The 55,052-nt window shown below is 70.8% G+C and carries 58 protein-coding genes and 2 pseudogenes (1 of these 60 only partly in view); 32 read left to right on the top strand and 28 right to left on the bottom strand.

Annotated features, from left to right (window positions below; translation table 11 throughout):
• Positions 1-33 precede the first annotated feature (33 nt).
• The 6 genes from ABZ452_RS28420 to ABZ452_RS28395 all read right to left on the bottom strand — a co-directional run bounded on the left by ABZ452_RS28420 (position 34) and on the right by ABZ452_RS28395 (position 4,545).
• Positions 34-402 (bottom strand): GNAT family N-acetyltransferase, encoded by a 369-nt coding sequence (locus ABZ452_RS28420; RefSeq protein WP_357949233.1) that lies wholly within the window; start codon positions 400-402, stop codon positions 34-36.
• Entirely contained in the window at positions 399-1,580 is a 1,182-nt protein-coding gene (locus tag ABZ452_RS28415; RefSeq protein ID WP_357949230.1) for an MFS transporter, read from the bottom strand. Before ABZ452_RS28415 ends, ABZ452_RS28420 begins: the two co-directional genes overlap by 4 nt.
• Before the next feature lie 141 nt (positions 1,581-1,721).
• Positions 1,722-2,666: an NADP-dependent oxidoreductase gene (locus tag ABZ452_RS28410; RefSeq protein ID WP_357949227.1), complete on the bottom strand. Its 945-nt coding sequence runs from the start codon at positions 2,664-2,666 to the stop codon at positions 1,722-1,724.
• A gap of 36 nt (positions 2,667-2,702) precedes the next feature.
• On the bottom strand, positions 2,703-2,837 hold the full coding sequence (locus ABZ452_RS28405) for a hypothetical protein (RefSeq protein WP_357949225.1): 135 nt from the start codon (positions 2,835-2,837) through the stop codon (positions 2,703-2,705).
• A 187-nt stretch (positions 2,838-3,024) separates the two neighbouring features.
• Complete coding sequence (locus ABZ452_RS28400) at positions 3,025-3,495, bottom strand: GNAT family N-acetyltransferase (protein WP_357949223.1); 471 nt, start codon at positions 3,493-3,495, stop codon at positions 3,025-3,027.
• A 132-nt stretch (positions 3,496-3,627) separates the two neighbouring features.
• Positions 3,628-4,545, bottom strand: a complete 918-nt coding sequence (locus ABZ452_RS28395; RefSeq protein ID WP_357949293.1) for an NADP-dependent oxidoreductase — start codon at positions 4,543-4,545, stop codon at positions 3,628-3,630.
• Between the two features lie 392 nt (positions 4,546-4,937).
• Here ABZ452_RS28395 and ABZ452_RS28390 point away from each other — a divergent pair, with 392 nt between their 5' ends.
• The 5 genes from ABZ452_RS28390 (at position 4,938) to nhaA (ending at position 9,918) form a co-directional block, all read left to right on the top strand.
• Positions 4,938-5,120: a hypothetical protein gene (locus ABZ452_RS28390; RefSeq protein ID WP_357949220.1), complete on the top strand. Its 183-nt coding sequence runs from the start codon at positions 4,938-4,940 to the stop codon at positions 5,118-5,120.
• Between the two features lie 9 nt (positions 5,121-5,129).
• Positions 5,130-5,636, top strand: a complete 507-nt coding sequence (msrA, locus tag ABZ452_RS28385; protein ID WP_357949217.1) for a peptide-methionine (S)-S-oxide reductase MsrA — start codon at positions 5,130-5,132, stop codon at positions 5,634-5,636.
• Between the two features lie 391 nt (positions 5,637-6,027).
• Entirely contained in the window at positions 6,028-6,684 is a 657-nt protein-coding gene (locus tag ABZ452_RS28380) for a TetR/AcrR family transcriptional regulator (protein ID WP_357949214.1), read from the top strand.
• Between the two features lie 484 nt (positions 6,685-7,168).
• Complete coding sequence (locus tag ABZ452_RS28375) at positions 7,169-7,597, top strand: OsmC family protein (RefSeq protein WP_357949211.1); 429 nt, start codon at positions 7,169-7,171, stop codon at positions 7,595-7,597.
• A 428-nt stretch (positions 7,598-8,025) separates the two neighbouring features.
• Positions 8,026-9,918: a Na+/H+ antiporter NhaA gene (gene nhaA, locus ABZ452_RS28370; RefSeq protein ID WP_357949207.1), complete on the top strand. Its 1,893-nt coding sequence runs from the start codon at positions 8,026-8,028 to the stop codon at positions 9,916-9,918.
• A 387-nt stretch (positions 9,919-10,305) separates the two neighbouring features.
• Here the strand turns inward: nhaA and ABZ452_RS28365 are convergent, their stop codons facing one another.
• The 8 genes and pseudogenes from ABZ452_RS28365 to ABZ452_RS28330 form a co-directional block, all read right to left on the bottom strand.
• Positions 10,306-10,665: a metalloregulator ArsR/SmtB family transcription factor gene (locus tag ABZ452_RS28365; RefSeq protein ID WP_357949205.1), complete on the bottom strand. Its 360-nt coding sequence runs from the start codon at positions 10,663-10,665 to the stop codon at positions 10,306-10,308.
• Between the two features lie 347 nt (positions 10,666-11,012).
• Positions 11,013-11,420, bottom strand: coding sequence for an arsenate reductase ArsC (locus ABZ452_RS28360; RefSeq protein ID WP_357949202.1), 408 nt, complete (start codon positions 11,418-11,420; stop codon positions 11,013-11,015).
• Positions 11,417-11,605: a hypothetical protein gene (locus ABZ452_RS28355; RefSeq protein ID WP_357949199.1), complete on the bottom strand. Its 189-nt coding sequence runs from the start codon at positions 11,603-11,605 to the stop codon at positions 11,417-11,419. The genes ABZ452_RS28360 and ABZ452_RS28355 overlap by 4 nt, the downstream gene beginning before the upstream one ends.
• Before the next feature lie 26 nt (positions 11,606-11,631).
• Positions 11,632-12,345 (bottom strand): annotated as a pseudogene (locus ABZ452_RS28350) (MIP/aquaporin family protein); the annotation flags it as partial.
• The gene (locus ABZ452_RS28345; RefSeq protein ID WP_357949197.1) at positions 12,345-13,061 is read right to left on the bottom strand and encodes an arsenate reductase ArsC; all 717 of its coding nucleotides are present in this window, start codon (positions 13,059-13,061) and stop codon (positions 12,345-12,347) included. The gene ABZ452_RS28345 and the pseudogene ABZ452_RS28350, both read right to left, overlap by 1 nt.
• On the bottom strand, positions 13,058-13,744 hold the full coding sequence (locus ABZ452_RS28340) for a helix-turn-helix domain-containing protein (protein WP_357949194.1): 687 nt from the start codon (positions 13,742-13,744) through the stop codon (positions 13,058-13,060). The genes ABZ452_RS28345 and ABZ452_RS28340 overlap by 4 nt, the downstream gene beginning before the upstream one ends.
• Before the next feature lie 143 nt (positions 13,745-13,887).
• Entirely contained in the window at positions 13,888-14,196 is a 309-nt protein-coding gene (locus ABZ452_RS28335) for a hypothetical protein (protein ID WP_357949192.1), read from the bottom strand.
• 56 nt (positions 14,197-14,252) lie between these two features.
• The gene (locus ABZ452_RS28330) at positions 14,253-14,588 is read right to left on the bottom strand and encodes a metalloregulator ArsR/SmtB family transcription factor (RefSeq protein ID WP_357949190.1); all 336 of its coding nucleotides are present in this window, start codon (positions 14,586-14,588) and stop codon (positions 14,253-14,255) included.
• Positions 14,589-14,650: 62 nt separating this feature from the next.
• Here ABZ452_RS28330 and ABZ452_RS28325 point away from each other — a divergent pair, with 62 nt between their 5' ends.
• Positions 14,651-15,778, top strand: coding sequence for an NAD(P)/FAD-dependent oxidoreductase (locus ABZ452_RS28325; protein ID WP_357949187.1), 1,128 nt, complete (start codon positions 14,651-14,653; stop codon positions 15,776-15,778).
• Positions 15,779-15,827: 49 nt separating this feature from the next.
• On the opposite strand, the gene ABZ452_RS28320 is transcribed toward ABZ452_RS28325, so the two are convergent.
• Positions 15,828-16,211: a metalloregulator ArsR/SmtB family transcription factor gene (locus tag ABZ452_RS28320; protein ID WP_357949184.1), complete on the bottom strand. Its 384-nt coding sequence runs from the start codon at positions 16,209-16,211 to the stop codon at positions 15,828-15,830.
• Positions 16,212-16,464: 253 nt separating this feature from the next.
• On the opposite strand from ABZ452_RS28320, the gene ABZ452_RS28315 reads away from it, so the two are divergent.
• From ABZ452_RS28315 to ABZ452_RS28270, 10 genes are all read left to right on the top strand, one after another.
• Positions 16,465-16,713, top strand: a complete 249-nt coding sequence (locus tag ABZ452_RS28315) for a hypothetical protein (RefSeq protein ID WP_357949182.1) — start codon at positions 16,465-16,467, stop codon at positions 16,711-16,713.
• Positions 16,710-17,954, top strand: a complete 1,245-nt coding sequence (locus ABZ452_RS28310; RefSeq protein WP_357949179.1) for a M28 family peptidase — start codon at positions 16,710-16,712, stop codon at positions 17,952-17,954. Before ABZ452_RS28315 ends, ABZ452_RS28310 begins: the two co-directional genes overlap by 4 nt.
• Positions 17,955-17,964: 10 nt before the next feature.
• Positions 17,965-18,291 (top strand): metalloregulator ArsR/SmtB family transcription factor, encoded by a 327-nt coding sequence (locus tag ABZ452_RS28305; RefSeq protein WP_357949177.1) that lies wholly within the window; start codon positions 17,965-17,967, stop codon positions 18,289-18,291.
• Positions 18,291-18,785: an N-acetyltransferase family protein gene (locus ABZ452_RS28300; protein ID WP_357949174.1), complete on the top strand. Its 495-nt coding sequence runs from the start codon at positions 18,291-18,293 to the stop codon at positions 18,783-18,785. Before ABZ452_RS28305 ends, ABZ452_RS28300 begins: the two co-directional genes overlap by 1 nt.
• A 76-nt stretch (positions 18,786-18,861) precedes the next feature.
• On the top strand, positions 18,862-20,277 hold the full coding sequence (locus tag ABZ452_RS28295) for an FAD-dependent oxidoreductase (protein WP_357949171.1): 1,416 nt from the start codon (positions 18,862-18,864) through the stop codon (positions 20,275-20,277).
• Complete coding sequence (locus ABZ452_RS28290; protein ID WP_357949168.1) at positions 20,277-21,530, top strand: MFS transporter; 1,254 nt, start codon at positions 20,277-20,279, stop codon at positions 21,528-21,530. The genes ABZ452_RS28295 and ABZ452_RS28290 overlap by 1 nt, the downstream gene beginning before the upstream one ends.
• A gap of 204 nt (positions 21,531-21,734) precedes the next feature.
• The gene (locus ABZ452_RS28285) at positions 21,735-22,313 is read left to right on the top strand and encodes an IS607 family transposase (RefSeq protein ID WP_357949165.1); all 579 of its coding nucleotides are present in this window, start codon (positions 21,735-21,737) and stop codon (positions 22,311-22,313) included.
• Positions 22,310-23,680: an IS607 family element RNA-guided endonuclease TnpB gene (gene tnpB / locus ABZ452_RS28280; RefSeq protein ID WP_357949162.1), complete on the top strand. Its 1,371-nt coding sequence runs from the start codon at positions 22,310-22,312 to the stop codon at positions 23,678-23,680. The genes ABZ452_RS28285 and tnpB overlap by 4 nt, the downstream gene beginning before the upstream one ends.
• A 26-nt stretch (positions 23,681-23,706) precedes the next feature.
• A complete protein-coding gene (locus ABZ452_RS28275; protein WP_357949160.1) occupies positions 23,707-25,317 on the top strand; it encodes an FAD-dependent monooxygenase in 1,611 nt (536 codons plus the stop codon).
• Positions 25,318-25,456: 139 nt separating this feature from the next.
• A complete protein-coding gene (locus tag ABZ452_RS28270) occupies positions 25,457-25,936 on the top strand; it encodes a heme-degrading domain-containing protein (RefSeq protein WP_357949157.1) in 480 nt (159 codons plus the stop codon).
• A gap of 235 nt (positions 25,937-26,171) precedes the next feature.
• Here the strand turns inward: ABZ452_RS28270 and ABZ452_RS28265 are convergent, their stop codons facing one another.
• Complete coding sequence (locus ABZ452_RS28265; RefSeq protein WP_357949155.1) at positions 26,172-26,903, bottom strand: phosphotransferase; 732 nt, start codon at positions 26,901-26,903, stop codon at positions 26,172-26,174.
• A 191-nt stretch (positions 26,904-27,094) separates the two neighbouring features.
• Between ABZ452_RS28265 and ABZ452_RS28260 the strand changes: the two genes are divergently transcribed.
• Genes ABZ452_RS28260 through ABZ452_RS28250 form a run of 3 tightly spaced genes read left to right on the top strand, consistent with a single transcriptional unit; the run spans position 27,095 to position 29,894 of the window.
• Positions 27,095-27,868: a (Fe-S)-binding protein gene (locus tag ABZ452_RS28260; RefSeq protein ID WP_357949290.1), complete on the top strand. Its 774-nt coding sequence runs from the start codon at positions 27,095-27,097 to the stop codon at positions 27,866-27,868.
• A gap of 17 nt (positions 27,869-27,885) precedes the next feature.
• Complete coding sequence (locus ABZ452_RS28255) at positions 27,886-29,295, top strand: lactate utilization protein B (protein ID WP_357949286.1); 1,410 nt, start codon at positions 27,886-27,888, stop codon at positions 29,293-29,295.
• On the top strand, positions 29,292-29,894 hold the full coding sequence (locus ABZ452_RS28250) for an LUD domain-containing protein (protein WP_357949153.1): 603 nt from the start codon (positions 29,292-29,294) through the stop codon (positions 29,892-29,894). Before ABZ452_RS28255 ends, ABZ452_RS28250 begins: the two co-directional genes overlap by 4 nt.
• A gap of 134 nt (positions 29,895-30,028) precedes the next feature.
• Here the strand turns inward: ABZ452_RS28250 and ABZ452_RS28245 are convergent, their stop codons facing one another.
• The 3 genes from ABZ452_RS28245 to ABZ452_RS28235 are packed head-to-tail and all read right to left on the bottom strand — an operon-like array spanning position 30,029 to position 32,465.
• Positions 30,029-31,090, bottom strand: coding sequence for an ABC transporter permease (locus ABZ452_RS28245; protein WP_357949151.1), 1,062 nt, complete (start codon positions 31,088-31,090; stop codon positions 30,029-30,031).
• Entirely contained in the window at positions 31,087-32,007 is a 921-nt protein-coding gene (locus tag ABZ452_RS28240; RefSeq protein WP_357949148.1) for an ABC transporter ATP-binding protein, read from the bottom strand. The genes ABZ452_RS28245 and ABZ452_RS28240 overlap by 4 nt, the downstream gene beginning before the upstream one ends.
• The gene (locus ABZ452_RS28235; protein WP_357949145.1) at positions 32,004-32,465 is read right to left on the bottom strand and encodes a GntR family transcriptional regulator; all 462 of its coding nucleotides are present in this window, start codon (positions 32,463-32,465) and stop codon (positions 32,004-32,006) included. The genes ABZ452_RS28240 and ABZ452_RS28235 overlap by 4 nt, the downstream gene beginning before the upstream one ends.
• Before the next feature lie 256 nt (positions 32,466-32,721).
• Between ABZ452_RS28235 and ABZ452_RS28230 the strand changes: the two genes are divergently transcribed.
• Both ABZ452_RS28230 and ABZ452_RS28225 read left to right on the top strand, forming a co-directional pair.
• Positions 32,722-33,099 carry an MmcQ/YjbR family DNA-binding protein gene (locus tag ABZ452_RS28230; protein ID WP_357949141.1) on the top strand — a complete coding sequence of 126 codons (378 nt, stop codon included), beginning with the start codon at positions 32,722-32,724 and terminating at the stop codon, positions 33,097-33,099.
• 154 nt (positions 33,100-33,253) lie between these two features.
• Complete coding sequence (locus ABZ452_RS28225; RefSeq protein WP_357949137.1) at positions 33,254-34,144, top strand: hypothetical protein; 891 nt, start codon at positions 33,254-33,256, stop codon at positions 34,142-34,144.
• Between the two features lie 185 nt (positions 34,145-34,329).
• Here ABZ452_RS28225 and ABZ452_RS28220 read toward each other — a convergent pair whose 3' ends face one another.
• On the bottom strand, positions 34,330-35,265 hold the full coding sequence (locus ABZ452_RS28220) for an NAD(P)-dependent oxidoreductase (protein ID WP_357949135.1): 936 nt from the start codon (positions 35,263-35,265) through the stop codon (positions 34,330-34,332).
• Between the two features lie 86 nt (positions 35,266-35,351).
• Positions 35,352-36,296 (bottom strand): RNA polymerase sigma factor SigJ, encoded by a 945-nt coding sequence (gene sigJ / locus ABZ452_RS28215; protein ID WP_357949132.1) that lies wholly within the window; start codon positions 36,294-36,296, stop codon positions 35,352-35,354.
• 225 nt (positions 36,297-36,521) lie between these two features.
• Here sigJ and ABZ452_RS28210 point away from each other — a divergent pair, with 225 nt between their 5' ends.
• Complete coding sequence (locus ABZ452_RS28210; protein WP_357949129.1) at positions 36,522-37,460, top strand: hypothetical protein; 939 nt, start codon at positions 36,522-36,524, stop codon at positions 37,458-37,460.
• A 130-nt stretch (positions 37,461-37,590) separates the two neighbouring features.
• Here ABZ452_RS28210 and ABZ452_RS28205 read toward each other — a convergent pair whose 3' ends face one another.
• Positions 37,591-38,346 (bottom strand): PIG-L deacetylase family protein, encoded by a 756-nt coding sequence (locus ABZ452_RS28205; RefSeq protein ID WP_357949127.1) that lies wholly within the window; start codon positions 38,344-38,346, stop codon positions 37,591-37,593.
• 85 nt (positions 38,347-38,431) lie between these two features.
• Between ABZ452_RS28205 and ABZ452_RS28200 the strand changes: the two genes are divergently transcribed.
• The 7 genes from ABZ452_RS28200 (at position 38,432) to ABZ452_RS28170 (ending at position 47,636) form a co-directional block, all read left to right on the top strand.
• The gene (locus ABZ452_RS28200; protein ID WP_357949125.1) at positions 38,432-39,346 is read left to right on the top strand and encodes an alpha/beta hydrolase; all 915 of its coding nucleotides are present in this window, start codon (positions 38,432-38,434) and stop codon (positions 39,344-39,346) included.
• Between the two features lie 173 nt (positions 39,347-39,519).
• Positions 39,520-41,103: a malate synthase A gene (gene aceB, locus ABZ452_RS28195; protein ID WP_357949123.1), complete on the top strand. Its 1,584-nt coding sequence runs from the start codon at positions 39,520-39,522 to the stop codon at positions 41,101-41,103.
• Positions 41,104-41,133: 30 nt separating this feature from the next.
• Positions 41,134-42,606, top strand: coding sequence for an FAD-linked oxidase C-terminal domain-containing protein (locus ABZ452_RS28190; RefSeq protein WP_357949121.1), 1,473 nt, complete (start codon positions 41,134-41,136; stop codon positions 42,604-42,606).
• A complete protein-coding gene (locus ABZ452_RS28185) occupies positions 42,606-43,853 on the top strand; it encodes an FAD-binding oxidoreductase (RefSeq protein ID WP_357949119.1) in 1,248 nt (415 codons plus the stop codon). Before ABZ452_RS28190 ends, ABZ452_RS28185 begins: the two co-directional genes overlap by 1 nt.
• Entirely contained in the window at positions 43,853-45,274 is a 1,422-nt protein-coding gene (locus ABZ452_RS28180; protein WP_357949116.1) for a heterodisulfide reductase-related iron-sulfur binding cluster, read from the top strand. Before ABZ452_RS28185 ends, ABZ452_RS28180 begins: the two co-directional genes overlap by 1 nt.
• A 55-nt stretch (positions 45,275-45,329) precedes the next feature.
• Entirely contained in the window at positions 45,330-47,210 is a 1,881-nt protein-coding gene (locus ABZ452_RS28175; RefSeq protein WP_357949114.1) for an L-lactate permease, read from the top strand.
• A gap of 141 nt (positions 47,211-47,351) precedes the next feature.
• Positions 47,352-47,636: a DUF6767 domain-containing protein gene (locus tag ABZ452_RS28170; protein WP_357949111.1), complete on the top strand. Its 285-nt coding sequence runs from the start codon at positions 47,352-47,354 to the stop codon at positions 47,634-47,636.
• A gap of 80 nt (positions 47,637-47,716) precedes the next feature.
• Here the strand turns inward: ABZ452_RS28170 and ABZ452_RS28165 are convergent, their stop codons facing one another.
• Complete coding sequence (locus ABZ452_RS28165) at positions 47,717-48,826, bottom strand: ROK family transcriptional regulator (RefSeq protein WP_357949109.1); 1,110 nt, start codon at positions 48,824-48,826, stop codon at positions 47,717-47,719.
• An 89-nt stretch (positions 48,827-48,915) separates the two neighbouring features.
• Here ABZ452_RS28165 and ABZ452_RS28160 point away from each other — a divergent pair, with 89 nt between their 5' ends.
• The gene (locus tag ABZ452_RS28160) at positions 48,916-50,190 is read left to right on the top strand and encodes a DUF1479 domain-containing protein (protein WP_357949106.1); all 1,275 of its coding nucleotides are present in this window, start codon (positions 48,916-48,918) and stop codon (positions 50,188-50,190) included.
• Here the strand turns inward: ABZ452_RS28160 and ABZ452_RS28155 are convergent.
• From ABZ452_RS28155 to ABZ452_RS28145, 3 genes are all read right to left on the bottom strand, one after another.
• Complete coding sequence (locus ABZ452_RS28155; protein WP_357949103.1) at positions 50,153-50,650, bottom strand: DUF2809 domain-containing protein; 498 nt, start codon at positions 50,648-50,650, stop codon at positions 50,153-50,155. The two genes, ABZ452_RS28160 and ABZ452_RS28155, sit on opposite strands and share 38 nt — an antisense overlap.
• Positions 50,651-50,753: 103 nt before the next feature.
• Positions 50,754-51,251, bottom strand: a complete 498-nt coding sequence (locus ABZ452_RS28150; protein WP_357949100.1) for an N-acetyltransferase — start codon at positions 51,249-51,251, stop codon at positions 50,754-50,756.
• 309 nt (positions 51,252-51,560) lie between these two features.
• Positions 51,561-52,175 (bottom strand): dihydrofolate reductase family protein, encoded by a 615-nt coding sequence (locus tag ABZ452_RS28145; RefSeq protein WP_357949098.1) that lies wholly within the window; start codon positions 52,173-52,175, stop codon positions 51,561-51,563.
• A gap of 168 nt (positions 52,176-52,343) precedes the next feature.
• On the opposite strand from ABZ452_RS28145, the gene ABZ452_RS28140 reads away from it, so the two are divergent.
• Positions 52,344-53,051 carry a hypothetical protein gene (locus ABZ452_RS28140; protein WP_357949095.1) on the top strand — a complete coding sequence of 236 codons (708 nt, stop codon included), beginning with the start codon at positions 52,344-52,346 and terminating at the stop codon, positions 53,049-53,051.
• Here ABZ452_RS28140 and ABZ452_RS28135 read toward each other — a convergent pair.
• A complete protein-coding gene (locus ABZ452_RS28135; RefSeq protein WP_357949092.1) occupies positions 53,035-53,727 on the bottom strand; it encodes a hypothetical protein in 693 nt (230 codons plus the stop codon). The two genes, ABZ452_RS28140 and ABZ452_RS28135, sit on opposite strands and share 17 nt — an antisense overlap.
• A 171-nt stretch (positions 53,728-53,898) precedes the next feature.
• Here ABZ452_RS28135 and ABZ452_RS28130 point away from each other — a divergent pair.
• Positions 53,899-54,225, top strand: a pseudogene (locus ABZ452_RS28130) (ADP-ribosylation/crystallin J1); the annotation flags it as partial.
• A 557-nt stretch (positions 54,226-54,782) separates the two neighbouring features.
• Here ABZ452_RS28130 and ABZ452_RS28125 read toward each other — a convergent pair.
• Positions 54,783-55,052, bottom strand: partial view of a Type 1 glutamine amidotransferase-like domain-containing protein gene (locus ABZ452_RS28125; RefSeq protein ID WP_357949089.1) — the final stretch only. Its footprint extends 393 nt past the window's final position; only the last 270 of its 663 coding nucleotides appear in the window; the start codon falls outside the window, past its right edge; it ends in the stop codon at positions 54,783-54,785.

Genomic DNA, 55,052 nt, shown 5'->3' with positions numbered 1-55,052 from the left:
GACTCGCGGGTTTCCGGCAGGCGGCCCGAAGTCTCAGCCACCGGCCTTCCTCCGCGCCGACTCGGCAGCAGCACGATCGGAGTAGCCGGGGTGTCGGGCGTCGATCAGATCGGCATAGGCGGTCGTTCGCGGGAGGTAGTCGACCACGAAGGGGCAGATTGCGGTGATCGTGCCTTCGCGTGCGCGGATCTCGTCGAGTACTCGCCGGACCATCGCGCCCGCGACGCCCTCGTGTCGATGACTCGACTCGACTTCGGTGTGCCGGAGGGCGTATCGGTTGGGCCTCAGGTGGGTGTAGTAGAGCCAGCCGACCAGCTTGCTGTCGCGGTAGAGCTCAAAGCGGCCATGATCAGGGCTGTCGATCAGCTCCTCGGCTACCAGTGCCCGTCCTTCACTGCTCATCGGCTCACCCTTCCACGTGTAGCCAGGCTGTTCCTGGCCGTGTCGATGTGCGGGTTGCGTGCAGCGACGACAGTGACCAGGGTGGCGACGATGGCCAATCCGCCGTATCCGAGGACGATCTGCGGCAGCGAGAAGGTGTTCGAGAGTTCCCCGGAGATGAGGCTGGGGAAGGCGGCGCCGCTGTAGCAGAGGACGTAGATGACGCTGAAGATCGCTGCCCGGTCGGCCAGGGTGCTGTCGTGCAGCAGGCCGCGGGTGGCGGCGCTGATGGCGATACCTTGACCGGCGCCGGCGACGATGGTTGCGGCGATGAACAACGCCAGGGTGCCGATGGCGATCGCTGTGATGATGCCGATCCAGCCAGCCAGGAAGACGATCATCCCGATGCGTTGGGCCGCCGCGGAGGTGACCCGGCCGCCGAGGGGAGCGCCGAGAACGCTGGGGGCCATGTAGGCGGCGAACACCAGTCCGAGGGTGAGCGGGCTACGAGTGTGGAGCTGATCTTCGACCAGCGCGGGCACGAACGCCTGGTAGAAAGCCCCGGTCGCCCAGGTGGCCAGGAACACCGCCGCCGCGACAGGGAGCAGATGCCTGACCCGGGCCGGTACGCGGACCCGCGGTAGCAGTGATCGCCAAGCACCCGGCGTCGGCCGAGCGGTTTCCGGGCTGATGACGATGAGTGCGGCAGACAGTACGAGGAGACCGGCGCACACCAGGTAGATGAGGTCGCGTGGCCAGGGGCCGAACTGGACCAGGGCGCCGGAGGCGACGGCACCGAGGGTGAGGCCGAGCATGGGTCCCTGGCTGGAGGCGACGGCGGCCAACCACTCCGGCCTGGTGGGTGCGGCGTCGACGATGTAGGAGGTGAGGCTGCTGCTGGCCAAGCCGGTACCGACGCCCATCAGTAGCCGACCGGCCAGCAGGGTGCCGATGTCGTGCACGCTCAGCAGCAGCAGACAGCCCAGCAGGAGCAGGCCGAGGCTGGCGATCGCGGTGAGCCGTCGGCCCAGATGATTGGACAGTCGCCCCAGCACCAACAGTGCGGCAATAGTGCCGACGGAGGTGGTGACGACGGCCATCGAGATGCCGGCGTTGGTGAACCTGTCCTCAGCCCGGTAGACGTTGAACAGGGGGATCGGCGCGGCCGACGCGGCAAACGAGGCCACCAGGGAGACCACCGCAGCCAAGAATGCCAGCCGGAGCGTTCGGCCCCGGCGAGCCTGGTTGATCGCTGGCGCCGTCTTTTGCATCGATACGTGCCTTTCTCATGGTGTGAACCGGCCCGGAGTTTCTGGAGGCCTCAGGAAGCCGTCGAGCCCCTATGGACGAACGCGGATGACCGTCTTCCCATTGGTCCGCTCGGTCGGGTTGAGGGCGGCGACGGCGTCGTCGAGGGCCGCGACGGTGCCGATGTTCGTCCGCACGCGTCCGTCCCGGACCCGCCGGGCGATCTCACCCAGCTGGGCGCGGTCGGACACGACCACGAAGTCGATCGCCAGACCGTCAGCGGGCCGTGCCTCCGGCGGCCCGGTGACGGTCACCAGCGTTCCTCCGGCTCGAACCAGACCCGCGGACCGCTTCTGGATGTCACCGCCGATGACATCGAAGACCAGATCGACTCCGCCGACGTCTTCCAGGGTGTCGTTGTCGAGGTCGACGAACTCGTGCGCGCCGAAGTCGACCGCGGTCTGCCGGACGCTGGCACGTCCGGTGCCGATGACGTGGGCGCCGGCCTGACGGGCGAGCTGGGTCGCCATCGAACCAACTGCGCCGGCCGCGCCGTGCACCAGAACGCTCTGTCCCGCCAGGAGGTGACCGTGATCGAACAGCCCCTGCCACGCGGTCAGGCCCGCCATCGCGATGCCAGCACCCACCGTGAAGTCGACGTCGCCCGGCAGCGGCGCGAGGTTGCGTGCCTCGACGACTGTGTACTCGGCGAGGGTGCCGTCGCGTGTCCAGTCCGTGATGCCGAACACCCGCTGTCCCACCGACAGGCCGGTTGTGCCATAGCTGAGGGCGGTGACCACACCGGCCACCTCGTGTCCGGGGATCGACGGCGTGCGGTCGAAGCCGCGGCGATCGATCCAGGTCGACGGCCACTCCAGTTCGTTCCCGGTGAATCCCGACGCGTGAACGTCAACGACGACATCGCCGTAGTTCGCGCCCTCCAAACTCGCGAGCCTCGCTGCGTCGGGGTCGGGCCGCTCCGCCAGCGCCATCCCAGCCGTTCCCGCGGCCCGGTCCGTCACCACGATCGCTTTCATCTGAATGCCTCTCTGTATCAGTCCTCGCCTACCCCGCTACGACGTAGCGGGGTCTGCTGGGTCCGCGTCCTTGCGGCCGCTGATGATGGTCTTGCCCTCGACCGGCCCGGTCGGGTTGAAGCCGGCAACGACGTCGTCGATGGCCGCGAGGCCGCTGGTGTTCGTCCGCACGACGCACGCGAGCGGTGAGCTCCGTGGCCACCCGATCGCGTCGGTAGGCGGGTCAACCCAGGTCGTCAGCAGCACGACACGGCCGCCCACGAATCGGTACGGGAGTTCAGCGATCGCTTCGGCGCCGAGGGCGGCGGAACAGCGACCGCGCTCCGCGTCGTTGATGACATCGAGCTTCCAGCTGGGTTCAGGACAAATGGGGGTGACCCTGGCTTGCTCCCGGGTGCTCGGGGTCGATGAGGTCGGCGTACTCGGGGTGGTGATCGATGAAGGTGCGCACGATCGGGCACATGATGGTGACCGTCTTGCCTTGCACGCGCACGTCGTCGAGGACGCGTCGGATCAGCTCGGTGGCGATGCCCTGTCTGCGGAACTCGGGGGACACCGCCGTGGCCAGCAGCACGAGTCGGTTGTCTCCGGCGACGTTGTAGGTCAGGCCGGCCACCTCCTGGCCCCCGGCAATCGCGTCGTAGATGCCGAGCTTCTCGTCGTTGACGACTTGGAAGTCGAACGCGGGGGCGTGGGGATCGTCGACCACCTCGTCGATGAGGACGGTCTGGTCCCCGCTGAGGGTGCCGCTCTCGCCGGGGTACTCGAAGGCGTAGCGGGTCGGATCGGTTGCGTCGGTCACGCGTGGCGCGCCTTCGTTGATGGCCATCAGGTCACTCCCGGGTCATGGCGGTGGTCGTACTCGCCCAGTCGCATGTCGTCGATGGGAGGCCAAGGCCCGGCCACCGACGTACTTCGCGCTCCTGCAGGGGTCGTTCTCGTGGTTGGGTGTGCCGAGCCCTCACGAGCGAACGCGGATGATCGTCTTTCCCTTGATCCGCTCGGTCGAGTTGAAGGCGGCGACGGCGTCGTCGAGGGTCGCGACGTTGCCGATGTTCGTCCGCAGCCGACCATCCCTGATCCGCTGGACGACCTCACCCAGCTGCGCGCGATCGGCCTCGACAACGAAATCAACCGTCAGGCCGTCCGCCGGCTGTGCTTCGGGCGGGCCGGCAATGGTCACAAGCGTTCCTCCGGCTCGGACCAGACCCGCAGAACGCTTCTGGATGTCGCCACCGATCACGTCAAAAACCAGATCCACGCCGGCGACGTCCTCCAGGGCGTCGTCGCCGAGGTCGACGAACTCCTGCGCGCCGAAGTCGAGCGCGGTCTGGCGGTCGGCGGCACGTCCAGTGCCGATGACGTAGGCGCCGGCCTCTCTGGCCAGCTGAGTCACCATCGAACCGACCCCACCGGCCGCACCGTGTACGAGGACGCTCTGCCCCGCCTGGAAACGGCCGTGCACGAACAGTCCCTGCCACGCGGTCAGGCCTGAGATCGGCAGGCTCGCGCCCACCGTGAAGTCGACGTCGCCGGGCAGCGGCGCGAGGTTGCGTGCCTCGACGGCCGCGTACTCCGCGAGGGTGCCGTCGCGAGTCCAGTCCGTGAGGCCGAACACCCGCTGTCCCACCGACAGTCCCGTCGTGCCATACCCGAGGGCGCTGACCACCCCGGCCAGCTCGTGTCCGGGGATCGACGGTGTCCGGCCACGGCCGAGTCGATCGGTCCAGGTCGAAGGCCACGTCAGCTCACCCGGAGTGAATCCCGATGCATGGACCTGAACCACGACGTCGTTCAGCGCCGGTTTCGGCTCAGGCCGCTCCACCAGCGTCATCCCGGCCATTCCCGCAGCCTGGTCCTTCACCACGATCGCTTTCATGGGAATTGTCTCCTCGGTCATGTGTGCCTTGGTGGAAAGCTGCGGGCATGGGAAAGCCCGTTACGACAGCTGATGTGAGGGGCTCATAGGACGCAGCCGGTCGATTCGGACAGCGCGGACTCGCTGCGTGCATCGATGGGCGCGCTCACGACGAACGCGGATGACCGTCTTCCCCGTCGGACGCCCCGAAGCTAGTCGCGGCTAAACTGGTCTGTCAAGTCCACTCTTGCGGTCAAGCAGCTGCCACTGTAGCAGTAATCTAAAGCAGTTCAGCCGCCGTGAGGGCGGTGCTTGGAGGATAGCTTCCGAACTTCTAATCCGGACCCTATGGTCCAGTAGGGTTGTGGGGTGTGCCCGCGGGAATGAAACCGGCCCGTCGGGTGTCTGCACTCTTGCGCGAACAGGTGCGTTTCGCCTGGTTCCCCAGCTTCGCGCCGGAAGGCCGGGAAGGGAGAGCTGTGCCCAGTGCCACAGGAACCGACAGCCGCTTCACGGGGGCGATCGCCACGACGAACGTCGTCGAGCGCGAACACGTCTTCAACGACGGCACCAGCACTGACACCGACGACAACTAGGGAGACGACGTGACCACCGAAAAGGCGATCCTCGCCGGCGGCTGCTTCTGGGGAATGGAGGAGCTGTTCCGCCGCCAGCCCGGCGTCGTGTCCACGCGCGTCGGCTACAGCGGCGGCGACGTCCCGAACGCCACCTACCGCAACCACGGAACGCATGCGGAGTCCATCGAGGTCGTCTACGACACCGAGAAGACCGACTTCCGCGCCCTGCTCGAGTTCTTCTTCCAGATCCACGACCCCTCGACGAAGAACCGCCAGGGCAACGACATCGGCAGCAGCTACCGCTCGGCGATCTTCTACACCAGCGACGAGCAGAAGCGGGTCGCCGAGGACACGATCGCCGATGTCGACGCCTCGGGCCTGTGGCCCGGCAAGGTCGTCACCGAGGTCACCCCGGCAGGCGACTTCTGGGAGGCTGAGCCCGAGCACCAGAACTACCTGCAGACCTACCCCGACGGTTACACCTGCCACTTCCCCCGTCCCGGGTGGAAGCTCCCTAAGCGGACGACGGCCTGACACCTCCGGCGCGCGGACCCCGGGTCCGCGCGCCGGCCCCGGTGATGTGTCAGCGATACCGTGCCGGGTCGTGACGCCGAGAGTGCGGCTGAGGGGCGCCGTGAAGATCATCCCAGCCGTTCAGTGCGGCCGGGCTGGTCCCCGCTGACCTCCGGCGCGCCGCTCAGGGCGCAGCGCCGGGTAGCACCTGGATAGCAGCGCTGGCGCATCGGGGACCAACAGGTCCAGGAAAGGCTCGCGGGTCGATGATCTCGCCGACATGGCACCCGTTCCACCAGGCTGGCGGCGCGCGCGTTCGTCCTTCGTCATCCCGCGAAAGCGACATGACGACGAATGGACTCCGTAGTCTCATTATCCAGAGATGATCTGGCACGCTGGATAGACTTTACCGATGAGCGACGAGCAGGTGGCTGCGCCGACGAATCGGCGGAGGATCAGTCAACGGGGCATCGCGACCCGAGAGCGGATCCTCGAGGCGGCGAACCGGCTGATGTTCGTGCGCGGAGTGAATGCGACGACCCTTGACGACGTCCGCGAGGCAAGCCAGACCAGCAAGTCTCAGCTCTACCACCACTTCGCCGACAAGCAGGAACTCGTGCGGGCGTTGGTCAAATATCGAGGCGCGCTTGTGCTTCAGCGCGAGCGCGGAGGGCTCGAACGACTGAGATCGTTTTCAGGGTTGGTCCGGTGGCGTAACGCGCTGGTCCAGGCCAACTCGCTGAACAACGGCAGATACGGGTGCGGCCTCGGGTCGATGGCTGTCGAGCTGTCCGATCAAGATGAGCAGGCTCGATCGATGCTGCTGGAGACGTTCGCGGCATGGGAAAAGCTGATCAGTGATGGTCTGCACCGGATGCGGGACAGCGGTGCACTGCGCCAGGACGCCGACCCGGAGAAGTTGGCCACGGGGTTGATGGCAGCGTTGCAAGGCGGCTACCTGCTGGCGAACGCCGCGCACAACGTCGCACCCATGGAAGTCGCGCTGGACATGGCGCTGGAACACATCAAGTCGTTCCTCTCGCAGCCGTCCGGCGAGCCGACCCGCTAATCGAGCCCTCGTCATCGTGATCAGGCTGGTCATGGCGGGTGCTAGCAGCCCGGATATCGATGACAACGCGACACGATGGCCGACAAGTAGGTGCCGCCCGTCTTCACCCGCGGTGAGAAAGCCGTCATCAAGTCGTTCCACGCATCGTTGGATCGCCTCGTACTGCGACTGCGTATCCTAGCCTTGACGGACTGATGGGTCCATTCTCGGGTTCCTGGCGGTGATTGGCCCCAGCCGTGTCTGCATGGTCTTAACCGCCCATCAGTGCAGCTAAAACGACCCTCGGTGATGGGTTCGTGGGGGCCTAGAGGTTCTGGCAACTAGCGTTTATTTGGACTATCGAGTCCATGCGAGCTAGCCTGCGGAGGCACTTGGTCGCGGGGTGATGCGCCCAGCCGCAGCCCCCGCTCAGACGGCGGCTCGGCTGCTGCTGGATCCGCGTACCTGGACCGTCATTACCAGGATCTACAGGAAGGCGCGGCTCATGGAAACCGATCAGGATCGTGTCGTCGCATCCGCCCGAGCTGTCCTTCCGGCCACTGAGCGCCGGCGCACGGACATCACCACCCGCGGCTTCACGTTCGTCGCCGATGAACCGCACAACGGCGCACTCGGCGAGGGCCCGACGCCGACGGAGTACCTGTTGATGGCGCTCGCGTCGTGCACTGCTCAAACGCTCAGGCAGTACGTCGACTACAAGTACGACACCGCCGGTGACATCACCGTCGAGATCGACTACCACGAACCCGAGCAGGAAGGCGCGGAGCGTTACCTGCAGCGCACGATCACGCTGAGCGAAGAGCCTGACCCCGACGATTTGAAGGTGATGCATGACATTGCCGAGAAGTCGCCGGTGACCCTGTTGATCCAGTTCGCCTGGAGCGTGAGGACCGAGTTCGTCGGGCCGCGTTGAAATCAGGCCGCTTGCTGCTCGGCGATCCGGGCCGAGCAGCAAGCAGTGGTCGTGCCCGTTCAGACGGCGACGGTGCTTCCGTCGACGGTGACAGCTCGAACGCGTTGCGGCGCCTTGCATGCGGTGCCGCTCCTGAGTCCTGGCGGACTGCGGCGGACTCGTGCCGGCAGCTCAGAACAGAGCCGGTGCGGTCGGCTCGGTAACGCTTGAGCGTCTGGCGAGCAGGGCGATGTGCGCGGTCGTCCCGACCATGAGCTCACAGACAGTCGTCCGCAACCTGCAGGGATCGGCGGGCCCCGTCGCACCGTCCGCAGCTGGCCCCGGCCGGGGCAGCGCGATCCGTACTGAACCGAGGGGTCGCGTGCCCGCATCGCTGCACGTGATCTAGCTATCCACGCTGGCCCGGCCAGCGCGCCGGAAGGTGACGTGTGACCGAAACCAAGATGAGCGGCCGAACGGTCTGGAAGCCGGAACTAGCGGCACCGCTGCGAGCCTTCCTGCGGACTGAGTCCGGCAGCGCCGGCGTGCTCGTGGCCGCCATCGTCGCCGCACTGCTCTGGGCCAACATCGACCCCGGCTCCTACGAAGCCGTCTGGCGTACCCAACTGTCCCTACGCCTCGGGCACCTCGAGCTCTCCCGCGACCTGCACACCTGGATCAACAGCGGTTTGATGACTCTGTTCTTCCTGGTCGTCGGCCTTGAGACGCGGCGCGAGTTCGACCTCGGCGACCTACGCGACCGGCGACGCTTCGTGCTGCCCAGCGTGGCCGGCGTCATCGGCATGCTGATCCCGGTGCTGATCTTCCTGATGATCAATCACGGCGGGCCGGGCGCGCATGGCTGGGGCGTGGCTATGTCGACCGACACCGCCCTCGCGTTGGGCCTGCTGGCACTGCTCGGCCGGGGCGTGCCCGACCGGGTCCGGATTTTCCTGCTCACCGTGTTCGTGGTCGACGACTTGATCGCACTCATCGTCATCGCCCTGGTCTACAGCGACGACATCAAGATGATGCCGATCGTGGTGGCCGTGGCGGCGTTCGCGGTCATGCTGGCCATCCGCGCAGCCGGCGTCCGACGTGGCGCCGCGTACGTGCCGCTCGCCACCGTGATGTGGGGGGCGCTGTTGGTCAGCGGAGTCGACCCGGTCGTGGCCGGGCTGGCCATCGGGTTGACTGCGTTCGCCTACTCTCCCGGCCGAGCTGAGCTCGAGCAGGTCAGCGGGCTGTTCCGGTCGTTCCGTGAGCAGCCGACGCCCAAGCTCGCGCGTACGGCATCGATCGGCCTCGCGAACACGCTGTCGCCCAACGACCGCCTTCAGCGGATCTACCACCCCTGGTCCAGCTACGCCATCGTGCCGCTGTTCGGCCTGGCCAACGCTGGCATCAGGATCGACGGCCCGTTCCTGGCCCAGGCGTTCACGTCGCCGGTCACCTGGGGCGTACTGCTCGGGTATGTCGTCGGCAAGCCGCTCGCCGTGATCGGCACCTCGGCCGGGCTCACCTGGATCTCCCGCGGTCGGATCCGTCCGGCCGTGGGCTGGGCGGGCGTGCTCGGCAGCGGCACGATCGCCGGTGTCAGTTTCACGGTGTCGCTGCTGATCGCGAGCCTGGCCTTCACCGGCGACCAACTGGCCGAGGCCAAAGTCGGGGTGCTCAGCGCCGCGATCGTATCCTCAGCGCTGACCTGGACCGCGTTCCGTGTCACCAACATGTTGCCCAGGGACAAGCACATCCGGGCGCTCTTCGGCGACATGACGGAGCTGATCGACCTCATCCCGGAAGTCGACGAAAAGCAGGACCACGTCCGCGGCCCAGCCGACGCGTCGGTAACGCTGGTGCAGTACGGCGACTTCCAGTGCCCGTACTGCGGGAAGGCCGAGCCAGCCGTCCGGCAGTTGCTGGGCCACGCCGACCTGCGTTTCGTGTGGCGTCACCTGCCGCTGCCAGACGTGCACCCGCAAGCCCGGCTCGCAGCCGAGGCCGCCGAAGCAGCGGCCGCCCAGGGCAAGTTCTGGCAGATGCACGACCTGCTGCTCGACCACCAGGACAAGCTGAACATCACTGACCTGATCAGATACGCCGGCGACCTCGGTCTGGATCAGGAACGTTTCCACGACGATCTGACAAGTCACGCCCACGCCGCCCGCATCGAAAGCGACATCGACTCCGCCGACAACAGCGGAGTGTCCGGCACCCCGACGTTCTTCATCAACGGCCGCCGCCACTACGGCGCCTACGACATCACGACCTTGACCGCCGCCATTCGTATGGCCCGAGCCCGCGCCCACCTCGGCCGCGAGGCACCAGCGACCCGTAAATAGGCGCGTTCCGTTGACTCTCGCTCAGGCATCGGCAGCCGTTGGAAACACGTGCCCGTGTCCGAGGCGAGCGGGCGATGCACCAGCCGGGATCGACGTGGGGAACGGGCGGCGGGCTCAACCGCGGGCTTGCCGCCCCGCCACGTCCCGCACGTGGGCCCCCACCTCACTGACCGGCACGCCGTTGCGCTGCCGACAGCCCGGGGGAGAGGCCGGGGCCCGCGCCACAGTGGCAGCGCCGGCCCTCAGGGGCCAGGTGGCGGATTGTGGGCTGCGGCTGGCAGACGACGCCGAGCGTCTGATTCGTCGATCATTACCCGGTGCGGCCTCTGGTGCTGGCCGATCGTCGGCACCGCAGGATCGGGTGCCGGCGGCCCCACCGTCCCCTGCTCAGCGGGCCTTCTTCGTCGCCCGTTTGCGAGGCGGCGTCAACAGCTCGGCGATCGCCGAGATCGCGGACGGCACCAGGCGGTACGCCCACACCCCCCGCTTCTCGCGCTCGAGCAGGCCCGCTTCGGTGAGGATCCGAAGGTGATGACTGACGGTCGGCTGGGACAGACCAAGCGGCGCGGTGAGGTCACTCACGGACGCCTCGCCCTCCGGGGATGACTGGATCAGACTGAGCAGTCGCAGCCGGGCCGGGTCGGCGAAGGCCTTCAGCACTCCCGCGAGCCGCTCGGCATCCGCACGCTTGATCGGCTCGCCGGCAAGCGGCGAGATGGCAGGGGTGGCAGTTTTCGCAGTTCCCACGCTCCCATCGTTGCACCAACGCCGGGGACATGCCGGTACAACCAGGACCGGGTCGTCATCAGTTGCCGGCAGGAAGCCATGTTGGCCCGTTCCGGCCATGTCCGTGGCGTGCCTGGGTCGGCACCGGCCCAGCGTGTCGGGGATCTTGGACCACTCGGCGCACAGCCAAGGCGACGGTCACCGACATCGCCTCCCTACTGCGCGGACAGCCGTAGACCCGAGGTCCCGCCGGCCCGGCCGGACCTCGGGCGGCGTCGGCCAGGGCAGGGCGGCCAGGTACCGCTCGGCGTCGAGGGTGGGTGAGCCGCCCACCGGCAGGCGCCGGCGGGCGACCGTGCGGGCGGGTGTCAGGCGGTGGGGTGCAGCTCGGCGAGCAGCGTCTCCACCCGGTTGCGGATCTCGTCCCGGATGGGGCGTACCGCGTCGACGCCCTTGCCGGCGGGGTCTTCGAGCTTCCAGTCCTCGTACCGCTTCCCCGGGAAGACGGGGCAGGCGTCGCCGCAGCCCATCGTGACGATCACGTCCGAGGATTCCGCCGTCTCGTACTCGAGGAGCTTGGGGCTCTGGTCGGTGATGTCGATGCCGACCTCCCGCATGGCCTCGACGGCGGCCGGGTTCACGGTCGCGGCCGGGGCCGAGCCGGCGGAGCGGACCTCGACGCTGTCGCCGGCGAGGTGGCGCAGCCACCCAGCGGCCATCTGGGAGCGGCCGGCGTTGTGGACGCAGACGAACAGGACGCTGGGCTTGTCGCTCATGAGGTGCCTTCCGTGCAGTTCGAGTCGCGGGGCCGGTTGACCGGCACGTCGTTGAGGTCGAGGAACAGATGGTGGTCGGGGTTGCTGTCGCGGTCGAGCGTCCGGTAGCGGCCCGGGTCGTGGCGGCGGTTGAACAAGCCGGGCCAAACCTGGGCCGCGCCGGGGTCGTGTGGGTTCTCTGTCATGAGCGGTGGTTGACGGTGGCGTCCTCGTCGGCGGGGACGACGACCTGGTCGGCGGCGGCGCCGGCGTCGGGGTAGAGGGCGGCCAGCAGGCCGACACCGACCGCGAGGCCGACGAGCTGCGCCACGACGAAGCCGGGCACGGACGTGGGGGCGATTCCGGCGAAGGTGTCGGTGAAGGCGCGACCGATGGTGACCGCCGGGTTGGCGAACGAGGTCGACGAGGTGAACCAGTACGCGGCCCCGATGTAGGCGCCGACGGCCGCGGGGGCGACCACGGCGCGGCCGGAGCGGGCGAGGGCGAAGATCAGCAGGATCAACCCGGTGGTGGCGACGACCTCCCCGAGCCACAGGTTGCCGGCCGACCGGTCCTTGCTGGCGAAGTCGACGGCGGCCAGGTCGAACATCAGGTTCGCCAACACCGACCCCGCGATCGCGCCGAGGACCTGGGCCAGGACGTAACCGCCCAGGTCGCGGGCGGTGAGCCCGGTGCCGGCGCGGCGGCCGAGGAACCAGTCGGCGGCGGACACGACCGGGTTGAAATGCGCCCCGGACACCGGGCCGAAGATCAGGATCAGCGCGCCGAGGGCGAAGGCGGTCGCGGTGGAGTTCTCCAGCAACTGCAGGCCCACGTCGTCGGGGGAGAGGGTGGTGGCCATGATGCCGGAGCCGACCACGGCGGTGACCAGCAGGGCGGTGCCGGTGAACTCGGCCAGCAGGCGTCGCCGAAGTGCGATGGTCATCAGTCTGTTCTCTCCCATGATGCTGCTGTCGCGGATCGTCGGGCGGCGATTGGCTGTCGGGTGGCTGGTACCTGTAGCTCGTCGAGCAGGCGACGGACGCGCCGCTCGATCTCGTCCCGGATGGGCCGGACGTCGGTGAGGTCGAGGCCGGCGGGGTCGTCGACGTTCCAGGTCTCGTAGCGGGTGCCGGGGAAGACGGGGCACGCGTCGCCGCAACCCATGGTGACCACCACGTCAGCGGCGCGGACGACCTCGTCGGTCCACGGCTTCGGGAACTCCTCGGAGATGTCGATGCCGCGTTCGGCCATTGCGGCAATCGCCGAGGGGTTGATCTCGATGCCGGGTTCGCTGCCGCCGGACCACGCGACGGCCCGGTCTGCGGCGAGGTGGGTGACGAAGCCCAGGGCCATCTGGGAACGGCCGGCGTTGTGGGTGCACAGGAACAGCACCACGGGACGACCGTGGCGGTGGTGTCCCTCGACGCGGGCCAGGGCGCGCAGCCGCTGGCGGGCGAAGCGCTCGGCGAGCAGCGGTAGGTAGTTGGGAATGCTGGCGGCGGTGGCGAACTGGTCGTAGCTGTTGTGCAGGAACTTCTCGATGGTCTCGGTGCCGTAGATGGCACCGAACTCCTCTGCCAGCCGGGTCGCGGCGGTGTGCAGGGCGAGCTGCTGGTCGAGCGTGATCTCCTGCTGGATGCGGGCGCTGGTTTCCGTCATCGGGTGCCTCTCAACGTGGTGGTGGGGGCGAGGCGGTCGACGCGGTCGGCGAGGTCGGCGTAGGCCGCCTCGAACGCTTCGTCGGTGTCGATGCGGACCGGGTCCGGCACGGACCAGTGCAGGCGGGGGCGGACCGGCCCGGTGAGTTCCTCGTGGGCGTTGTCGCAGACGGCGATGACCAGGTCGTCCTCTCGGACGAGGTCGTTGACGTGTGCGGTGCCGGTCGGGTCGAGATCGAGGTGGTGGCGGTGGGCCACGGCAACCGCGCGGGGATGGACCCGCGGCGCCGGTTTGGTGCCGGCGGACGCGGCGTCGCCGTTGGTGCGCCGTCTCCACAGGGCCGCGGCCAGCTGCGATCGGGCGGAGTTGTGGGTGCAGACGAAGACCACCCGACCCACATCCGCCAGCGGCGGTGGCGTGAGAGCGGCAAGGGCGGCCGGCTGAAGTCGCAGGTAGGTGCGCCGCCGATCGCCCTCCGACCGGCCCCGCACGACAAGGCCCGCGTCGGTGAGGACCTTGACGTGGTGGGCGACCAGGTTGGTCGGCATGTCGAGGGTGTGGGCGATCTCCCCGGGGGAGGCGTCGCCCAGGGTGAGCGCGTCCACGATCGCCAGGCGCGCCGGATCGCCCAGCGCGGCGTGGATCCGCGCACGCCCAACCAAGGAAGCAAGCTCAACGTTCATTGACTCAACTATTGCTGAGTAATGCCGGGCCGTCAAGCCGATGCAGTTGCCGGCGACGCGCGGCGGCGCGATCCCGCCGGTTTGTCGCAGAAAGGTCCGGTGATGTCGGCTGCTGACCCGAGGGCCTTCCGTCCGCCTGTCGTCTAGCCGTGGTCGGCGGCTTGCCTGAGCGCCTGACGCAGCGGAGTCAGTGGCGGTACGCCGGACAGGCCGGGGTACAGCCGGCAGGCGAGCCCCGGTGCCTGCGTGGGCTCGGCGAACGGGTCGCGGCCGTCGATCAGGATCGTCGGGGAGCCGAGGAAGGCGAGCGCTTCGGCTTGTGTCTGGTCGACCACGACCCGGGTGGTGAACGGCACGTCGGTCAGGCCGACGTCGTCGAGGGCCTGGCGCAGGATCGCCGCAGCGGGGCCCTCATGCGGGCAGTCCTTGACGACGAGCAGCTGCACATCCACCTCGCCATTGTGCGGCGTCCGGGGCTTGCCTCGACGTCGCCGCCGTTGCCGGTGGATTAGCAGCAGGTCGCCAGGTACGACTGCAGGTCGGCCAGGGCGGCGAGGGTGCCGTCGCGGTCGGCCCGGTAGTACACCGTCTTGCCGCCGCGCCGCGAGGTGACCACGCCGCCGCGGCGCAGCAGAGTCAATTGCTGCGAGGCCGTGGCCTGGCTGATGCCGACCCGCTCGGCCACCTCGCCGACGGACATCTCGGCGCCGCGAGCGAACAGCATCATGATGCGCTGCCGGGTGGGGCTGCCGAGGGCCTTGAGGAACTCCTGCGTCTGTGGCGCGAGTCCCGCCGGGGTTGCGGCGCTCTGCGGCTCGGTCGGCTCGTCGGCGGTCTGGCTCATGGTCACACCCTTCCTCGCCATCATCATATTGTCATTCAACAAAACGACGATATGATTGTGGCGTGACTCAACCCGATCCCTTGATCATCGTTGGCGGCGGCCAGTCCGGCCTCGCCGCCGCCCGAGCCGCCCTCGATGCCGGCCTGCGGCCCGTCGTCCTGCACGCCGGCGCCGAACCAGTGGGCTCATGGCCGCGCTACTACGACAGCCTCACCCTCTTCTCGCCCGCCCGCCACAGCGCCCTGCCCGGCATGCCCTTCGACGGCGATCCCGACCGCTACCCGCACCGCGACGAGGTGGTCGACTACCTCCGCCGCTATGCCGCCGCCCTCGACGTCGAGGTCCGCACCCGCACGCGGGCGGTGGCAGTGCGTTCCACGCCGGGCGGGGGATACCTGGTGCGTACCGACACCGGCGACGAGCTGGCCGGAATCGGGGTCGTCGCCGCCACCGGCTCCTACGCAAACCCGTACGTGCCGAGCCTGCCCGGACAGGATGAGTACGGCGGGGACCTGCGGCACGTCGCCGACTACCACCACCCCGACGGGTATGCCGGCAAGCGGGTCGTGGTTGTGGGGGCGGGAAATTCTGCTGTCCAGGTGGCCTACGAGCTGACTGGGCATGCGCGCGTGACGCTGGCGACCCGCGAACCGGTGCGGTTCCTGCCGCAGCGCATCGGAGGTCGGGACCTGCACCACTGGCTGCACGTCACCCGCGGCGACCGTCTCCCGCGTGCTGTCATCACCCGTCTCGTTCGGCACGCCACCGTGCTCGACACCGGCCGCTACCGCCAGGCCGTCACCTCAGGTGAGCTTGCCCGCCGGGAGATGTTCACCCGCTTCACGCCCGACGGCGTCGTCTGGAGCGACGGGACGCACGACGCAGTCGATGCGGTCATCTTCGCCACCGGCTACCGGCCGGACCTCAACTACCTCGCACCTCTCGACACCCTCGAGCACGGAACGCCCCGGCAGGTCGGCGGGATCTCCACCACCCACCCCGGCCTGGTCTACCTGGGGCTGGAGTTCCAGCGATCGTTCGCCTCGAACACTCTGCGCGGCGTTGGCCGCGACGCCGCACACGTCATGGAAGCGCTCGCCGCGCAGGCAGGCGACCGTCCTCGCCTCGGAAAGCAGCGGCACCGGCGGGCAGCCGCCCAACTGCGGCGCGACACCGCGGGCCGGCATTGACCAGGATGGCCGTGCGAAAGAGCAAGACCCCACGCGTTGCGGCGGCGGCCTACCGCTGCGAGGCGGCCGTCGGCTCGATCGACAGCAGGCCGGCGAGCTGGCGCAGGATCTGCGGCCGGGCCCGGTAGTAGACCCAGGTGCCCCGCCGCTCGGCGTCCACCAGGCCTGCCTCGCGCAGCGTCTTGAGATGGTGGGAGATCGTCGGCCCGGTCAGGTCGAACGCCGGCGTCAGGTCGCATACGCACGCCTCGCCGTTCTCGGCGGAAGCGATCATCGACATCAGCTGCAGCCGTACCGGGTCGCCGAGGGCCTTGAACGCGGGCGCGAGCACAGCGGCCGTTTCGGCCGGTACCCGGCGCTGCGCCAGCGGGGGGCAGCACGGCGTGTCGGCGTTGAGGTCGACGAGGGGGAGCGGGGCCTGTTGCTTCGACATGCCTCTAGGTTGACATCTCTCTAATCAGCGTGCAAGTCTCTGGTTAGACGGACGTCAAGACAGGCGTCCCGTGGAAATGAGGCTCGTCATGTTCGGCTTTACGCGTCGCCGGCCCTCAGCCGTGGCTGGGGTCCGGTTCTGCGACTCCTGTGCTCGGGTGTCCACTCCTGACCAGCGAGTCGATCGCCTCTACGACCGTGCCCGCACCGCCGCCTACACGCTGGTCAGCCCCCGCTGAGGAGAGGAACCCGACATGTCCGAGAACACCCCCACCGTCGGCGGCTTCGCCGGCGACCCCGCCGCCGCCCTGCAGGTCACCGACTCCGGCGCCTGCTGCGGCAGCCCCGCCCAGGGCGTGGGCGCGATCCTCCCGCCGGCCGGCGGGACCGCCGCCAGCGACCCCTGCTGCGGCACCCGGCAGGCCGCACAGCAGGCCGACTCGTGCTGCGGGACGCAGGCCAGGACCGACGCGATCGCCACCGGACAGGGATGCTGCTCATGACCACCCGCACCGACCTCGCGGGCCTGCTCGACCAGGTCAGCGCCGGCCGGATGACCGCCACCATCGCCACCCTGGCCTCCGACCCCCTGGCCGGTCGGCGCGTCGGCTCGCCCGGCGGCGCGGCGGCCCGCGCCTGGCTCGTCGACCACCTCACCGGCCTTCACGGTGAGGTCCGCACCGAGGACTTTCCCGTCCGCGCGGTGCCGCAGGTGTACGAGGCGCCGGCGGTCACCTGGGGCGACCGCAAAGACTCCCACCAGTTGGTGTTCGGCCGGCAGCTCGCAATCCACCCCGCCTCCGCCGACACCGCCGATCCCACCCGCGGCCCGCTCGGCCTCGCCGGCACGGACGACCCGGCCGGGCGGTGGCTCGTCGTGCCGGCCGAGATGAACCTGTTCGACGCCTACCGCGACACCCACGGCGCGGCCGGCCTGCTGATCCGTCGCCCGGTTGACGCCGAGGGCTGGCAGTTCACCATGCTCGCCGGACCGGATCCCGGGCCGCTGCCGGTGCTCACCCTCGACCCGGACACCCATCACGTCGTCCTCGCCGCCGCGGCCGCGGGCGCCGGCTGGCTGGACGGGGCCACGCCGCTTCGCCGCGACGACGTCACCGGCACGAACGTTCTCGCCCGACTCCGACAGCCCACCCCCGGGGCCGTGGACCTGCTGTTGACCGCGCACTACGACGGCGTCGGCGACCACCCGGGGCTTCGCCTGCCCGCGGCCTCGGACAACGCCACCGGCGTCGCCGTGGTCCTCGAAGCCGCCCGCATCCTCGCCGCCGGACTCCCCGCAGGTGTCGGGTTGTCCGTCGCGCTGCTCGACGGCGAGGAGGTCGGGGCGCTCGGCTCCGCCCACCACGCCACCCAACTCCGCGCCGAAGGCGCCGCGCCGCTGGTCATCAACGTCGACGGCGCCGGTCGCCTGGACGGGGCGGCGGCAGTCGAGGCCGGCGGCCCCGCCCACCGCCTTCTGGCGCTGCTGGACCAGGCCGGCCGGCACACCGGCGTCCCCCTGGCGGCGGGCCCGGTGGCATCGGACAACCGCCGCTACGGCGGAGCAGGCCTTGCTGCGGTCGGCGTCGGCGCCGGGATGGGCGGCTACCACAGTCCCGCCGACACCCCCGACAAGGTCGACGCTGCCACCCTGACCGCGATCGCCCGGCTCGTCGTCGCCACCGCCCACCTCGCCGGGACGGCGCCTGCTACGCTTCCATCGCCAATCGGCGATAAACGATAAAGGAGTGGTGGTGGACGACCTCCTCGACCGGGACACCGCGCAGACCTATGCCTCGTGGTTCCGGGCCCTCGCGGACCCGACCCGGGTGCAGATCGTGGAGTACCTGGCCCGATACGCCCGGCCGATGAGCGTGGGGGAGATCGTCGCCGCCGTCGGGCTCGCCCAGTCCACCGTCTCCCAGCACCTGAAGATCCTGACCGAGGTGCGGTTCGTGCTCGTCGAGCCGGTCGGCACCGCCCGTCACTACCGCGTCAACGACGCCTGCGTCAGCTGCTTTCCGTCCGCTGCCGACGTCGTCATGGGCCGTCCCGCCCCCAACCCGATCGGAGCCTGCTGATGGTCGACATCACCGTCCGCCCGATGACCTCGGACGACGCCGATCGAGTCCTCGCCATCTACCAGGCCGGCCTCGACGGCGGTGACGCCAGCTTCGAGACCACCGCACCGACCTGGCGGGCATTCGACGAGACCCGGCTGATTGACCACCGCTTCGTGGCCGTCGACGCGGACGACACCGTGATCGGATGGGTGGCGGTGTCGGCGACGTCGAGCCGGGCGGTCTACGCCGGGGTGGTCGAGCACTCCGTCTACGTCGATCCCGCCGCCCAGGGCCGCGGGGTGGCCCGGCTGCTGCTGAACGCCCTGATCGCCTCCACCGAGGCCGCCGGCATCTGGACCATCCAATCCGGAGTCTTCCCGGAGAACACCGCCAGTCTCGCCTTGCACCAGCGGGTTGGCTTCCGCGTCATCGGCACCCGCGAACGGGTCGGACGGCACCACGGCCGGTGGCGCGACGTGATCCTGCTCGAGCGGCGCAGCCCCGCCATCTGAACCCCTTCAGCTCCGCATGTCCCAGCACCACTGCACCTTTCTGATTCGATAGTTTTCAACACAGAGGAGTTTTCCGATGACCGTCCTGACCGAGCTGCCCGTCGTGGTGATCGGCGCGGGCCCGGTGGGTCTGGCCGCCGCCGCCCACCTGCACGACCGCGGCCTGCCCTTCCTTGTCCTGGAGGCCGGCGACACCGCCGGCGCGGCCGTGCGGCAGTGGGGGCACGTTCGGGTCTTCTCCCCGTGGCGGTACAACGTCGACCAGGCCGCCCGCCGACTCCTCGACGACGCCGGCTGGATCGCCCCGGCCGAGGACGCCCTGCCCACCGGCGCGGAACTGGTCACCGACTATCTCCAGCCCCTCGCGGAGCTGCCGCAGCTCAAGCCCCACCTGCGCTACGGCGCCCGGGTGGAAGCGATCAGCCGGCTCGGCCTGGACCGGCTGCGCACCGCCGGCCGCGAACAGACGCCGTTCCTGATCCGCCTCACCGGCGGAGACGAGTTGCTCGCCCGAGCGGTCATCGACGCATCCGGCACCTGGGGCACCCCCAACGTCCTCGGCGCCTCCGGCCTGCCCGCCCGGGGCGAGAAGAACGTCGCCGCGTTCCTCGAGCACGCACTGCCCGACGTGCTCGGCGCGGACCGGGACCGCTTCGCCGGCCGGCACACCCTCGTCGTCGGCGCCGGCCACTCCGCCGCGAACACCCTGCTCTCCCTCGCCGAGCTGGCCGCCACCGAGCCGGGCACGGAGGTGACCTGGGCGATCCGCTCGGCCAGCCCGACCCGCACCTACGGCGGCGGCGACGCCGACGCCCTGCCCGCCCGCGGCGCGCTGGGCTCGCGGCTGCGGGAGCACGTCGACGCCGGCCGGATCCGGCTGCTCACCGGCTTCTCCGTGCACGCGCTCACCCCGACCGGCGGCCGGGTCGCCGTGGTCGTCCGGCACGCCGACGGCAGCGACGAGCAGGTTGTGGTCGACCGGATCGTCGCCGCCACCGGCTTCCGTCCCGACCACTCCATCGCCGCCGAGCTGCGCCTGGACCTCGACCCGGTCATGGGCGCCACCCGGGCGCTGGCACCGCTGATCGACCCCAACGAACACTCCTGCGGCACCGTGCCCCCGCACGGCGTCGACGAACTCGCCCACCCGGAGGCGGGCTACTACGCCGTCGGGATGAAGAGCTACGGCCGCGCGCCGACGTTCCTCATGGCCACCGGCTACGAGCAAGTGCGCTCCGTCGTCGCCGCCCTCGCCGGGGACTGGGACGCCGCCCGCGATGTCCAGCTCGACCTGCCCGAAACCGGGGTCTGCAACAGCAACCCCGCCGACTCCACCGGCACCGACAGCTGCTGCGGCCCCGCCCCGGCAGCCCAGCCGACCGGACAGGGGCTCGCCACCGGGATCTCCGGCGGCCTGCTGTCCGCACCGCTGAACCTCATCACCCTCGACACCCCGACCAGCGGCCAGACCGGCGGCTGCTGCGCCAGCTGATGACCACCACCATGGTGCCCGCCGACCCGACCGTCGGCGGGCGCCACGGATGGCGCATCGCCGCGGCCCTCGCCATCACCTCCACCATCGGCTACGGCACCCTCTACTACGCGTTCGCCGTCCTCCTCGGTCCCATGGCCGCCAGCCTCGGCGCCTCCACCACCGCCGTCACCGGAGCGCTGACCGCCAGCGTCCTCGCCGGCGCGCTGATGGCCATCCCCGTCGGGAGGTGGCTCGACCGGCACGGCGGACGAGCCCTCATGACCTCCGGATCGATCACCGCCACCGCACTCCTGATCGCCTGGTCCCAGGTCCAGACCACCGGGCAGCTCTACGCTGTCATGATCGGCATCGGCATCACTGGCGCCATGGTTCTCTATGAACCCGCCTTCGCCGTCATCATCTCCTGGTTCACCCCCGACCGACGCTCCACCGCGCTGCTCGCGGTCACCGTCGTCGCCGGGTTCGCCAGCACCATCTTCATGCCCCTCACCGGCATGCTGGTCGCGCACCTCGGCTGGCGCGGCGCGCTACTCACCCTTGCCGCCATCCACGGCACGGTGACCATCCCCCTGCACGCCCTCACCATCCGCACACCGCACACCGCACCACCCACCCCTACGGCGCGACCTGAACACGCCCTGCGGCGGGCCGCGGCCGGCGCCGCACTGCGCGATCCCGGGTTCTGGATCCTCGCCGCCGCCCTCATTGCGCACGGCGCCGCCACCAGCACCATCGGCGTGCACCTCGTCGGTTACCTCACCAGCCGGGGCCACCCTGCCACCTTCGCCGCCACCATTGCCGGCCTGCTCGGCGTCCTGTCCGTCACCGGACGGCTCGTTCTCACCGGCGCGCGTCGCCGCATCCGGGTCACCACCGTCGTGGCCACGGTCTTCGCCATCCAGGCCGTCGCTGTCCTCGCCATGCCCTTCACCGCCGGAACCCGCGTCGGGGCCATCGTCACCGTCACCGGATTCGGGCTCGGCTTCGGCATCGCCAGCCTCGCCACCCCAGCACTGCTCGCCGCCCGCTACGGCACCATCGCCTACGCCACCATCGCCGGACGACTCGCCGCCCCCGTCACCACCGCCAAGGCCGCCGCGCCCCTGCTTGCCGCCGCGCTCCTACCGCACGGCGGCTACCACCTACTGCTTGCCGCCGTCACCACCGCATGTCTTCTCGCCGCCATCGGGATGCGCCTTATGGGGCAGCGCAGAACCGACCGGGGCGAGCACGACGACGAGACCGGCTGACTGCCCAGGAGCCTGCGGACCCTCCGTCGATCATTCGTGGCCCATAATCCGCACAGCTGCGGTTCGGCTCGGGCACTACACCCGCACCCTTGGCGCTACCGTGGCCCTGACCGGTGGGTGCGATCCTCGCCGCTGAACTAGGGTGCAAATAGCTGCTGGCTTTCCGGTGGTCAGGAGTGCTCAGCAGCCGGCTATGGTGACGGTGTGCATTTGAAGGAATGGGCGGCGGCCACCGGCGTCTCGTACGCGACTGCGCGGCGGCGGTACGAGTCCGGAACGCTGCCGGTTCCCGCCTACCGGCTCGGCCGGCTGATCATGGTCGGTGAACCAGTGACCGGCGGGGCCCAGGGCGCCGGGCAGGTTGTGGTGTACGCCCGGGTGTCCTCGGCCGATCAGCAGCCGGATCTGGACCGGCAGGTCGCCCGGCTGACGGTGTGGGCCACCGGTCAGCGACTTGCCGTCGACCGGGTGGTGACCGAGGTCGGCTCAGCGCTCAACGGGCACCGCGAGAAGTTCCTCTCGCTGTTGCGTGACCCGGCCGTTTCGACGATCGTGGTGGAGCACCGGGACCGGTTCGCCCGGTTCGGAGCCGAGTACGTCGAGGCTGCGCTGTCCGCGCAGGGCCGCCGGCTGTTGGTGGTGGACCCGTCCGGGGTCGACGACGACCTCGTGGGTGACGTGACGGAGGTCCTGACGTCGCTGTGCGCTCGCCTGTACGGCCGGCGCGCCGCTGCGGACCGTGTCCGCCGGGCGGTCGAGGCGGCCACCGAGGACCCGACGTGAAGACGATCCAGGCGTACCGGTTCGCCCTGGACCTCACCCCGGGTCAGGAACGCGCCGTGAACGCGCACGTCGGGGCTGCGCGAGTCGCGCACAACTGGGCGCTCGCTCGGGTCAAGGCGGTCATGGACCAGCGCGCGGCGGAGCGCTTCTATGGCGTGGCCGATGAGCTGCTGACGCCGTCGCTGCCGTGGTCGCTCGCCGGGCTGCGTAAGGCGTGGAACGCCGCGAAGGCCGAGGCGGCGCCGTGGTGGGGCGAGGTGTCCAAAGAGGCGTTCAACACCGGCCTGGACGCTCTCGCCCGCGGCCTGAAGAACTGGGCTGACTCCCGCAACGGCGGGCGGGCCGGCAGGCCGGTCAGTTTCCCCCGCTTCAAGTCGCGCCGCCGTGGCACACCGTCGGTGCGGTTCACCACCGGCGCGATCCGCGTTGAGCCCGACCGCAGGCACGTGGTGCTGCCGAGGCTGGGCCGGTTGAAGCTGCACGAATGCGCCCGTAAGCTCGCCCGCCGTGTCGACAACGGCACCGCGCGGATCATGTCCGCCACCGTGCGCCGCGACGGCGGACGGTGGCATGTCTCGTTCACCGTTGAGGTGCAGCGGGCCGAACGGCAACCGGCCCGGCCCGGCTCGGTGGTGGGTGTGGATGTCGGGATCAAGCACCTTGCGGTGTTGTCCACCGGCGAGCTGGTCGACAACCCGCGCCACCTCGTCGCAGCGCAGGCCCGACTGCGGGCGCTCGGTCGGGCCTGCTCGCGAAAGTCCGGGCCCGACCGGCGCACCGGCTGCCGCCCCTCGAACCGCTGGCAGCGTGCCTCGAGGCGACTTGGCCGTGCCCACGCTCGAGTCGCGAACCTGCGCCGCGACGGGCTGCACAAGCTCACCACCAGGCTGGCACACGAACACTGCAGCATCGTTGTCGAAGACCTGAACGTCGCGGGCATGCTCCGCAACCGGCGGCTGGCCCGGCACATCGCTGATGCCGGCTTCGCCGAGATCCGCCGTCAGCTGGCATACAAGACCGGGTGGAACGGCGGCCGGTTGCTCGTGGCCGACCGCTGGTATCCGTCCTCGAAAACCTGCTCGGGTTGTGGCGCGGTGAAAGCCAAACTCGCCCTGCACGAGCGTGAGTACGAATGTGAGGCGTGCGGGCTGGTCGTCGACCGTGACCGCAACGCCGCACGCAACCTGGCCGCCTTGGCGGCTGAGGTCAACACCGCCGGGAGTGGCTCGGTGGCAGCACGTGGAGCCGACCAGAAGACCCGCGCACGCGGGCAGGTGGCTGTGAAGCGTGAACCCGGCACGGCATCCGCCGGCAAGACCGGGACCGTCCCCACCGCAAGGCGGGGCGACCGATCGTGTGCCCACTAAAGCGCACTGAAAGGTAACGGCTGCCGATGACGGGCGCTGCGGGCTCCGAGGTGGAGGTGCTGGTGGTCGGCGCGGGGCCGACCGGCCTCACCATGGCCGGGCAACTCGCCCGGCACGGCGCGCGGGTGCGCGTGGTCGACCGGGCGTTCGACCGGGTACGCGAGTCGCGGGCGCTGGCGGTCCAGCCGCGCACGTTGGAGGTTCTCGCCGGGTTCGGACTGGCCGACGAGATGGTGGCGGCCGGCAACCCGGCGGTCCGGTTGACCCTGCACGCGGGCCGGCGGCAACGTTCGGTGCCGCTGTTCGGCTTGGGCCTGCCCGACACGGCGTACCCGTATCTGCTGTTCCTGTCCCAGGCGGAGACGGAACGGCTGCTCGGCGAGCACCTCGCGACGCTCGGCGTTCGCGTCGAACGCGGCGTCGAACTGGTCGGCCTGGACCGTACCGATCAGGCGGCCGTCGCGACGCTGCGCGACCGCGACGGCCGCGAGGAGCAGGTGTCGGCCCGATACGTGGTCGGCTGCGACGGTGCGCACAGCGCGGTGCGGCAGTTCGCCGGGATCGGCTTCGAGGGTGGCGCGTACCCGCAGACGTTCGTCCTGGCCGACCTGGAGGTCGACGGCGTCGAGCCGGGAGCGGCACACGCCTTCCTCGCCGGGCGGGGGCTGCTGTTCCTCTTCCCGCTCGGGCACCCGGCCAGTTGGCGGATGGTGGCGATGCGACCTTCCGACGACGCGACCCCGCCGACCGCGCCGGTCCACCTCACCGAACTGCAGGCGCTGGCCGACGCGTACGCCGGCGGCGCGCTACGGCTGCACGACCCGCTGTGGGCGACGAACTTCCGGCTGCACCACCGGGCCGCCACCGCCTATCGGGCCGGACCGGTGTTCCTGGCCGGGGATGCCGCGCACATCCACAGCCCCGCCGGCGCGCAGGGCATGAACACCGGCATCCAGGACGCGGTGAACCTCGGCTGGAAACTCGCCCAGGCCCTGCACGCCGACGCCGACCCGGCGCTGCTGGACAGCTACCACGCGGAGCGGGCCCCGGTAGGCCGGATGGTGCTCCGGTTCAGCGACCGGGCCTTCACCGTCGCCACGACCACCAACCCGCTGGTCCGCTTCGCCCGGACCCGGCTCGCACCCGCCCTGCTGCCGGCGGTCCTCGCGCCCCGGATCGTGCGAGCCACCGCGTTCCGCACCGTCGCCCAGCTTGCCATCCGTTACCGCCGCAGCCCGCTGTCCACCGACGGCCCGCACGCGCCGCGGACCGGTCCGCGAGCCGGCGACCGGCTGCCCGACGCCCCCCTGGCCGACGGCGGCTCGCTGCACCGGCTCACCGCCGCCCCCGGCTGGCACCTGCTGCTCTGCGGCCCACCCGAAGGCTGGCCCGCGCACGAGATCGACGACCTGACCCGGCGCCACCACGGCAGGCTCGCCGCACATCACCTCGCCGGTCCGGTCTGGGCGGCGCCCGAGTCTGATGACCAGGTGCTGCGCCGGCTGGGTGTGGCTCCCGGCGCGCACGCCGCCTATCTGGTCCGGCCGGACGGGCACGTCGGTTACCGCGCAGGCGGCACTGACCTGACCGGCCTACGTGCCTACCTGCGCCGCTGGTTCGGACCCCCGAATGCTTGACGACGTGTGAAGACCCTCTCCGACGTATGCCGGCGCCCCCCGCGATCTGCTGACGGACGTCCGGCACGATGAAGATTCCGCTCGCCGGCTCTTCCTCTGCTTAGATCGTTCTGACGATCGAGGAAGGGAACGGTACGCCGTGACGCCGGAGCTTCAGGAGCAGGAAGAACGCCTCCAGTTCGACCGCTTTGACCATGACGACGCCTGGGCCCTGGGAAGTCGCCTGGTCGGGCTGGCCAGAGAGCGCGGCCACGCCGTCACCGTGGACATCCGCCTCGGCGACCACCAACTCTTCCACTACGCACTGCCCGGCACCTCTGCCGACAACGACGACTGGATCGAACGCAAGATCCGCGTCGTCCGCCGGTTCGGACACAGCTCCTACCTCGTGGGCCAGACCTACCGCGACCGCGGCACCACCTTCGAGGAAAAATCCCACCTCGAAGCGGCCCTGTACGCCGCGCACGGCGGCTGCTTCCCGATCATCCTCAGGGGCACCGGCCCGGTCGGCACCGTCACCGTCTCAGGGTTGCCCCAACTCGACGACCACCGCCTCGTCGTCGAGGCCCTCGAACTCTTCCTCAATTCCAAGCGCGCCGAGAAGGGGACCGTCTCGTGAACGACTCCTTCTCAACCTGCGGCTGTCTCACTCCCGGTGATGACGGGCTGCACCCCCTCAGCCGAGCAGGATGCGGTGTCGTAGGAGTGGGAAGCACTGCTGCTGACACGTGAGCCCCAGCGACCAGCGAGCACCGCCCGAGACAGCGGACGCCTGCTGCCTGCCGTGCGTGACGCGCGGTCGGCGGCAGAGGTGCGCACTCGACCGCCATCAGGTCCACTCCTCGAACGGGCTCTCAGACCGCCCGAACTTCGGCGAGCCGCTTGACTGCGTACTCGTCGTCCCAGCAGACAGCGGCCTCCCACGCAGCCGACGCCTGCGCGGCGATGTCGTACGCGCCGTCGTCGAGGCCGGCGGCGTTGTCGGGCAGCACGAGGTCGAGGTCGGGCACGTCGACGTGCGCCTCGTCCCAGTCGATCAGCGCGACGTGATTCGCGGTCATGCGGACGTTGCCGGCGTTAGGGTCGCCGTGCACGACGCAGGTCTCACGTCCGGCGAGCCGCGCCCACGCTGCCCGGCATCGAGCAACGCCCTCACGGGGCATCGCACCGAGGTCGATCTTCGTCCCGGTCTCGGCGTGCAGGAGGTCGGTCGACGACCGCCAACCTGGACGTTGCGGCCACCCCCGCGTCAGCCGATGCAGCTCGCGGAGCGCGCCGGCCACGCGACGCCAGTCGGCCTGCGTCTCGGGCGGTCCGCCCTCCAGGTAGGTCATCACCACCAGACCATCGGCGAACAGCCGGCCGTCCGTGGTCGGGATCGGCACCGGCACGGTCAGACCGGCACGGTCGAGATAGTGGAGTAGCTCGGTCTCCCACGCGAGATCAGCGTCGCTCCGGGTGCCGAGACGGCCGACCGCGAGGTGCCCGCCGACGCGCACGCTCCACACGTCGTTGGCGACTCCGCCGGCGAGCGGCTCGATGCGCGCGGCGTCCTCCCCCCACTGCTCGAGTGCCTCCCACCCCATTCGCCACACCTTACGGGCGTTCCGCACATCGGTGTCTGCCGTGCCAGCTCACCGCCGACGCCGGCGGAATACCGGTACTCGCCGGACTGGTCGAGGCCACCGCGCTCGGTAGCATCCTGGTGGAGGCCCGTGCCGCCGGCGCGATCGACGGCGACCTGGTGGGCCGCCGAGACCCGGATGGGTGGAAGAACATGCGGATTGCTCTGTTCGTCACCTGCCTCGCTGACACTCTCTTCCCCGAAGCGGCGAAGGCGACGGTACGGCTGCTGGAGCGCCTGGGCCACGAGGTCGTCTTCCCCGAGGATCAGACGTGCTGCGGGCAGATGCACGTGAACACCGGTTATCCGGACGAGGCGCTGCGGCTGGTCCGCCGGCACGTGCGGGTGTTCGCCCCGTACGACGTGGTGGTGGCGCCGTCGGGCTCGTGCGTCGGTTCGGTGCGGCACCAGCATGCGGTGGTGGCGCGGCGGGCGGGCGACGAGCGGTTGGCGGGCCGGGCGGAGGGGGTTGCCGCGCGGACGTATGAGCTGTCGGAGTTCCTCGTCGACGTGCTCGGGGTGACCGATGTCGGGGCGTACTACCCGCATCGGGTGACGTACCACCCGACCTGTCACTCGCTTCGGATGCTGCGGGTGGGGGACCGGCCGTTGCGGCTGCTACGCGCGGTCCGTGGGCTGGAACTGGTGGAGCTGCCACAGGCGGAGCAGTGCTGCGGCTTCGGCGGAACGTTCGCCGTGAAGAACGCGGACACGTCGACGGCGATGCTCGCCGACAAGATGCGCACCGTGCTGGCCACGAGAGCGGACGTGTGCACGGCCGGGGACGCCTCCTGCCTGATGCACATCGGCGGCGGGCTGTCGCGGCTGCGGGCGGGGGTGCGGACGGTGCATCTGGCGGAGATCCTGGCCAGCACGGAACGCTCGGAGACGGCGGGGGAGCGGGAGCGGTCGGGGGTGCGACCGTGACACGCACCTTCCTGGGTATGCCCGCCACCGCCCCCACCGGCGTGGGGCACCTGCGCGGCGAGGAGTCGTTCCCGGCCGCGGCCCGCCGCGCCCTCGGCGACGCGCAGTTGCGGCGGAACCTGCGGCATGCGACCACGACGATCCGGGCGAAGTCGGGGGCGGTGATCGCTGAGGTGCCGGACTGGCCGGAGCTGCGCGCCGCCGCCCGGGCGATCAAGACCGACACCATGGCCCGCCTGCCCGAACTGCTGGAGCAGTTGGAGGCGGCCGTCACGGCGGCCGGCGGCACGGTCCACTGGGCCGCTGACGCCGTCGAGGCCAACCGGATCGTCACCGAACTGGTCCGGGCGGCCGGCGCCGACCGGGTCATGAAGGTCAAGTCGATGGCCACCCAGGAGATCGGCCTCAACGAGGCTCTGGAAGCCGCCGGGATCGAGCCCGTCGAGACGGACCTGGCCGAGCTGATCGTGCAGCTCGGCGACGACCGGCCGAGCCACATCCTGGTGCCGGCGATCCACCGCAACCGGGCCGAGATCCGGGAGATCTTCCTGCGGGCGATGCCGGGCGTCGACCCGGCGCTCACGGACGAGCCGGCGGTCCTGGCCGCCGCGGCGCGCCGGCACCTGCGGGAGACGTTCCTGAGTACGCGGGTGGCCGTGTCGGGCGCGAACTTCGCCGTCGCCGAGACCGGCACCCTCGCGGTCGTCGAGTCCGAAGGCAACGGGCGGATGTGCCTCACCCTGCCGGAGACCCTGATCACCGTGATGGGCATCGAGAAGGTCATCCCCACCTGGCGGGACCTGGAGGTGTTCCTCCAACTCCTGCCGCGGGCGTCGACCGGGGAGCGGATGAATCCCTACACCTCCATGTGGACCGGCGTCACGCCGGGCGACGGCCCGCAGGCGTTCCATCTGGTGCTGCTCGACAACGGCCGCAGCGCGGTGCTCGCCGACGAGGTGGGCCGGCAGGCGTTGCACTGCATCCGCTGCTCGGCCTGCCTCAACGTCTGCCCGGTGTACGAACGCACCGGCGGGCACGCGTACGGGTCGGTCTATCCGGGGCCGATCGGCGCCGTGCTCTCCCCGCAGCTCACCGGGGTGGCCGACAACGCCTCCCTGCCGTACGCCTCGTCGCTCTGCGGCGCCTGCTACGACGCCTGCCCCGTCATGATCGACATCCCGTCGATCCTGGTCCACCTGCGCGCCCAGGCCCCGCACCCGCGCGCCGAGGCGGCGACCATGGCCGCGGCCGCGTACACCATGGACCACCCGGCGCTGTACGCCGCCGCGCAGCGCGCGGCACGGCTGAGCCAGCTCGCCGGCCCCCGCGGACGGGGCCTGCCGCCGCCGCTGTCCGGCTGGACCGCCAGCCGCGACCTGCCGGAGCCGCCGCCACAGACCTTCCGCCAATGGTGGGCACAGCGGTGAGCGCGCGCGAGGTCATTCTCGGCCGGCTGCGTGCCGCCCTCGGCGAGCCCCGGCCGGTGCCGGCCGAGGTGCCCCGGGACTACCGGCCCGCCGGCGCCGTCGCCACCGACCTGGACCTGCTCGTGGACCGCCTCACCGACTACCGGGCCACCGTGCACCGGTGCGCCGACACCGGCGTCACCAGGGTCGTCGACGAGGTGCTCGGCGGCCGGCAGGCCGTGGTGCCGCCCGGCCTGCCCCGGCACTGGCTGCCCGACAGCGTTGTCGCGGTCACGGACGACGACCTCCCACCGGGGCGGATCGCCGCCGCGGACGGGGTGGTGACCGCGGCGGCTGTGGCCGTGGCCGAGACCGGCACGATCGTGCTCGACGGTGCACCCGACCAGGGCCGCCGCATCATCACGCTGCTGCCCGACGTGCACGTGTGCGTGGTGCGGGCCGATCAGGTCGTCGCCACCGTGCCGGACGCCCTCGCCCGGGTCACCCCGGGCCGGCCGCTGACCTGGATCAGCGGACCGTCCGCCACGAGCGACATCGAACTCAACCGGGTCGAGGGCGTCCACGGCCCCCGCAACCTTCACGTGATCATCGTCGACTGAACCAGGCCGACAGGCCGCAGCGCCGGACGCACCGGTATTGGTCGAGGCCGCGACCGCGGCGTCGGCGACGTGTCGCCAACTTGAGAGACGTCAATGCCGCTCAGCGCCGGGTGCGGGATTGTCAGGCGTCGGGGTCAGCCCGCGCTGAGGTTGGTGCGGCGGACGATCCACCAGGCGGCGGCGAGCGCCACCGCGGTCAGGCTCAGGTAGCCGGTCGCGACGATCAGATGGAAGTCGGGGATTCGGCTGCCGGGCTGGTACTGCAGGTGCTGCTGAATCTGGTTGGTGTACTCGCAGGCGAGTATCTTGCCGCCATCGTTGTCGGGCGGGCACAGGGTTTGCAGTTCGACGCCGCTGAGTTGGCGGCCGGCGGCGTCGAACGCGCCGGACGGCCCGTCGCCACCGTAGTCGATCATGCCGCCCTTGACGACCAGGGCGTTGTCCCGCAACAGACCGCCGTCCGGTCCGCCCACCCGTAGGTGCGCGGACAACGGCCTCATGAGGGTGGGGTACCGCCACTGGACGAGGTAGGTCAGGCCGATGAACCCCGCAAGCACGCCGAACACGGCGGGGAGCGTGCGTTTGAGCGCGGCGCCGAGTGCGACGCCGACCGCGAACCAGCAGATGCTGATCGCGACCGGCAGCATCCCGGTGTTCAGGAACGGCACGTAGTCGAACAGGGTTCCCGGAGCGACCAGAGTCCTCAGTCGCTCCAGGTGGTCGCTGACACCGGCGACGGCCGCGGTCACCGCCGCCACGAACAGGCCGAGCATGCCCAGCTTGGTCCACAGCCAGCGTCCCGGGGAGACGTCCTGGCTCCAGGCCAGCAGCAGGGTCCGCTGCTCGTGTTCCCTGGTCAGCACCGGGATGCCGATGAACACGCCGATCAGCAGCGGCATGTACTGCACCAGCCGGGACAGGGCACCCATGGTCAGGACCAGGCGCGAGGACCCGGCGAGCCGCTCGCCTTGTGGGGAGTTCTCCGGGCAGTACGCGTTGCCGCACTGGTGCCACAGGTCCGTCAGTTCCACGGACAGGTAGGTCATCCAGCCCACCAGGACCGCGGCCAGGACGAGCGTGCCGATCAGGGCCCAGCGGTGCTGCCGCCAGGTCAGCCACAGCAGACCGCGGACGTTCCCGGCGTACCCGAGATCGTCCTGGCGCATCGTGGGGGCCGCTCGGGTGACCGGGCTCATGCCGCTGTCTCCAAACCATGCTGTGCCCTGGACGATGCCTTGAGGTAGGTCAGGATCAGCTCTTCCAGGGTGATGGGCTGCGCGGTCCAGCCGGGGGCGACGACGGCGTGCGCCGTCGGTGACGCCGGCTGCCGAAGGACGAACGTGGACTGACGGTCGGTGTGCTGCGCCTGGACGATCGCGCCCGGGCCAGGCGGCTGCTCCGCGCGGGGCCCGGTCAGCCGCACGTGGCTGTCGAGCAACTCCTCGACATCGCCGGTGAGCACCGGCCGGCCCGCATCGAGCAGCAGCAGATGGTCTCCGACGCCACTGAGCTCGGCGATGATGTGGGTCGACAGCATCACGGTCATGTCGCTGTCGGCGGCCTCCGCCATGAGTTCGCCGGTCACCTCGGTGCGGGCCACCGGGTCCAGGTTCGCGAGGGGCTCGTCCAACAGCAGCACCGCCGGGCGGGAGCCCAGGGCGACCGCCAGCGCGACCTGCGCCCGCTGACCGCCGGACAGCTTGCCGCAGCGGCGGTCCAGGGGGATGTCGAAGCGCTGAAGCCACGACAGTGCCCGCCGCTGGTCCCACACGCGGTTCATCGACCTTCCGAAGCGGAGCATGTCCGACACGCTGAAGTCCCGGTACAACGGCTTGTCCTGGGCCAGGATCGCGACCCGGCTCCCGGCAGAACCACCCCCGTCGGTGGACCTGCCCTTCACCACCGGTCGGCCGTGGACCAGCAGTGAGCCGGAGGTGGCCGCCAACGTACCGGCGACAATGCTCATCAACGTCGACTTGCCCGCGCCGTTCGCGCCGACCAGCGCGATGATGCGGCTGGCGGGGAGTTGGAAGCTGCACTCCCGCAGCGCCCAGACGCTGCCGTAGCGCCTGCCCACGTCGCGGGCTTCCACGGCGATGGACTGCTCGCTCATGCGGCGCCCTCCCGCCTCTGGAACCCGGCGCCCGGTGCCGGCTCTGCCTGCGGCCGGTCGCCGCCAGCCTGGGCCCTGCGCGTCGAGTTCTCCACGATCACCGAGGCGAGCAGCGCCTGGACGTCCTCGTCCTCCAGGCCGGCCTCGCGGGCCTGGCCGAGCCACCGGGCCAGGCTGCCGCGTAAGCGGGCCATGACATGGGGATCCGCGTGGCCGAGCGTCCCGCTGACGAAGGTGCCCGCCCCCTGCCGTGCCTCCACCAAGCCGGACAGCTCCAGTTCCCGGTAGGCCTTGAGCACCGTGGTCGGGTTGACCGTGCACGAGGTCACCACGCTGCGCACGGTGGGGAGTTGATCCCCGGGCTTCAGCGTCCCGATCCGTAGGCCTTCACGCACCTGCCGCACCAGTTGGGCATAGGCGGGGACGCTGCTGGACCGGTCAACATGAAAGTTGATCACCTGGTGGTCCTCCCGATCCGCTACGGGCGTGGGTAATTGTTCTGGTTAAGTAGAACACCAGTTAACCAACAGGGCAAGGACGTGCCCGGCCGGCTGGCGGCATCGAACGGGTCGCAACATCGCTTCGGGGCGCCCGACCACGGTGGAGCCGATCGCCGTGCCCGTGGGAGTAGGTACCCGATCATCCAGGGCGGCCGGCGGCAGCGCGGCGGATAGGCTTTGCGGATGCAGGAAGCGGTGTCCTGGAGCGACCTCGATGGCTGACGCGGACGATGTCCGTCACCTGGCGCTGGCGCTGCCGCACGTGGTCGAGATCGACAGTGCCGGCTTCGACTTCCGGGTCGCCGGCAAAGGGTTTGTCTGGTCCTACCCCGAGCGCAGGCCAGGTGCGCCGCGCCGGATCCGGACCGACATCGCGGTGCTGTACGTGGGTGACGAAGCGGAGAAGCAGGCGTTACTCCTCGGCGAGCCCGCGGTCTTCTTCACCACGCCCGCGTATGACGGGTTACCCCTGGTCATGGTGCGGTTGACGCAGGTGAGTGTTGATCGGTTGAAGGAACTCGTCACCGACGCGTGGCGCATGCGGGCCCCAGACTCGCTCGTCGGTGACGTCGATCAGGCATCGACTCCGTGAACCCAGGTCTGAGCAGGGCCCATTAGCAGGTCGAGGTAGCGCCTCGCCCTCGGTCCACACCCTCAGGCGGAAGGCGTCGCGGCAGAGAACATAGACAGGTCTACATTAAGCGATACCCTGCTCCCGCCTTACCCCTAGGAGGAGAGACACCGAAGTGAAAAAACTATCGAGCGTCGCGTCCGTGCTCGCACTGTCAATGGGAATCGCTGCTGCGCCGGCAGCGTCCGCCTACGCTGCTACAGACAGGAGCGGGGCGGAACGGCTGAACATCCCGAACAGCAGTGCGTGCAAGGCGGGTCGCACCGTCATGCAAGGCATGGTGGCGGGGCCGGGCGGCCAGCTTTACATCGTCTTCACAAAGGCGGCTGGCGCAGAGCCCGTCCTGTCCAGGTGGTTACGCGACGGCTCAACCTGGGACGGCGCCAGCTGGGTCTGCGCCGGGGCGCCAACATCCATGCCCACACTCGGCCATGGCAATGACCTCGCCTACAACCCGAACTATCTGGGCCAGGGCCCGGCCCTGATTGCCACCCAAGGGAGCCAGTCGGCGTTCCTCAGCGATGAGGTGACAGTCGTGCGCCTGAACGCCGACGGATCTTTTGGCGCCACCGGGGAAGTGCGTCTACCGATAGGCAACATCAGCGGCCTCTGCTACAGCGCGACGGCTGCCGGCGGAGCCGGCAAATATGCTGCCCGACGACTGGGTAGCCTGTGGACCCATCCCGGCGCCGGTGCGCTGACGAGTGGATGGACGCTGGCGAAGAGCAACCTGACGAGTCACGATAATCGTTCCGACCAAGGCATTGACTGCTCTGAGAACTACATCTGGAACACCAAGTCAATCAACACTTCAACGCCCGCTACCGGGTGGAACTGGGTGTACCAGTACAACTGGTCTGGAGGCGATGTGGAGAGCGACATCGGCATTACGGGGAACAACTTGACCGACGAGATCGAAGATGTCACCCACGTGGGGAGCGAATTCTTCGTCGGCATCAACCGAAACGACGGGCTGGCCGACTCCGTGAACGTGTTCATCGAATAAACTCCGTCACCCGGTTCGGCGGCAAACTGCTGAGGCCGCCCGAGGTCGGCACCGGGTCCAAGAGCTTGTCGCGGGTGTACGAGCGCTCCCGGACGAAGGGCAGCCATCCGTGCGGATGGTTGCCCTTCGGCAGGCGTTCGGCTCCGCTGACACCGGCTGAGGCCGCAAGAACGACGCTCAGCAAGTCACGGCACGACCTGGAAGCCGTGGCGCCAGGTGGGGTGTGTCGGGTGCCAGCCCAGGTCGCGCTTGGCCTTGGCGTTGGATGCGCCGCGCAGTTCGGTCATAAGCACGACGCCGGCCTGTCCGGCGGCCAGCCGTCCGATGAACCGCGGCACGCGCATCGGCTTCTTAGCGCCCAGCATCGCTGCCAGTTCCGGAAGCCATTCGGCGACCGGTGCGGGGTCGTCGTCGACGATGTTGTAGATGCCGCGGCCGCCGTTCTCCACCGCGGCGACCGTGGCCTCGGCGGCGTCGGCGATGTGGACGAACGACCACACCGCGCCGCCGTCGCCGACGACCGGGAACTTGCGTTTGCGGATCATCTCCACCTGCTCGGAGCCTGGCGCCATGGAGGTGCCGGGTCCGTAGAAGGCGCCGTAGCGCAGCACGATCCCTTCGGTCCAGGCGGCGCCCAGCACTGCCTTCTCCAAGTGCTCGATCGCGGCGATCATCGGGGCCATCTGGCCGACCGGTGCGCGATCCAGGGGATCTTGTTCGGTCTTGACCGGCCCGCCGGTCCGCGTATAGGTGAACGCGCCGTTGCTCTGGGCGACGAAGCGTCGTACTCCCGTGGCGCGTGCGGCCGACAGGAGGTTGTCGGTGCCCTCGATCCGCAGCCGGTTGGTGGCGGCGAAGCTGCGGTCGAAGTGGCGGGTATCAATGTCGCCAATGGCGGTCAGCTGGTGGACGATCACCTCCGGGGCCGCCTGGCGCACCGCCGCCTCCACCTGGGCGCGATCCAGCGCATCGGCGACGACCGGCACCGCGCCCAGCTGTGCCGCCCTGGACTTGTTGGCTTCGCTGCGGATCATGGCGAACACCTCGTGTCCGGCATCGACCAGGCGCGGCACCAGTTCCTTGCCCATCGCCCCGGTCGCTCCTGCCACCAGCACCCTCATCGTCGGCTCCCTTGCTGTCCGGTCCGGATTTGTCACTTGAACCGGATGGCCCGCCGATTCCTGACAGGAGCCGAGGGTGATGCGGGTCACATCACGAGCAAAGGCTCCCCATGGCGGGCCGCCGCCGCCCATTGCTGGGTCGCGCGTTCGAGCTTGTCGGGGTTTGCCTGCGTACGGCAGGCGGTGATGCCCTCGGCGGTGACCTCCAGGCACATGATGGCGACGACCCGGGCTTCCACGACGACCACAACGGCGGGTTCGCCATTGGCGGTCCAGGCGTAGATCTCGGGCGAGCCGCCGACGATGGCGCGCTTGGCCTCGGCGGGCCTGAACAGACCCCAGAGGAACTTCGCGACCGCGACGGCTCCCTCGAACGCCTTGGTGCGTGCCGGAACCTTCCCTCCGCCGTCGCCGATGGAGATGGCGTCCTTGGTGAGCAGGCGTACGAGCTCATCGGTCCGGCCACTGGTGGCGGCGGCGAGGAACTCCTCGACGATCCGCCGGGCGGCGGCCTGGTCGATCTCGCTGCGGGCTCTGCCGTACGCGACATGCTTCTTGGCGCGGTGGAAGATCTGCTGGCTGGCGGCCTCGGTGATGTCGAGGATCTCAGCGATCTCCCGGTGCGGGTAGTCGAAGGCCTCCCGCAGCACGTACACGGCCCGCTCGTTGGGGGACAGGCGCTCCATGAGCGTGAGCACCGCGTACGACACCGATTCGCGCTGCACGGCGGTGTCGGCCGGGCCGAGCATCGGATCCCCCGCGAGCAGCGGCTCGGGCAGCCACCGACCCACGTAGGTCTCGCGGCGGGCCCGCGCGGAGGTGAGCTGGTTGAGGCACAGGTTGGTGAGTACCTTCGTCAGCCAGGCCTCGGGGACCTCGACGCGATCGACGTCGGCGGCCTGCCAGCGCAAGAACGTCTCCTGCACGACGTCCTCCGCCTCGTCCGCGGAGCCGAGCAGACGATAGGCCATGGCCTCCAGACGGGGCCTCGACAGCTCGAACCGGTCGACGTCATCCACCGTCAGAGGCATGACCTGATCATATTTCCCGCAATGCCCCAGCTGACCGCGGCCCCACTCGCGGATCGAGGCCATCCGGACACCGAACACGCCCGACAGATTGTCCGGATCGGCAGGGGCGCACGGGGGCCCGCTCGTGGTCGAACGTATGGTGACCGGTCACAGCTTCGGCTCGATCCCGTCCTCGGGCCAATCGGCGCCCTCGGCGGCCGGCCGCCTGCTCCTATGCTCTCCGGCGTGCCGCTCCTCAAGATCTCCTCACTTCTCGGGCTGCCGAGCTACGACCTCGTCGACCACTACCCCGATCTCGCGCCGCTGCGGCGCGCCCTGCACGCCGAGGACTGGCCGGCCGTCGTCGCCTTCTTCGACCAACTGCCCGAGCACGACGACCCGACAGTCGCCACCGCGATGGTCGCCGAGACCAAGGGCGTGGAGACGTTCCTGCGGACGGCAGGAGGCGGACCGGCCGAGTCGACCCTGGCCGGTACGTTGCTCGGCGCCCGGTTGGTGTGGATGGCGTGGGAGGCCCGAGGGGCGGCGCGCGCCAGGTACACCAGCAACCGCCAGTTCGCGTCCTTCCACGAGATCCTCCGTGAGGCCGAGCGGGTGCTCGGCGACGTGACCACGGAGGAGCCGGGCAACATCGCCGCGTGGACGGCGCGGCTGCGTACCGCCCGGGGTCTCCAGTTGGGGCAGGCGGAGGCGAACCGGCGGTACGAGCGCGCCGCGAAGGCACGGTCGGATCCGTTCTACGCCCAGCTGACCCACGTCCAGCAGCTGTGCCCGAAGTGGGGCGGTTCGCTGGACACGTTGCTCAGCTTCGCGCGGCGCTGTGCCGAGACGTCGCCGCCCGGATCGCTCAACGCGGCGGCCGTGGCCGACGCGCACCTGGAATTCGCGTACGAGTCGGGCATCGCCCACCTGCGTTCGCCGGCTGTCCTCGACGAGATTCGGGACGCTGTGGCCAGGTCGGTCGGGCACCCGGACTACCGGCCCGTGCACGGGTGGGTCCAGGCCGAGTGCAGCTTCTCGTACGTCCTCTGGCTTGCTGGTGACCTGTCCGGCGCCGCCGCCCGGATGGCGGCGCTCGGCAACCGCATCACCATCTACCCCTTCGGCAGCCCCCGGGACTTCAGGACCGTCCGGCGGAAGCTTCGTGGGGCCGGCGCGCGATGATCCGGCGTGAGGCGATCGGCGTCGGCTCGGAAAGGCCGGCACCATGCGCCACCCCGGCGGTGGTCATCGGCGCGCCGCCGGACTGGCTACCGTCCGCACGCCACGCCCCGCGGAGAGGGTTCAGGCAGGCTCAGAGCCAGGGCGGTGGGCCCTCGAAGGCGAGGGTGTGAACGTCGAACAGGACCGCCGCCTCCACACCCAGCGCCGGCCCGCCCTGACGCGCCGCCCAGGTCAGGAACGGCCCGGGTTCCGGTCCGGCCACACCCAGGCCCTGGGTGTATTCCGCGTGCGCGGCCAGCGAGGCGATGCCGCGCCGCAACGGCTCACCGGTGACATCCACGCCGTGCGTGGGACGCTCGGCGCCCCCGAAGCAGACGTAGCGCACACCGCCCCAGGGCGGCAGCCCCTCGTCCACCAGTTCCGGGAAGATCCACCGGTTGCCCGCGTCGCGGGCGGCGTCCAGCGTGGCCAGTCCCACTGCCCGGTGGTCGGCCTGGTTGGTCATACCGCCCACCATGCGGACGGTGAACGCGCCCGAGACGATCACGTCGGGCCGGTGCCGGCGGATCGCCCGCACGATGTCGCGGCGCAGGTCCGGACCGTACTCGACGACACCGTCGCGGTGGTCGAGGAACTCCACGACGTCCACCCCGACCTCCCGGGCCCCGGCGCGCTCCTCCTCCTCGCGCAACGGCGCGGCCTGGTCCGGGTGCATCGCGTCGATCCCCGCCTCGCCCCGGGTGGCCAGCAGGTAGGTGACCTGCTTGCCCTGAGCGGTCCAGCGGGCGATCGCCGAGGCCGCACCGTACTCGATGTCGTCGGGGTGTGCGGCCACCGCGAGACAGCGGTCCCAGTCCTCCGGCAGCGCCGGCAGAAGCTCGTCCACGGTCCCGACCGTAGCGGTCTCTTCGCCCGTCCGGCACCGCCGTGTCGGCAACACTCCCATCCGCCGGGCCGGCGATACTGACCGCGTGGATCCCAGCCGGCTCCACCCGCAGGCGCGGGCGGCGATGCTAGTCCAGCAGCGCGTCCCGCTCACCCGGGCCAACCTGCCGGCGGCACGGCTCAGCATGCTCCAGGCCACTCCCGCCGAGGTGGGCAGCGGACCGGCGATCCGGACCGTGATGACCGTCGACGCCGGCGGCGTGCCCGCCCGCCTCTACCGCGACGGAGCTGACGACGCGCTGCCGGTGGTCCTCTACGCACACGGCGGAGGCTGGGTGATGGGCAGCGTGGACACCCACGACGGGCTGTGCCGGCACCTGGCGGCCGCGTCCGGCTGGGCCGTGCTCTCCGTGGACTACCGGCTCGCGCCCGAGCATCCGTACCCGGCCCCGCTGGACGACATGGTGCGCGCGCTCACCTGGCTGCGCGGGCCGGAAGCGCCTCGGCACGGCCTCGACCCGGCCCGGATCGCGGTCGCCGGTGACTCCTCGGGAGGGCACCTGGCGGCGGTGACCGCCCGGCGTGCCCGGGACGCCGGGACCCGGCTTGCGGGACAGCTCCTCGTCTGCCCGGTCATCGACCCCGCTGCCGACTACCCGGCCCTGGACGAGTACGGGCTGGACCGGGAGGAGATGCGGTTCTTCTGGGACGCGTTCGCCCCGCCCGGCGTGGACCGTACGCAGCCGGACCTGGACCCCCTGCGGGCCGACCTCACCGGCCTGCCGCCCGCCGTGGTCATCACCGCCGAGCTCGACCTGCTGTCCGCCGAGGGGGAGCGGTACGCCGCCGGGCTGCTGGCGGCGGGCGTTCCCGTCACCGCGGCCCGATACCAGGGGCTCATCCACAACTTCCCGCGGAAGCTGGCCCTGTTCGACGCCGCCCACGTCGCCCTGGCCCAGATGGCCGCTGCGCTGCACCGCTGGTCGGAGGAGGAGCCCTGAGCACCAGCCCGATCCGACCGTTCGCCGTTCGTCAGGCACCGCTCGCCGCAGTGGACCGACCGTTCCCGGCCACTGTGCCGCCGCTCAACTCGCGGCCATGACCAGCGAGAACTACAGTCGGCGGGAGCACCACCGGATAGATCGCGACACATATCACGGTGAGGAGCGAGTCGATGGCCAACCCTGCCGGCATCGAGGTCACCGGGCCGATGCACCCCCGGTACGACGAGATCCTCACCCCCGAGGCGTTGAGCTTCCTCGCCGACCTGCACCGCGCCTTCGACGCCCGCCGCCGCGAACTGCTCGACCGGCGCAAGCGGCGCGAGGCCGAGCTCGCCGCAGGCGCGCCGTTCGACTTCCTCCCCGAGACCCGGGAGATCCGCGAGTCCGACTGGCGGGTCGCCGACCCCGCGCCGGGCCTGGTCGACCGCAGGGTGGAGATCACCGGCCCGACGGACGCCAAGATGACCATCAACGCGCTCAACTCCGGAGCGAAGGTGTGGCTGGCCGACCACGAGGACGCCAACACCCCGCTCTGGGAGAACGTCATCGCCGGCCAGCTCAACCTGCGCGACGCGATCGACCGCAAGCTCGACTTCACCTCGCCGGACGGCAAGCAGTACGCCCTGCACGACGGTGAGCTGGCCACCATCGTGGTCCGGCCGCGCGGCTGGCACCTCACCGAGAAGCACATCCTGGTCGACGGCGAGCGCACCTCCGGCAGCCTGGTCGACTTCGGCCTCTACTTCTTCCACTGCGCCCGCCGGCAGCTCGACCGCGGCGCCGGACCCTACTTCTACCTGCCCAAGATGGAGAGCCACCTCGAGGCGCGACTGTGGAACGACGTCTTCCTGCTCGCGCAGGAGCGCCTCGGTATCCCGCGCGGCACCATCCGGGCCACCGTGCTCATCGAGACGTTCCCGGCCGCGTTCGAGATGGACGAGATCCTCTACGAGTTGCGCGAGCACTCCGCCGGGCTGAACGCCGGCCGGTGGGACTACATGTTCAGCGTGATCAAGAAGTTCCGCAACCGGGGCGCCGACTTCCTGCTGCCCGACCGGAACTCGGTGACCATGACCGTGCCGTTCATGCGCGCGTACACCGAACTGCTGGTGCGGACCTGCCACCGGCGGGGGGCGCACGCCATCGGCGGGATGGCCGCGTTCATCCCCAGCCGCCGGGACCCGCAGGTCAACGAGACGGCGTTGGCGAAGGTCCGGGACGACAAGACGCGGGAGGCGGGCGACGGGTTCGACGGCTCCTGGGTCGCCCACCCCGACCTGGTGCCGATCTGCCGGGAGGTCTTCGACCAGGTCCTCGGTGACCGGCCGAACCAGCTCGACCGCACCCGCGACGAGGTCCGGGTGACCGCCGCCGAGCTGCTCGACGTCCGGTCCACCCCGGGCCGGCGCACCGAGGGCGGCCTGCGTAACGCGGTCAGCGTCGGCGTGCAGTACCTGGCCACCTGGCTGCGCGGCTCCGGCGCGGTGGCCATCTACAACCTCATGGAGGACGCGGCCACCGCGGAGATCTCCCGCAGCCAGGTGTGGCAGTGGCTGCACAACGACGTCACCCTCGACGACACCGGTGAGCGGGTCACCCGGGAGCTGGTCGAACGGATCGCCGACGAGGAGATCGCGACACTGCCCGGTGCTCCCGGTGACTACGCCGACGCCCGGGCGCTGTTCATGGAGGTCGCCGTCGTCGACGAGTTCGCCGACTTCCTGACCGTGCCCGCGTACGAACGGATGCCCTGACCGACGACCGACGCGACGGTGGAGGTGGCGATGAGCAGGACCCCGACGGACCTCGACGCTCTCGCCGCCGCCCTGCGGGCCGCCATCGGCGCCGACCGGGTGATCAGCGACCGGCAGGAGCTGCGCACCTACGAGTGCGACGGGCTGGCCCAGTACAAGGTGATCCCCGCGCTGGTGGCGCTCCCGGCGGACGCGGAACAGTGCGCCGCCGTCGTGCGGGCCTGCGTCGCCGCGGGTACGCCGTTCGTGGCCCGCGGCTCCGGCACCGGGCTCTCCGGCGGCGCCCTGCCCCGCGCCGACGGCGTCCTCGTGGTCACCTCGCAGATGCGCGACATCCTGGAGATCGCGCCGGACGACGAGCGCGCGGTGGTGCAGCCCGGCGTGATCAACCTGGCGGTCACCCGGGCCGCCACCCCGTACGGCTACTACTACGCGCCGGACCCGTCCAGCCAGCAGATCTGCTCCATCGGCGGGAACGTGGCGGAGAACTCGGGCGGCGCACACTGCCTGAAGTACGGCTTCACCACCAACCACGTCCTCGGCGTCGAGCTGGTCACCCCGGACGGCGACCGGGTACGCCTCGGCGGCCGCGCCCCCGACGCCCCCGGCTACGACCTGCTCGGCGCGTTCGTCGGCTCCGAGGGCACCCTCGGCATCGCCACCGAGGTGACCGTCCGGCTGACCCGGCTGCCCGAGTCGGTGCGCACCCTTCTCGCCGCGTTCTCCACGACCGACCAGGCCGGTGCGGCGACCTCGGCGATCATCGCGGCCGGGGTGGTGCCGGCGGCGGTGGAGATGATGGACGCCCTGGCCATCGAGGCGGCCGAGGCGGCGGTGCACTGTGGCTACCCGCCCGGCGCCGGAGCGGTGCTGATCGTCGAGCTGGACGGGCCGGAACCGGAGGTCGCCGCCCAGTTCGCGCGGGTGGAGAGCCTGTGCCGGGAGAACCGGGCGTTCGAGATCCGCATCGCCGCCGACGACGCCGAACGGGCACTGTTCTGGAAGGGACGCAAGTCCGCGTTCGCCGCCGTGGGGCGGATCAGCCCGGACTACATCGTCCAGGACGGGGTGATCCCGCGGACCGCCCTGCCGGAGGTGCTGCGCCGCATCGGCGAGCTCTCCGCCGAACGCGGCATCCGGGTGGCGAACGTCTTCCACGCCGGCGACGGCAACCTGCACCCGCTGGTCCTCTTCGACGCCGCCGTCGACGGCGAGACCGTCCGCGCCGAGGAGGTCTCCGGCGCGATCCTCGACCTCTGCATCACCCACGGTGGCTCGATCACCGGGGAGCACGGCGTGGGCATGGACAAGGCGAAGTACATGCCCCGCATGTTCACCGACGACGACCTGGACACGATGCAGCTGCTGCGCTGCGCGTTCGACCCGGACGGGCTGGCCAACCCCGGCAAGGTCTTCCCGACGCCCCGCCTCTGCGGCGAGGTGCCGGGTCGACACAAGGGAGTCCACCCGGCGCAGGAGGCCGGCCTGGCGGAGGTGTTCTGATGCCCGCCGACCGGACCCTCGACCAGCTCCGCGCCGCCGCCGAGGTCGTCCGCGCCGCCGGTGAGCACGACACCGTCGCCGGGGTGCCGGCCCGCTACGTCGCCGCCCCCCGGGACACCGGCCAGGCCGCCGCCCTGCTGCGCGCGGCGGCCGCGCTCGACCTGGCCGTCACGTTCCGCGGCGGCGGCACCAGGCAGGACTGGGGGAGTCCACCCCGTCGACTCGACCTGATCCTCGACACCACCGCCCTGACCGGGGTGGTCGAGCACGCCGCCGGCGACCTGATCACCGTGGTCCGGGCCGGCACCCGCCTCGACGAGCTGCCGGCCACCCTGGCCGGCGCCGGGCAGCAGCTCGCCCTCGACGCACCGCTGCCCGGCGGCACCGTCGGCGGCGCCGTCGCCACCAACACCAGCGGCCCGCGCCGGATGCTCTACGGAACGGTCCGCGACCTGCTCATCGGGGTCACCCTGGTGCGCGCGGACGGGGTGGTGGCGCACGCCGGCGGCAAGGTGGTCAAGAACGTCGCCGGCTACGACCTGGGCAAGCTGGTCACCGGCGCGTACGGGACGCTGGGGCTGATCACGGAGTGCGCGTTCCGGCTGCACCCGCTTCCCGCCACCGTCGCATACGTCTCCCGCGCCGTGGACGACGTGGCCGAGGCCGGCCGCCTGGCCGCCACGGTACGGGCGGCCCAGCTCGTACCCACCGCGCTGGAGGTGGACGCGCCGGCCGGCGGGCGAGCGACCGTCACCGTGCTGCTGGAGGGCACCCCGGCCGGGGTGACCGCCCGGGCCGCCGCGGCCCGCCGGCTGCTCGGCGCCGACGCCACCGACGCCGACCAGCCGCCCGAAGGCTGGGCACGCCATCCGTGGCGGGACGGGGACGTCGGCCTGAAGCTGACCGCCGCGCTCTCCGGCGTACCCCGGCTGCTGAGCGATGCCCGCGCGGCGGCCGACCGGCACGACCTGCCGCTGGCGCTGCGTGGCTCCGCCGGCGTCGGTGTCCTCTACGCCGGCCTGCCCGGCGCATCCGACCCGGAGCGGGTCGCCGGCCTGGTGGACGCGCTCCGCGCCACGACCGCCGCCGCCGGCGGGCACACGGTGGTGCTCACCGCGCCCGCGGCCGTGCGGGACCGGGTCGACCTGTGGGGACCGGTCCACGGCCTGGAGCTGATGCGCCGGGTCAAGCAGCGCTTCGATCCGGACGCCCGGCTGGCGCCCGGCCGATTCGTGGGAGGGATCTGATGAGCATCGCCCAGCAGCCCGGCCCGACCCCGGTCACCTCACCCGGCGGGAGCCAGCCGGCCAGCGGTCCCCGCGACGTGCTCGGCGCGGCCGCCCAGCCGCCCGGCGTCGGCGCCTTCGACGAGCACCACCCGCCGCCCGCCGAGCTGATCGGCGACTGCGTGCACTGCGGCTTCTGCCTGCCCACCTGCCCTACCTACGTGCTCTGGGGCGAGGAGATGGATTCGCCACGCGGGCGGATCTACCTGATGAAGCAGGGGTTGGAGGGCGAACCGCTCACCGACTCCATGGTCACCCACTTCGACCGCTGCCTCGGCTGCATGTCCTGCGTGACCGCCTGCCCCTCCGGCGTCCAGTACGACCGGCTGATCGGGGCCACCCGCCAGCAGGTCGAACGCCGGCACCGCCGGGGCCCCCGGGACCGGGCGCTGCGGGCGGCGATCTTCGCGCTCTTCCCGTACCGGAGGCGGCTGCGGCTGCTGCGCGGGCCACTGCGGGCCTACCAGGCCACCGGCCTGCCCCGGCTGGTCCGCCGCAGCGGGCTGCTGCGCCGGCTGGCACCCACCCTCGCGGCGGTGGAGTCCCTCGCACCCCGGCTGGGCCGGGCCGCCCGCCCGCCGCAGCGGGTCGCCGCCGTCGGCACCCGGCGGGCCGTCGTCGGCATGCTCACCGGCTGCGTGCAGGGCGCCTTCTTTCCCGAGGTGAACGCCGCCACCGCCCGGGTGCTCGCCGCCGAGGGCTGCGAGGTGGTGATCCTGCCCGACCGGCAGGGCTGCTGCGGGGCGCTGAGCGCGCACAACGGACGGGAGGAGGAGGCGCGCCGCTTCGCCCGCCGGATGGTGGACACGTTCGCCGCCGCCGGCATCGACTATTTCGTGGTCAACGCCGCCGGCTGCGGCTCCACCCTCAAGGAGTACGGCCACCTGCTGCGCGACGACCCCCGCTACGCGGCGCTCGCCGCCGACTTCGCCGGCAAGGTCCGCGACCTCTCGGAGGTACTGGTCGAGCTCGGCCAGGTCGGCACCCGGCACCCGCTGCCGGTGACGGTCGCCTACCACGACGCCTGCCACCTGGCCCACGCCCAGGGCGTCCGCGCGCAGCCCCGCCGGCTGCTCAGCGACATCCCCGGCCTGGAACTGCGGGAGATCGCCGATCCGGAGATCTGCTGCGGCTCGGCGGGCATCTGGAACATCCTCCAACCCGGGCCGGCCGCCGAACTCGGCGACCGCAAGGCCCGCACCGTACTGGCCACCGGGGCGCGGCTGCTCGTCACCGCCAACCCCGGCTGCCTGATGCAGGTCGCCGCCTCGGTGACCCGCGCCGGCGGCGACATCGCGCTGGCACACACCGCCCAGGTCCTCGACGCCTCGATCCGCGGACGAGGAGTCGAGGAGTTGCTGCACCAGCGAACCCCGTCCTGACGGCGGGATCCACCGTCACCGCTGACCCCCGTCCCCCCAAGCGTCGAGGTGACCCATGTTCGACCAGTTCAAGGTCGTCACCGATCCGGTCGGTGACTCCGTCGCGCTCTCGGCCATCTTCGCGGTCCTACCCCTGCTCACCCTCTTCGTCCTGCTCGGCGTCATGAAGGTCAAGGCCTGGTTGGCCGGCGTGATCTCCCTCGTGGTCGCCCTGATCGTGGCCATCGCCGTCTACGCCATGCCGATCGGGCAGGCCGTGCTCTCGGCCACCGAGGGCGCCACCTTCGGCTTCTTCCCGATCCTCTGGATCGTCATCAACGCGATCTGGGTCTACAACCTCACCGTCGAGAGCGGGCACTTCGACGTGCTGCGCCGCTCCTTCGAACGGGTCAGCCCGGACATGCGTATCCAGGCGATCATCATCGCGTTCTGCTTCGGTGCGCTGCTGGAGGCCCTCGCGGGCTTCGGCACGCCGGTGGCGATCACCGTGGTGATGCTGATGGCGCTCGGGTTCCGCCCGATCCACGCCGCCTCGGTGTCGCTGCTGGCCAACACCGCGCCGGTGGCCTTCGGCGCGCTCGCCACCCCGATCGTCACGCTGGCCAGCGTCAGCAGTGGCGCCAACCCCGACCCCCGGCTCACCGTCGACACCCTCGGCGCGATGGTCGGCCGGCAGACCCCGATCCTCGCGGTGGTCGTCCCGCTGATGCTGGTGGCCCTGGTCGACGGGCGGCGCGGCATCCGCCAGACCTGGCCGGCCGCGCTGGTCGCCGGGGTGAGCTTCGGCCTGGCGCAGTTCGTCGCGGCGAACCACATCTCGGTGCCGCTGACCGACATCGTCGCCGCGCTGGTCTCGGCCGCCGCCGTGGTGCTGCTGGTCCGCGTCTGGCGCCCGGTCACCCCCGCCGACCTCGGCCGCGAGCCCGAGGCAGCCGCCGTGCCGGCCGCCCGCGGGGCAGTCGACGCGGAGCTGGCCGGCCCCGGCAGTGTCCGCGCCGCGGCGGGCACCCGCTCCGGTACGACCAGCACCGCCGCCCCCGGGCTGGGCGGCTCCGGTGGGGAGACCCCACCTGGTGATCCGCGCATCGACGAGACCGCTCCCGTCGGCCGGCACCGCGACGACGACCTGGAGCCGCGGCCCACCGACCAGGTGCGCGCCGCCACCACGGGCGGTCGGCGGATCGCGGACACCCCGGCCGAGGTCGCCCGGGCGTACGCGCCCTACCTCATCATCATCGCGATCTTCTCCGTCGCCAACCTCGGCGCGGTGAAGACGGCCCTGGCGAAGGAGCCGTGGACGGTGAAGTTCGACTGGCCGGGGCTGGACCTCCTGGGCGGCAACGGCAAGCCGCTGTCCTCGATGACGTTCACCCTCAACTGGCTGCCCGCCGCGGGCACCCTGATGATCCTCGCCGGCATCCTGACCGCGCTGGTGCTGCGGGTCTCCGCGGGCCGGGCGCTGCGCGCGTACGGCCGCACCTACGTCGAGCTGCGCTACGCGATCGTCACGGTGATGGCGGTGCTCGCCCTGGCGTACGTGATGAACCAGTCCGGCCAGACCAACACCCTCGGCGCGTTCCTCGCCGCGGCCGGCGGGGCGTTCGTCTTCCTGTCGGCGATCCTCGGCTGGATCGGCGTCGCGGTGACCGGCTCGGACACCTCCGCCAACGCGCTGTTCGGCGCGCTGCAGGTGCAGACGGCGGCCCGGGCCGGGCTGGACCCGCTGCTGCTGGCCGCGGCCAACTCGTCCGGCGGAGTGCTGGGCAAGATGATCAGCCCGCAGAACCTGGCGATCGCCGCCGCCGCGGTCGGCATGGCCGGCCGGGAGGGGGAGATCTTCCGGAAGGTGTTCGGCTGGAGCCTCGTGCTGCTGCTGTTCATGTGCGTGCTGGTCGCGCTCCAGGGCTCCCCGGTCCTGAGCTGGATGGTGCCCTGACCGCAGGTCCGACCGCCCGGGCGCCACGGATCACGTGGCGCCCGGGCCCGTCTCCTCGCGGCTCCGGCTCGTCTCGTCGCGGCTCCGGCTCGGCTTGCTTCTGCACCCGAGGCGGGCCGATGCCGGCGGATTTCGGGACCAGTGGCCCTGCACGGACCGCCCGGCGGTGCGGACCGTGGAGATGTGAGCACCGCTACCAGAACGGCCCGACCGGCCCCGACCTGCCCGATCCGGCCGGGGGAGCCCTGCATGCTCTGCCAGCTCGACGTCACCGGGCCGCAGGACTGCCCCCTGGTCTACCTCGTGATGGGGGACGACGAGCTGCGCGAGGGCGTCCACCAGACCCGGCTGGCCGTCGTCCGGCCGCACCGACGCCGGTCGGCGGCGGCTCAGCCTCCCCGTGGAGTGGCTGTCCGCGAAGTCTGATGGCGCCCATGAGGCGCAGGCCGGCCGGGCCCACACGCCTCCCATCGCGTCGTTAGCCCCGATGAGGCCGACCAGCGGTATCAGCTGCTGGCGGTGACCGATGACCGCAAGCGTCGCAATGCCTCGGCGCGCACTCCGGCCAGGACCGGCTCGCTGGTCAGTTCGGCGGGCCGGACGGACACCTGTCGCGGCATCCGTGCGGTCGCCGCGCGGATGCTGTCGATCAGTGCCGGGCCCCAGGAGCCGCCGACGACGACCTCCTGCGGGTCGGCGAGCGCGACCACGGCGGCGACGACCCCGCTGACGGCGGTGCCGATCGTCTCGCGGGTGGCCGCCGAGCTGTCGAGGAGCCGCGCGGTGTCGACCGCCGTGGATCCGCTGAGGCGCAGACCCAGCTCTTCGAACAGCTCGATGAAGCGGACCGCCCGGCCGCCCGGCCCGGCAGTCACCAGATGGGCGATCTCACCGGTCAGGCCGCTGCGTCCGCGCCGGACCTGGCCGTCGTTGACGATCGCACATCCCAGGCCTTCGCCCAGATAGAGGTACGCGAAGTCGTGCAGTTGCTCCGCGCCGACGCTGTCGCGCTCCGCCAGGGCCGCCCAGTTCACGTCGTTGTCGACCACGACCGCTCCACCGGCGTACGGGGAGAGAACAGCGACCGGGTCCAGCTCGCCGACCAGGAAGGGCGCGTCGGGCAGGTGCACCAGCCGGCCGGTGGCACGGTCCACCGGGTCGGCCGCTCCGACGACGGCCAGGCGGGCCGGCTGACCGGCGGGGGCGCCCGCCTCCGCCGCGGCGGCCCGCAACGCCGACGAGACCTGGCTCGGCTGGGCAGGCCGGTCGATCGGGCGGACCGCCCGGGCCAGGGTGTCGCCGTAGACGTCCAGGCACTCCGCCACCACGCCTTCCGGGGCGATGGTGACCGCCAGGGCCACCCCCACCGTCGGCGCCAGCGCGTAGTACGAGCCCACCCGGCCGCGGCCCCGCCCGCCCGGCGTGCGTTCGCCGGTGTCGGCGACCAGCCCGCGTTCGGTCAGCCGGCGCACGCTCTCGCCGGCGGTCGGCTTGGAGATGCCGACCTCGACGGCGAGTTCGGCCCGCGTGAGGCGGCGGTGTCGCATCAGGGCCCGCAGGACGTGCTCGTCGGTCAGCGACCGGACCAGTTCCAGCGACGGCTTGGCGGATTCCACGCACCGATTCTAGTCAGGGCTCTTGCCTTGAATTCGGGGGAGCGCGTAGGGTCCTTCAAGTAAGGAGAGCTGACTTGGAAGGAACCGCCGTGACGACGACTGCCGCGCTGCCGCACTGGGAGGAGACACCGACCGACCTTACGGTCGCGACCCGCGAGATCAAGAAGGCGCTGCGGGAGCGGATCGCCTCCTCCGGCCGTACCGTCGAGGAGGTCTTCGCGGTCGTCGAGCAGCGCGTCCAGGCCGCGGTCGACGACATTTCGGCGACCCGCCGCCGGGGCGAGACGATCTGGCCGGTCATCGAGTATGCCGACATCGCCGCCGGCGCCGTCCCGGTCGAGCAGGTCGCCCTGCTGCGGCGCCGCGGCTGCCTGGTCGTGCGTGGCCACTTCGCACGTGACACGGCCCTGGCCTGGGACCGGGACATCGTCGACTACGTCGAGAGCAACCGCTTCTTCGAGAACTACCGCGGTCCGGGCGACGACTTCTTCGGCAGCGTGGGCTCCAAGCCCGAGATCTACCCGATCTACTGGTCGCCCGCCCAGATGCAGGCCCGGCAGAGCGAGCGCATGGCCACGGTCCAGGCGTTCCTCAACGGCCAGTGGAAGCACGAGTCCGACGGCGTGCGGTGGTTCGACCCCGACCGCGACTCGCTCTACCCCGACCGCATCCGCCGCCGCCCCGAGGGCGCCGACTCGGCCGGCCTCGGCACCCACCTCGACCCCGGCACCCTCGACCTCTGGATGACCCAGGCCTACCAGAAGGCGTTCCGGCACCTGTTCGACGGCAGTGTCGAGCAGTACGACCCGTGGGACGCGGCCCACCGCACCAGCGGCCCGCAGTACCCCGGCTCGACCATGTGCTCGGCCTTCCGCACCTTCCAGGGGTGGACCGCGCTGTCCGACATGGACCACGACCAGGGCGTCCTGCACACCGTGCCGATCCCCGAGGCGATGGCCTACCTGATGCTGCGCCCGCTGCTGAACGACGTGCCCGACGACGACATGTGCGGCGTCACTGTCAACCAGGTCTTCCCGGCCGGCCACAAGTGGCATGCCCCGCTCATGGAGGCTCTCGCCGGCATCCCCGACGTCAGGGCCGGCGACTCCGTCTGGTGGCACTGCGACATGATCCACAGCGTGGCCCCCGTAGCGGACCAGAAGGGCTGGGGCAACGTCATGTACATCCCCGCCGCGCCCTGGTGCCCGCGTAACGAGCGGTACGCGGCTCAGGTGCGAGAGGCGTTCCGGACCGGATCGAGCCCGAGCGACTTCCCGGCCGAGCACTACGAGCGGGACTGGCCCAACCGCTTCCGTGTCGAGGACCTCAACGAGATCGGACGCCGCGGTCTCGGCCTCGATTGACAGCTACGGGCACATGCGCCGGCGTGGGGACGGCGTCGCGCGGCGGTTGCGGCGTCGGGCGGGCCCGAGCGCGCACCAGGTGGTGCAGCACCACCAGGGGCGCCACGCCGGCCGGGTACCAGGCCAGGTCGACGAGGTCGAACTGCACGCCCAACGCCAGCCTCGCCGCCAGGCTCCGCGCCGACAGTTCGGCCGGCAGTCCGGTCAGCTGCGCGCACTCCACCAACCAGCAGAACAGGGTGGCGACCGTCCCGGCCGGCACCGGCGCCATCCGGGGCCGCAGGAACAGCACGGCGGCCCAGACCATCGACGCGTACAGCGCGGTGCCGGAGTACTGCCGCAGCGCCCCGTCGTCGACGACGCGGATCAGCAGTGCGAGGCCCAGGAACAGCAGCGCGGCCACCGGCGTGAGCAGCCGCACCGTACGGGCCGTGATCGGCGTTCGCGCGAGGGTAGGCACCGGCTCAAGGTACGGGTCCGGACCGATGCCGGTGCGGCGGCTCCCCGCCGGCGTCAGCCTGGTCAGCGAGCGCCGGTGGCCGGACCGACACGATCCGGCCGGGTCACGAGGCGCGCGGCAGCGCGAGCCAGTCCTGCCAGGTGATGTCGCGGCCCAGATAACGGGGCTGCTGGAAGGGCCAGTCGGCGGCGATCCACCGCGGCACCAGCGCGTCGAACGCGCGCTCCACCTCGCCCCCGACAAGGTCGTCCACCACCCACCAGGCGATTTCGCCGTCCGAGCCGGTGCGCTCGGGCGGGTCGATGTAGACGCAGCCGAAGATCGCCGTCTCCTCCTCGTCCAGCAGCGCGTAGTTGAACGACTGGTGCGCGGCTATCTCCCTCTCGTGCCGCAGCAGGTCGATGCGGTTCGCCTCATAGGTCATCGTCTCCGAGGGCCAGGCCCAGGCCGGGCCGAAGATCTCCCACAAGCGCTCCCGGGAGCCCATCACCGCGGGGTAGTCGCGCGCCGCGTCCGCCTCCCGGATCGGCCGCAGGTGAAGCGCGGTGTCGGGCACGGGCACGTGGACGGGGTGGACGAAGTCGCCAGGCAGCCAACTCATAGGGGCCGAGGCTACAGACGGTGAGCGCGGGGGGTGAGCAGCAGGCCGTGGGCAGCACGGCGGACGACCAACGATCCGGACATACCGACGATCGTGATCATGCATGTACTGGCGCCGTACCGCCAGGTGCCGGACGACGCGCGCCGGCTTGACGGCGAGCTGCGGTTCGATGCCGGCGCCCACTACCGGGTCGAGGGCCCCAGCTACCGGCTCCGGTGGCGTCGACGGCAACAAGCCCGTGCACGACGCAGCCACGACCGGCGGCCGGCAACCACTCAGCCCTGAAGATCAAGGTCTACGGCTGGAGCACTAGTTGCCTCCGGGCACCTGATCCTTGACGTCGTCGTAGCCGACCTTGGCGGGTTCCGCGACCGGCGCGTAGATCACGCGGATCACGCCCGTGGGAAAGACCTCCGTCGCCGTCGCCCGGAAGTGGTACGGGGTGTCGCCGTCGTCGAACAGCTTGCGGCCCTTGCGCGCCGCCACCGGATGGACCAGCAGGCGTAGTTCGTCGACGAGCCCGGCGGCGAGCAGTTGCTGCACCACGGAGATCGACCCCGGAATGAGGATGCCCCTGCTGCCGGCATCGGCCTTGAGCGCGGTGACCGCGTCGAGAAGGTCGCCCTTGATCAGCTCCGAGTTGCGCCAGGAGAACTCCAGCGGCTGGCGCGTCACGACCACCTTGCGCATGTCCCCGAGCTGCTTGGCGAACGGCGCGTCGTCCCCACCCGCGGCCTCGCGGTCCGGCCAGGCGCCGGCGAAGCTGTCGTAGGTCTCGCGGCCGATCAGCAGCACGTCGGCGGTGTCGTAGTCCTCGGCGACGGCGCGGCCCATGTTGTCGTCGAAGTACGGGAAGTGCCAGTCCGGGTCGATCTCGGCCACACCGTCGGCCGAGATGAACAGCGTGGAGATGACCTTTGCCATCGGGCGGTCCCTTCGAGTCAGGTGGTGTCGACAGGTGGACCGCCGCAGCATCTCAAACTCATCGCCCGGCCAGAGACCAACTCGCCGACCAGGGGACCGGCGACCCCACGGTGTCGGAGCCACCCCGTGCGGTACGCCTGGAACCCGCCGCCGCGAGATCATCAGTCCGTGCTCTTCGCGTCCGTCGTCGCCCTGGTGGCGTTCCTCGTGTGGCTGACCGTCGCCCGGCTGGGCTGGCTCACCGGCGCGGTGCTGGTGGCGCTGACCCTGGTCGCGGCTGCCTCGGTCACCCTCGCCGCGGTCCAGCCTCGGGCGGCGGTGGAGGCGCGCCTGCTGCTGCTCGTCGGGGTTGCCGTGACACTGCTCGTCGCGGTGAAGGCGCAGCGCCGCAGGCTCGGCGACCGGGTCGACGACGATCGGGCGGGCCGGCGCTGGCCGTACCGGATCGCGGTCGGCCTTGCCTTGTTCGTCGCCTTGGGCTGCATCCCCGTCGCGGCCTGGGACTTCAACGACGACGGGTTCGTACCGTCGGTGCAGGAACTCGGCCCGCTGCCCGGCGGACTCGCCGTTCGGGGCGCGGGCGGCGACGCGGAGTGCGGCACCGGTCGTTGCGCCGTCTCCTACCCACTCGTCGGCCGTGCGGGCGAGTCGGCCGACCAGGTGGCCCGACGGATGTGGGACCACCTGGTGGGCGAGGGCTGGCCGGCGCCCGACGGTGGGCGGAGCTGCCGCCCGGCCGGCTGGCTTCTCGACACCCGCGAGACCTGCGTGGCGATCAGCACCGACGACGGTGAGGCGCGGCTCACGCTGGAGGGCGGTCGCCCGTACCCGCGATATGGGCGCGCCGGCCGCCAGGAGGTCAGCCGACCGCAGTGAGCCACCGTCGCCAGCTCGTGCGGGTGATCCGTTGCTCGCGGTCCGTGGCCACGTGGAGAACGAACTGCGCTCGGAGCCGGGCCAGGGGGTCATCGGCGGCAGCCAGCACCTCCACCTCGCTGAGGAACAGCGGGTCGTCGAGGTGCCGGACCAGGCAGGCGTACGTCCAGTCCTTGCACCGGTAGGGCCTTCTCAGCGCTGCAAGGATCAGTTCAGCGATCGGAGGCTGGATGTCCTCCGGCAGACCGCCGCGATCGAGCCGGCGAAGGAGCATCTCCTTGGTTCCCCAGCGCGACCACATCCACGACTGCGGCGCGCTCCACTCGTCGGGATGTTCCGCCTCCCACCGCAGGTACAGCACCGCGAACGGTGCCCACATGGCGCGGGCCACACCGTCACCGTCCGCGGCGTCCCGGAAAGCGTGGAGAGGCCCGTAGATCGTCTGCGCCTCATGCCACCGGAAGTCGGCGTGCGCCTGGTCCATCGCCGCCCCGAGGCGAGACTGGCTGGATCTCGACCGGTAGTGCGCGGACCACAGGGCGTTCGACCGGTGCAACGCGTCGCTCGCTGCCGCGAGCAGTGCCTGATGGCGGTCCAGCGCACGGTGGCGCGTGACCGGATCGGTCGCCACCAGGTCGAACACCCAGGAGTAGTCGCCGCGCGGCTCCGCAAACACCACAGCAGCCTGCCACCGCGGCCTTAGCGGGCCACGGGCGGGCCAGCCGGCGCTTGACCTCAGACCTGCATCGCGGCCGGGCCACGGAAACGCTCGGGGCCGATACCACCAGAATGTTGGACGCGTGGCTCGCCACGACCACCCACAGCCACTATTGGCGAGGAGCAGATCATCGACAACTCCGACACGGTCACCCTGTGGCGGCCGACCGGGCAGGCCGAACTTGACCTCGTGGCGGCGTCGGGGTGGCGGGCCTGGCCACCGCGCCTGCCGGACCAGCCGATCTTCTACCCCGTCCTCAACCGCTGGTACGCCACGAAGATCGCCCGCGAGTGGAACGTCCCCGCCGAGGGGGTCGGCTACGTGACCCGGTTCGACGTTCAGCGTTCGTACCTGGACCGCTACGAGGTTCACCAGGCCGGTGGCCGCGACGTGCTGGAGTACTGGATCCCCGCCGAGGAGCTTGCCGACCTCAACGCCCACCTCGTCGGCGCGATCGTCGAGGAGGCCGAGTACCGCGGCCCCGTGAACGACCAGGAGTTCATCGACGCCGACAAGGCACTGGGTCGACCTCTGCCGGTCGAGTGGCGGGCCTACCTCCAAGGTGAGTCGTGGCTGCGGCGCGGCTGGCTGAGCAGCGGAGCCTATGTATGGCTCAATTCGCCACGCGAGATGCTCGAACTGCATGACGCGTGGGACGAAGCCACCGACGCGCACCCCGGCATCGCGATCATCGGCGGCGACGGCTCCCGTGAACAGCTCGTGCTCGACCTGCGTAGCGACCCTGCGCCGGTGCTGCTGGTCGACATCACAAGCAGTGGATGGGACAGCGCCATACGGCAAGCGGACGATGTCGGCCAGCTTGTCGACCGCGTCGAGGCGGGCACCTTCGAGTTCGACTTCGAGGACTAGCGGACCTCGGCCGGGCCTGATCGACTACTCGCCTCGCGGCAGATCCGAGAGCCCGCGCGACCTGCGACATGGGCGGGCACTCTCGGAAATGCGACGAGTCGATGGGGCACGTCCAACGACGCGACGCCACGGATGTCGGGCGGCTATGGCCCGAACTTCTTCCATTGCCCTTCGGAGACCACCTCGACCGAGCCGTCGACGACCTTGATGGCCGTCTGTTCGTCGATGGCGTAGGCCGGTTCACCGATGTCGGCGGCCCACCGCTCTGCGTCGGCCAGGGTGTTCGTGGGGAAGGCGTCCAGGTGCGGGAAGATCGAGAAGTCGACGACTCCCAGGGTGCGGTCGTCCGGCGCGGAGGGCCACTCGACGAAGTACGTTCCGATCCGGGGCGTCATCACCATGCTTCCGGCGCT

The organism is Micromonospora sp. NPDC005707 (assembly GCF_040631005.1).
Taxonomy (GTDB): Bacteria; Actinomycetota; Actinomycetes; order Mycobacteriales; family Micromonosporaceae; genus Micromonospora.
This window is presented reverse-complemented; position numbering and strand designations above follow the sequence as displayed.

What these genes read in the sequence shown, in the direction of transcription:
- ABZ452_RS28190 (WP_357949121.1), top strand. Translation starts at nt 41,134, where the DNA reads ATGAGCAGGACCCCGACGGACCTCGACGCTCTCGCCGCCGCCCTGCGG.
- ABZ452_RS28355 (WP_357949199.1), bottom strand. Translation starts at nt 11,605, where the DNA reads ATGACAGAGAACCCACACGACCCCGGCGCGGCCCAGGTTTGGCCCGGC.
- ABZ452_RS28240 (WP_357949148.1), bottom strand. Translation starts at nt 32,007, where the DNA reads ATGAGCGAGCAGTCCATCGCCGTGGAAGCCCGCGACGTGGGCAGGCGC.
- ABZ452_RS28420 (WP_357949233.1), bottom strand. Translation starts at nt 402, where the DNA reads ATGAGCAGTGAAGGACGGGCACTGGTAGCCGAGGAGCTGATCGACAGC.
- sigJ (WP_357949132.1), bottom strand. Translation starts at nt 36,296, where the DNA reads ATGCCTCTGACGGTGGATGACGTCGACCGGTTCGAGCTGTCGAGGCCC.
- ABZ452_RS28180 (WP_357949116.1), top strand. Translation starts at nt 43,853, where the DNA reads ATGAGCATCGCCCAGCAGCCCGGCCCGACCCCGGTCACCTCACCCGGC.
- ABZ452_RS28255 (WP_357949286.1), top strand. Translation starts at nt 27,886, where the DNA reads ATGCCCGCCACCGCCCCCACCGGCGTGGGGCACCTGCGCGGCGAGGAG.
- ABZ452_RS28275 (WP_357949160.1), top strand. Translation starts at nt 23,707, where the DNA reads ATGACGGGCGCTGCGGGCTCCGAGGTGGAGGTGCTGGTGGTCGGCGCG.
- ABZ452_RS28265 (WP_357949155.1), bottom strand. Translation starts at nt 26,903, where the DNA reads ATGGGGTGGGAGGCACTCGAGCAGTGGGGGGAGGACGCCGCGCGCATC.
- ABZ452_RS28310 (WP_357949179.1), top strand. Translation starts at nt 16,710, where the DNA reads ATGACCACCCGCACCGACCTCGCGGGCCTGCTCGACCAGGTCAGCGCC.
- ABZ452_RS28380 (WP_357949214.1), top strand. Translation starts at nt 6,028, where the DNA reads ATGAGCGACGAGCAGGTGGCTGCGCCGACGAATCGGCGGAGGATCAGT.
- ABZ452_RS28175 (WP_357949114.1), top strand. Translation starts at nt 45,330, where the DNA reads ATGTTCGACCAGTTCAAGGTCGTCACCGATCCGGTCGGTGACTCCGTC.
- ABZ452_RS28410 (WP_357949227.1), bottom strand. Translation starts at nt 2,666, where the DNA reads ATGAAAGCGATCGTGGTGACGGACCGGGCCGCGGGAACGGCTGGGATG.
- ABZ452_RS28330 (WP_357949190.1), bottom strand. Translation starts at nt 14,588, where the DNA reads ATGAGCCAGACCGCCGACGAGCCGACCGAGCCGCAGAGCGCCGCAACC.
- ABZ452_RS28150 (WP_357949100.1), bottom strand. Translation starts at nt 51,251, where the DNA reads ATGAGTTGGCTGCCTGGCGACTTCGTCCACCCCGTCCACGTGCCCGTG.
- ABZ452_RS28395 (WP_357949293.1), bottom strand. Translation starts at nt 4,545, where the DNA reads ATGAAAGCGATCGTGGTGAAGGACCAGGCTGCGGGAATGGCCGGGATG.
- ABZ452_RS28400 (WP_357949223.1), bottom strand. Translation starts at nt 3,495, where the DNA reads ATGGCCATCAACGAAGGCGCGCCACGCGTGACCGACGCAACCGATCCG.
- ABZ452_RS28375 (WP_357949211.1), top strand. Translation starts at nt 7,169, where the DNA reads ATGGAAACCGATCAGGATCGTGTCGTCGCATCCGCCCGAGCTGTCCTT.
- aceB (WP_357949123.1), top strand. Translation starts at nt 39,520, where the DNA reads ATGGCCAACCCTGCCGGCATCGAGGTCACCGGGCCGATGCACCCCCGG.
- ABZ452_RS28300 (WP_357949174.1), top strand. Translation starts at nt 18,291, where the DNA reads ATGGTCGACATCACCGTCCGCCCGATGACCTCGGACGACGCCGATCGA.
- ABZ452_RS28245 (WP_357949151.1), bottom strand. Translation starts at nt 31,090, where the DNA reads ATGAGCCCGGTCACCCGAGCGGCCCCCACGATGCGCCAGGACGATCTC.
- ABZ452_RS28230 (WP_357949141.1), top strand. Translation starts at nt 32,722, where the DNA reads ATGGCTGACGCGGACGATGTCCGTCACCTGGCGCTGGCGCTGCCGCAC.
- ABZ452_RS28220 (WP_357949135.1), bottom strand. Translation starts at nt 35,265, where the DNA reads ATGAGGGTGCTGGTGGCAGGAGCGACCGGGGCGATGGGCAAGGAACTG.
- ABZ452_RS28185 (WP_357949119.1), top strand. Translation starts at nt 42,606, where the DNA reads ATGCCCGCCGACCGGACCCTCGACCAGCTCCGCGCCGCCGCCGAGGTC.
- ABZ452_RS28295 (WP_357949171.1), top strand. Translation starts at nt 18,862, where the DNA reads ATGACCGTCCTGACCGAGCTGCCCGTCGTGGTGATCGGCGCGGGCCCG.
- ABZ452_RS28320 (WP_357949184.1), bottom strand. Translation starts at nt 16,211, where the DNA reads ATGTCGAAGCAACAGGCCCCGCTCCCCCTCGTCGACCTCAACGCCGAC.
- ABZ452_RS28290 (WP_357949168.1), top strand. Translation starts at nt 20,277, where the DNA reads ATGACCACCACCATGGTGCCCGCCGACCCGACCGTCGGCGGGCGCCAC.
- ABZ452_RS28360 (WP_357949202.1), bottom strand. Translation starts at nt 11,420, where the DNA reads ATGAGCGACAAGCCCAGCGTCCTGTTCGTCTGCGTCCACAACGCCGGC.
- ABZ452_RS28345 (WP_357949197.1), bottom strand. Translation starts at nt 13,061, where the DNA reads ATGACGGAAACCAGCGCCCGCATCCAGCAGGAGATCACGCTCGACCAG.
- ABZ452_RS28315 (WP_357949182.1), top strand. Translation starts at nt 16,465, where the DNA reads ATGTCCGAGAACACCCCCACCGTCGGCGGCTTCGCCGGCGACCCCGCC.
- ABZ452_RS28340 (WP_357949194.1), bottom strand. Translation starts at nt 13,744, where the DNA reads ATGAACGTTGAGCTTGCTTCCTTGGTTGGGCGTGCGCGGATCCACGCC.
- ABZ452_RS28260 (WP_357949290.1), top strand. Translation starts at nt 27,095, where the DNA reads ATGCGGATTGCTCTGTTCGTCACCTGCCTCGCTGACACTCTCTTCCCC.
- ABZ452_RS28145 (WP_357949098.1), bottom strand. Translation starts at nt 52,175, where the DNA reads ATGGCAAAGGTCATCTCCACGCTGTTCATCTCGGCCGACGGTGTGGCC.